This is a genomic window from Halomonas sp. BN3-1 (assembly GCF_003056325.1).
Taxonomy (GTDB): Bacteria; Pseudomonadota; Gammaproteobacteria; order Pseudomonadales; family Halomonadaceae; genus Halomonas; species Halomonas litopenaei.
Genome location: NZ_PYVV01000014.1, coordinates 56,615 through 114,285, shown reverse-complemented (window position 1 = coordinate 114,285; position 57,671 = coordinate 56,615). Strand labels below are relative to the sequence as shown.

51 protein-coding genes (2 of these 51 running past the window's edge) are annotated in these 57,671 nt (G+C 65.3%); 14 read left to right on the top strand and 37 right to left on the bottom strand.

Annotated features, from left to right (window positions below; all coding sequences use genetic code 11):
• Window positions 1-1,264 carry the 3' portion of a polyphosphate kinase 1 gene (gene ppk1 / locus C9F12_RS18055; protein WP_108449753.1) on the top strand. It extends 959 nt beyond the left edge of the window, so only the last 1,264 of its 2,223 coding nucleotides appear in the window; its start codon lies beyond the left edge, outside the window; its stop codon occupies window positions 1,262-1,264.
• Between the two features lie 342 nt (window positions 1,265-1,606).
• Here the strand turns inward: ppk1 and C9F12_RS18050 are convergent, their stop codons facing one another.
• The gene (locus tag C9F12_RS18050) at window positions 1,607-3,736 is read right to left on the bottom strand and encodes a PhoX family phosphatase (RefSeq protein ID WP_108449752.1); all 2,130 of its coding nucleotides are present in this window, start codon (window positions 3,734-3,736) and stop codon (window positions 1,607-1,609) included.
• Window positions 3,737-4,020: 284 nt separating this feature from the next.
• Between C9F12_RS18050 and C9F12_RS18045 the strand changes: the two genes are divergently transcribed.
• The 3 genes from C9F12_RS18045 to C9F12_RS18025 all read left to right on the top strand — a co-directional run bounded on the left by C9F12_RS18045 (window position 4,021) and on the right by C9F12_RS18025 (window position 5,831).
• Entirely contained in the window at window positions 4,021-4,782 is a 762-nt protein-coding gene (locus tag C9F12_RS18045) for a hypothetical protein (RefSeq protein ID WP_108449751.1), read from the top strand.
• 92 nt (window positions 4,783-4,874) lie between these two features.
• The gene (locus C9F12_RS18040) at window positions 4,875-5,510 is read left to right on the top strand and encodes a lysozyme-like domain containing protein (protein ID WP_108449750.1); all 636 of its coding nucleotides are present in this window, start codon (window positions 4,875-4,877) and stop codon (window positions 5,508-5,510) included.
• 195 nt (window positions 5,511-5,705) lie between these two features.
• Window positions 5,706-5,831, top strand: coding sequence for a hypothetical protein (locus tag C9F12_RS18025; protein WP_345840323.1), 126 nt, complete (start codon window positions 5,706-5,708; stop codon window positions 5,829-5,831).
• Window positions 5,832-5,927: 96 nt separating this feature from the next.
• Here C9F12_RS18025 and C9F12_RS18020 read toward each other — a convergent pair whose 3' ends face one another.
• The 7 genes from C9F12_RS18020 to rho form a co-directional block, all read right to left on the bottom strand.
• Complete coding sequence (locus tag C9F12_RS18020; protein WP_108449749.1) at window positions 5,928-7,007, bottom strand: 3-deoxy-7-phosphoheptulonate synthase; 1,080 nt, start codon at window positions 7,005-7,007, stop codon at window positions 5,928-5,930.
• Window positions 7,008-7,322: 315 nt separating this feature from the next.
• On the bottom strand, window positions 7,323-7,490 hold the full coding sequence (locus C9F12_RS22645) for a hypothetical protein (RefSeq protein ID WP_156088602.1): 168 nt from the start codon (window positions 7,488-7,490) through the stop codon (window positions 7,323-7,325).
• Between the two features lie 113 nt (window positions 7,491-7,603).
• On the bottom strand, window positions 7,604-7,759 hold the full coding sequence (locus C9F12_RS22835; RefSeq protein WP_181248593.1) for a hypothetical protein: 156 nt from the start codon (window positions 7,757-7,759) through the stop codon (window positions 7,604-7,606).
• An 81-nt stretch (window positions 7,760-7,840) separates the two neighbouring features.
• The gene (gene folM / locus C9F12_RS18015) at window positions 7,841-8,554 is read right to left on the bottom strand and encodes a dihydromonapterin reductase (RefSeq protein WP_108449748.1); all 714 of its coding nucleotides are present in this window, start codon (window positions 8,552-8,554) and stop codon (window positions 7,841-7,843) included.
• A complete protein-coding gene (locus C9F12_RS18010; RefSeq protein ID WP_108449747.1) occupies window positions 8,551-9,330 on the bottom strand; it encodes an NAD(P)H-flavin reductase in 780 nt (259 codons plus the stop codon). Before C9F12_RS18010 ends, folM begins: the two co-directional genes overlap by 4 nt.
• The gene (gene ubiD, locus C9F12_RS18005; protein WP_045991170.1) at window positions 9,327-10,820 is read right to left on the bottom strand and encodes a 4-hydroxy-3-polyprenylbenzoate decarboxylase; all 1,494 of its coding nucleotides are present in this window, start codon (window positions 10,818-10,820) and stop codon (window positions 9,327-9,329) included. Before ubiD ends, C9F12_RS18010 begins: the two co-directional genes overlap by 4 nt.
• A gap of 117 nt (window positions 10,821-10,937) precedes the next feature.
• The gene (gene rho, locus C9F12_RS18000; RefSeq protein ID WP_045991171.1) at window positions 10,938-12,197 is read right to left on the bottom strand and encodes a transcription termination factor Rho; all 1,260 of its coding nucleotides are present in this window, start codon (window positions 12,195-12,197) and stop codon (window positions 10,938-10,940) included.
• Window positions 12,198-12,635: 438 nt separating this feature from the next.
• Here rho and ppx point away from each other — a divergent pair, with 438 nt between their 5' ends.
• Window positions 12,636-14,195, top strand: a complete 1,560-nt coding sequence (gene ppx, locus C9F12_RS17995) for an exopolyphosphatase (protein ID WP_108449746.1) — start codon at window positions 12,636-12,638, stop codon at window positions 14,193-14,195.
• A 68-nt stretch (window positions 14,196-14,263) separates the two neighbouring features.
• On the opposite strand, the gene tilS is transcribed toward ppx, so the two are convergent.
• The 18 genes from tilS to rpsB all read right to left on the bottom strand — a co-directional run bounded on the left by tilS (window position 14,264) and on the right by rpsB (window position 35,580).
• The gene (tilS, locus tag C9F12_RS17990) at window positions 14,264-15,574 is read right to left on the bottom strand and encodes a tRNA lysidine(34) synthetase TilS (protein ID WP_045991172.1); all 1,311 of its coding nucleotides are present in this window, start codon (window positions 15,572-15,574) and stop codon (window positions 14,264-14,266) included.
• Window positions 15,575-15,730: 156 nt separating this feature from the next.
• Window positions 15,731-16,684 carry an acetyl-CoA carboxylase carboxyltransferase subunit alpha gene (locus C9F12_RS17985; RefSeq protein WP_045991173.1) on the bottom strand — a complete coding sequence of 318 codons (954 nt, stop codon included), beginning with the start codon at window positions 16,682-16,684 and terminating at the stop codon, window positions 15,731-15,733.
• 158 nt (window positions 16,685-16,842) lie between these two features.
• The gene (dnaE, locus tag C9F12_RS17980) at window positions 16,843-20,352 is read right to left on the bottom strand and encodes a DNA polymerase III subunit alpha (RefSeq protein WP_108449745.1); all 3,510 of its coding nucleotides are present in this window, start codon (window positions 20,350-20,352) and stop codon (window positions 16,843-16,845) included.
• 46 nt (window positions 20,353-20,398) lie between these two features.
• On the bottom strand, window positions 20,399-21,037 hold the full coding sequence (gene rnhB, locus C9F12_RS17975) for a ribonuclease HII (protein WP_240184291.1): 639 nt from the start codon (window positions 21,035-21,037) through the stop codon (window positions 20,399-20,401).
• Window positions 21,027-22,310 carry a lipid-A-disaccharide synthase gene (gene lpxB / locus C9F12_RS17970; protein WP_108449744.1) on the bottom strand — a complete coding sequence of 428 codons (1,284 nt, stop codon included), beginning with the start codon at window positions 22,308-22,310 and terminating at the stop codon, window positions 21,027-21,029. Before lpxB ends, rnhB begins: the two co-directional genes overlap by 11 nt.
• Window positions 22,311-22,442: 132 nt before the next feature.
• Window positions 22,443-23,210, bottom strand: coding sequence for an acyl-ACP--UDP-N-acetylglucosamine O-acyltransferase (gene lpxA, locus C9F12_RS17965; protein WP_045991176.1), 768 nt, complete (start codon window positions 23,208-23,210; stop codon window positions 22,443-22,445).
• Entirely contained in the window at window positions 23,207-23,650 is a 444-nt protein-coding gene (gene fabZ / locus C9F12_RS17960; RefSeq protein ID WP_045991177.1) for a 3-hydroxyacyl-ACP dehydratase FabZ, read from the bottom strand. The genes lpxA and fabZ overlap by 4 nt, the downstream gene beginning before the upstream one ends.
• A gap of 115 nt (window positions 23,651-23,765) precedes the next feature.
• Window positions 23,766-24,806 carry a UDP-3-O-(3-hydroxymyristoyl)glucosamine N-acyltransferase gene (lpxD, locus tag C9F12_RS17955; RefSeq protein WP_045991178.1) on the bottom strand — a complete coding sequence of 347 codons (1,041 nt, stop codon included), beginning with the start codon at window positions 24,804-24,806 and terminating at the stop codon, window positions 23,766-23,768.
• Window positions 24,807-24,862: 56 nt separating this feature from the next.
• On the bottom strand, window positions 24,863-25,369 hold the full coding sequence (locus C9F12_RS17950) for an OmpH family outer membrane protein (protein WP_108449743.1): 507 nt from the start codon (window positions 25,367-25,369) through the stop codon (window positions 24,863-24,865).
• A complete protein-coding gene (gene bamA / locus C9F12_RS17945) occupies window positions 25,369-27,717 on the bottom strand; it encodes an outer membrane protein assembly factor BamA (protein WP_185696396.1) in 2,349 nt (782 codons plus the stop codon). The genes C9F12_RS17950 and bamA overlap by 1 nt, the downstream gene beginning before the upstream one ends.
• A gap of 175 nt (window positions 27,718-27,892) precedes the next feature.
• A complete protein-coding gene (gene rseP / locus C9F12_RS17940) occupies window positions 27,893-29,251 on the bottom strand; it encodes an RIP metalloprotease RseP (protein WP_108449742.1) in 1,359 nt (452 codons plus the stop codon).
• A gap of 97 nt (window positions 29,252-29,348) precedes the next feature.
• On the bottom strand, window positions 29,349-30,572 hold the full coding sequence (ispC, locus tag C9F12_RS17935) for a 1-deoxy-D-xylulose-5-phosphate reductoisomerase (RefSeq protein WP_108449741.1): 1,224 nt from the start codon (window positions 30,570-30,572) through the stop codon (window positions 29,349-29,351).
• Complete coding sequence (locus C9F12_RS17930; RefSeq protein WP_045991182.1) at window positions 30,569-31,375, bottom strand: phosphatidate cytidylyltransferase; 807 nt, start codon at window positions 31,373-31,375, stop codon at window positions 30,569-30,571. The genes ispC and C9F12_RS17930 overlap by 4 nt, the downstream gene beginning before the upstream one ends.
• Complete coding sequence (gene uppS / locus C9F12_RS17925; protein ID WP_045991283.1) at window positions 31,368-32,138, bottom strand: polyprenyl diphosphate synthase; 771 nt, start codon at window positions 32,136-32,138, stop codon at window positions 31,368-31,370. The genes C9F12_RS17930 and uppS overlap by 8 nt, the downstream gene beginning before the upstream one ends.
• A 202-nt stretch (window positions 32,139-32,340) precedes the next feature.
• Complete coding sequence (gene frr / locus C9F12_RS17920) at window positions 32,341-32,898, bottom strand: ribosome recycling factor (protein ID WP_045991183.1); 558 nt, start codon at window positions 32,896-32,898, stop codon at window positions 32,341-32,343.
• Between the two features lie 4 nt (window positions 32,899-32,902).
• Window positions 32,903-33,670, bottom strand: a complete 768-nt coding sequence (pyrH, locus tag C9F12_RS17915; RefSeq protein ID WP_045991184.1) for a UMP kinase — start codon at window positions 33,668-33,670, stop codon at window positions 32,903-32,905.
• 143 nt (window positions 33,671-33,813) lie between these two features.
• Window positions 33,814-34,683, bottom strand: coding sequence for a translation elongation factor Ts (tsf, locus tag C9F12_RS17910; protein WP_108449740.1), 870 nt, complete (start codon window positions 34,681-34,683; stop codon window positions 33,814-33,816).
• Window positions 34,684-34,833: 150 nt separating this feature from the next.
• Entirely contained in the window at window positions 34,834-35,580 is a 747-nt protein-coding gene (gene rpsB / locus C9F12_RS17905; protein ID WP_045991186.1) for a 30S ribosomal protein S2, read from the bottom strand.
• A gap of 395 nt (window positions 35,581-35,975) precedes the next feature.
• Between rpsB and map the strand changes: the two genes are divergently transcribed.
• The 7 genes from map to C9F12_RS17870 all read left to right on the top strand — a co-directional run bounded on the left by map (window position 35,976) and on the right by C9F12_RS17870 (window position 43,896).
• On the top strand, window positions 35,976-36,767 hold the full coding sequence (gene map, locus C9F12_RS17900) for a type I methionyl aminopeptidase (RefSeq protein WP_045991187.1): 792 nt from the start codon (window positions 35,976-35,978) through the stop codon (window positions 36,765-36,767).
• 6 nt (window positions 36,768-36,773) lie between these two features.
• Window positions 36,774-39,449, top strand: a complete 2,676-nt coding sequence (locus tag C9F12_RS17895) for a [protein-PII] uridylyltransferase (RefSeq protein WP_045991188.1) — start codon at window positions 36,774-36,776, stop codon at window positions 39,447-39,449.
• Window positions 39,450-39,605: 156 nt separating this feature from the next.
• A complete protein-coding gene (dapC, locus tag C9F12_RS17890) occupies window positions 39,606-40,802 on the top strand; it encodes a succinyldiaminopimelate transaminase (protein WP_108449739.1) in 1,197 nt (398 codons plus the stop codon).
• 43 nt (window positions 40,803-40,845) lie between these two features.
• Window positions 40,846-41,184 (top strand): arsenate reductase, encoded by a 339-nt coding sequence (locus C9F12_RS17885; protein ID WP_045991190.1) that lies wholly within the window; start codon window positions 40,846-40,848, stop codon window positions 41,182-41,184.
• A 50-nt stretch (window positions 41,185-41,234) separates the two neighbouring features.
• Complete coding sequence (dapD, locus tag C9F12_RS17880) at window positions 41,235-42,260, top strand: 2,3,4,5-tetrahydropyridine-2,6-dicarboxylate N-succinyltransferase (RefSeq protein ID WP_108132279.1); 1,026 nt, start codon at window positions 41,235-41,237, stop codon at window positions 42,258-42,260.
• Window positions 42,261-42,305: 45 nt separating this feature from the next.
• Window positions 42,306-43,502: a succinyl-diaminopimelate desuccinylase gene (dapE, locus tag C9F12_RS17875; protein WP_045991192.1), complete on the top strand. Its 1,197-nt coding sequence runs from the start codon at window positions 42,306-42,308 to the stop codon at window positions 43,500-43,502.
• 4 nt (window positions 43,503-43,506) lie between these two features.
• A complete protein-coding gene (locus C9F12_RS17870; protein WP_108449778.1) occupies window positions 43,507-43,896 on the top strand; it encodes a hypothetical protein in 390 nt (129 codons plus the stop codon).
• Window positions 43,897-44,044: 148 nt separating this feature from the next.
• Here C9F12_RS17870 and C9F12_RS23060 read toward each other — a convergent pair whose 3' ends face one another.
• Window positions 44,045-44,509, bottom strand: coding sequence for a cold shock domain-containing protein (locus C9F12_RS23060; protein WP_108449738.1), 465 nt, complete (start codon window positions 44,507-44,509; stop codon window positions 44,045-44,047).
• Between the two features lie 132 nt (window positions 44,510-44,641).
• Between C9F12_RS23060 and C9F12_RS17860 the strand changes: the two genes are divergently transcribed.
• Complete coding sequence (locus C9F12_RS17860; RefSeq protein ID WP_181248591.1) at window positions 44,642-44,920, top strand: SlyX family protein; 279 nt, start codon at window positions 44,642-44,644, stop codon at window positions 44,918-44,920.
• 431 nt (window positions 44,921-45,351) lie between these two features.
• On the opposite strand, the gene trxB is transcribed toward C9F12_RS17860, so the two are convergent.
• From trxB to C9F12_RS17845, 3 genes are all read right to left on the bottom strand, one after another.
• Window positions 45,352-46,305 (bottom strand): thioredoxin-disulfide reductase, encoded by a 954-nt coding sequence (gene trxB / locus C9F12_RS17855; protein ID WP_045991195.1) that lies wholly within the window; start codon window positions 46,303-46,305, stop codon window positions 45,352-45,354.
• Between the two features lie 284 nt (window positions 46,306-46,589).
• Window positions 46,590-47,192 carry a peroxiredoxin gene (locus C9F12_RS17850; RefSeq protein WP_045991196.1) on the bottom strand — a complete coding sequence of 201 codons (603 nt, stop codon included), beginning with the start codon at window positions 47,190-47,192 and terminating at the stop codon, window positions 46,590-46,592.
• 242 nt (window positions 47,193-47,434) lie between these two features.
• Window positions 47,435-47,644 carry a CPXCG motif-containing cysteine-rich protein gene (locus C9F12_RS17845; protein WP_108449737.1) on the bottom strand — a complete coding sequence of 70 codons (210 nt, stop codon included), beginning with the start codon at window positions 47,642-47,644 and terminating at the stop codon, window positions 47,435-47,437.
• A gap of 220 nt (window positions 47,645-47,864) precedes the next feature.
• Here C9F12_RS17845 and acnA point away from each other — a divergent pair, with 220 nt between their 5' ends.
• The gene (acnA, locus tag C9F12_RS17840; RefSeq protein ID WP_108449736.1) at window positions 47,865-50,609 is read left to right on the top strand and encodes an aconitate hydratase AcnA; all 2,745 of its coding nucleotides are present in this window, start codon (window positions 47,865-47,867) and stop codon (window positions 50,607-50,609) included.
• A 212-nt stretch (window positions 50,610-50,821) separates the two neighbouring features.
• On the opposite strand, the gene C9F12_RS17835 is transcribed toward acnA, so the two are convergent.
• The 7 genes from C9F12_RS17835 to C9F12_RS17805 all read right to left on the bottom strand — a co-directional run.
• Entirely contained in the window at window positions 50,822-51,127 is a 306-nt protein-coding gene (locus tag C9F12_RS17835; protein ID WP_108449735.1) for a DNA-binding transcriptional regulator, read from the bottom strand.
• On the bottom strand, window positions 51,108-51,491 hold the full coding sequence (locus C9F12_RS17830; RefSeq protein WP_108449777.1) for a type II toxin-antitoxin system RelE/ParE family toxin: 384 nt from the start codon (window positions 51,489-51,491) through the stop codon (window positions 51,108-51,110). Before C9F12_RS17830 ends, C9F12_RS17835 begins: the two co-directional genes overlap by 20 nt.
• A gap of 247 nt (window positions 51,492-51,738) precedes the next feature.
• Window positions 51,739-53,418: an NAD-dependent malic enzyme gene (locus C9F12_RS17825; RefSeq protein WP_108132277.1), complete on the bottom strand. Its 1,680-nt coding sequence runs from the start codon at window positions 53,416-53,418 to the stop codon at window positions 51,739-51,741.
• Between the two features lie 270 nt (window positions 53,419-53,688).
• Window positions 53,689-54,723, bottom strand: a complete 1,035-nt coding sequence (gene trpS, locus C9F12_RS17820; RefSeq protein ID WP_045991200.1) for a tryptophan--tRNA ligase — start codon at window positions 54,721-54,723, stop codon at window positions 53,689-53,691.
• Between the two features lie 104 nt (window positions 54,724-54,827).
• Window positions 54,828-55,943 (bottom strand): alanine dehydrogenase, encoded by a 1,116-nt coding sequence (gene ald, locus C9F12_RS17815; RefSeq protein ID WP_045991201.1) that lies wholly within the window; start codon window positions 55,941-55,943, stop codon window positions 54,828-54,830.
• A 214-nt stretch (window positions 55,944-56,157) separates the two neighbouring features.
• Window positions 56,158-56,838 (bottom strand): response regulator transcription factor, encoded by a 681-nt coding sequence (locus tag C9F12_RS17810; protein ID WP_108449734.1) that lies wholly within the window; start codon window positions 56,836-56,838, stop codon window positions 56,158-56,160.
• Window positions 56,835-57,671, bottom strand: the 3' portion of a protein-coding gene (locus C9F12_RS17805; RefSeq protein WP_108449733.1) for a HAMP domain-containing sensor histidine kinase. The gene runs 723 nt beyond the window's last position; the window shows 837 of its 1,560 coding nt (coding positions 724-1,560); the start codon falls outside the window, past its right edge; it ends in the stop codon at window positions 56,835-56,837. Before C9F12_RS17805 ends, C9F12_RS17810 begins: the two co-directional genes overlap by 4 nt.

Below are 57,671 nucleotides of genomic sequence, written 5' to 3'. Positions count from 1 at the left end.
GGTGGCCGACAACTGCCCCGAGGAGCTTTCCGACTTCCTGATCAAGCAGTTCCAGCTCGAACCCAGTGACCTCTATCGGGTCAATGGCCCGGTCAACCTGACCCGCATGATGTCGGTACTGGGTGACGCCGACCGGCCCGATCTGATGTACCGCTCCTTTACCCCCGGCGTGCCCAAGCAGGTCAAGCAACCCAACTCCATCATGCAGTCGATGCAGGAAGGCGACATCCTGCTGCATCACCCCTTCCAGTCGTTCACCCCGGTGGAGGACCTGCTGCGCGAGGCCGCCCGCGACCCCGACGTGCTGGCGATCAAGCAGACCCTGTATCGCACTGGTGCCGACTCACCCATCGTCAACGCCCTGGTCGAGGCCGCCGGCCAAGGCAAGGAAGTGACCGTGGTCATCGAACTGCGCGCCCGCTTCGACGAAGCCGACAACCTGGCGCTGGCCTCGCGCCTGCAGGAGGCCGGCGCCATCGTCATCTACGGGGTGATGGCCTACAAGACCCACGCCAAGATGATGCACATCGTGCGCCGCGAGAAGGGCGCGCTGCGCCACTACGCTCACCTCGGCACCGGCAACTATCACTCCAAGACGGCCAAGCTCTACACCGACTACAGCCTGCTCACCGCGGACCCTGTGCTGTGCGCCGACGTGCACAAGGTGTTCCAGCAACTGTCCGGCATGGGCCGCACCCGCCAGATCGAGAAGCTGCTGCACGCCCCCTTCACCCTGCACGAACGGGTCGTCGAAATGATCGAGCGGGAGGCAAGCTACGCGCGCAAGGGCAAGCGCGCCCATATCATCGTCAAGTGCAACTCACTAACCGAACCCAAGCTGATCCAGGCGCTCTACCGCGCCTCCCAGGCCGGCGTCGAGTGCGACCTGATCATCCGCGGCATGTGCTGCCTGCGCCCTGGCCTGCCCGGCATCTCCGAGAATATCCGGGTGCGCTCGGTGATCGGTCGCTTCCTTGAACACACCCGGGTGTTCCACTTCCACAACGACGGCAAGCCCGAGATATGGGGCTCCAGCGCGGACTTCATGGCGCGCAACATGTTCCATCGGGTCGAGACCTGCTTCCCGCTGCTCGACAAGAAGCTCGCCGCCCGGGTGCGCAAGGACCTCGAGACCTATCTGGTCGACAACTGCCAGAGCTGGCTGCTGCAGGCCGACGGCACCTACATCAAGCAGGATCCGGGCGAGGCCGCACCGATCTCCGCCCAGGAAACGCTGCTGTACGCCTACGCCGCCCGGGCTTGAGTAAAGCGGCGCGTTAAAGCGCCACAGACGCACCGGCAACACCACCCAGGCCCCTCGCCAGCGACGCTGGCGAGGGGCTTCTTCATGTTGTCGTCATGTGTCCTGACGGCTGCCGGGCGCCGCTTGGCCCGCGCCTTGGCCGACCCAAGCGGTCCCCGGACCAACCGCCTCCCGCTTCAGGCTGCCGATCATCCAGCCCTGGACACCCAGACCCTAGAAAAAACACCCCGGCTCCCTGAAAAGGGAGCCGGGGTGCTGGGGCGGCGCAAGACGTCAGACGTAGAGAACGCCCCTGGAGGTTGCCCGAAAGGCCGACGCAAGCCGACACCTTTCGGACACGTCCTAGACGCCGATCTGGCCGCCGTCTTCGCGCTGGATCACCACCGTGGCGGCGCGCGGGCGCACGCTGGCATCAGGCGCCTGGGTCGCGTCGTCACTGGCCGGCCAATTGCCCGGATGCTGGATATTGATAAACAGCGCGGTCTTGTCCGGCGTGGGGAAGATGCCGGTGACCTCGCAGCCGTTGGGGCCCACGCAGAAACGCTTGAGCTTGTCCTGGTTGGCCCCGGAGATCACTGCGGCGGCACCATCGGCACGCTCGAGCTCCGCCGGCACGACCGCCAGCACCTGGTCATTGGTGCTCTCGGTAACGCCCTCGTAGCCGTTGTCGGTCTGGATCCACAGGATGCCCTGGCCGTCGCCGCGCTCATCGAAGTAGAGCCCATCGGGACTGGCGAATTCGTTGTCGGCGGTCAGCCCGGACAGGTTGTTCTGGTCACTGGCCGCGGCACCGAACACGAATACCTCCCAGTCGAAGGCGGTGGCGTCGCTGCCCTCGCGCCAGCGGATGATCTGACCGGCCTCGTTGTTCGCCCGCGGGTTGGCCGCATTGACCGGTGCCGTGGCGTAGCCGTTGCCCAGCGCGGTGATGTTGTCGCCGTCGCCGGTCAGGGTCGCCTCGGTGCCGTCTTCGGTACGCTTCGAGTTGTTGGTCAAGGTCATGTAGACCTCGCCGGTGGACGGGTCCACCGCGCCCCACTCCGGGCGATCCATCGGCGTGGCACCCATCAGGTCGGCGGCGTCACAGGTGTGGATGATCACCCCGGCCAGGTCATCGGCGTCGAGTTCGAGCGCCTCGGCCAGGGTACGGCCATCCTGGGTGGTGGCGTCCGGCGTCAGCGGCAGCCACTCGCCGCTGCCATCGGCGTTGAAGCGAGCGACGTACAGGGTGCCGCTGTCCATGTACTTGTCACCGATCGCCAGGCGGTCGGCCTCGGCGCCAGGAGCGATGGCATCCGCCGGGTCCCAGGCCGCCTCGGAGACAAACTTGTAGATGTACTCGTTGCGCGAGTCGTGACCGGAGTAGAACACCACCGGCTCGCCTGCTACCAGCTTGCCCGGCCAGCACCCCTCGTGGCGGAAGCGGCCCAGCGCCGTGCGCTTGATCGCCTGCCTGCCGGTATAGGGGTCGATCTCGACGATATAGCCGAACTGACGCGGCTCGTTGCGGTAGTCACCGCTGGCGTCGTCGGCGACGGGGTCGCCGATCAGACGGGTAAATTCGTCGTCGCGTTCGCTGTCATCGCCCGCGGCGGTCTCCCAGCCGTAGCGTCCGCGCCCGCTGGCGATACCAAGTCGGTCATCGTCCAGGGTACGGCCTTCGTTCTTGACGAAGTAGGCCGGCCAGTTCTCCTCGCAGGTGAGGTAAGTTCCCCAGGGCGTGTAGCCGTGGGCACAGTTATTGTTGGTGCCGCGGGCCTGGGTGCCGCCCGGGGAATACCTGGTCTTGACGTAGTCGCTGCCCGCCACCGGCCCTGACAGGTGCATCGGGGTGGCGCTGGTGTAGCGACGGTTATGGGCGGAACCCTTGACGTGGCTCCAGCGACCATCGGCGTCCTTCTTCACCTCGACCACGGTCACCCCGTGGGCGTTGATCTCGGTGCGCACCTCGTCCGCCGGACGCTTGCCTTCGGTCATGTTGGTAGGGCCGCCCTGGGGCGCCCACAGCGCGTTCTCGTCGATGTATTCGTTGTTCATCACCAGCAGGAAGCGCTCGGAGGCCGTGCTCTCATCCAGCGCGAAAGGATGCATGCCGTCGTGATGCATGCCGACGCTGGCCGCCTGGGCCTGGGGCGTCATCGTCAGATCTTCGCTCCATTCGGGCGCGCTGTCGTCAAGCGGCGTACCCCAGGGCACCAGCACCTGGGCGGTATAGCCCGGCGGCACCACCACGGCGTCGCTGCGCGAACCGGCAATCGACTCGAAGGCCAGCGCCAGCGGCGTCTTGGCCATCCCTGACGACGGCTCGTTGGCGAAGGCCGAGAGACCAAAGCTTCCCAGCATGGTCATGGCCGCCATGCCCATGCCCCCCTTCATCACCGCTCGCCGGGAAAGACGACGGTCGAGCACCGAGGAGAAGGGTTCGTTTCGGCTGGGGTTCAATAGACGATGATCTTCAATTTCCTTGCTCATTGCGCAGTCCTCTTCTTGCAGCCCTCTGTTCGCCGTCAAGGCGTGGGCTGTCGGTGCCAGTCACTGTTGCCGGCCTCGGGTATCGGAGGGAAAGTCGATCACAGGGGCGCCAGCGGTCCGCCGACAACACTAGGTAGTCCAGATGACACTCGTATGACGATAGACGAGGTTGAAGCAGAGCACAGGAAGTAGCGCTATTGTAAAAAGAGTAACAGTTGGTGAAAGAAAATGGCTTTGCTCGTCGACACAGTGCACCAACAATCGCTATCGACAGGACCAGAACCATGTGGAATCTGGGACACCGACATCAGCGCATACTTCTTATGCCCCAACGCGCCCCTTCAGCCGACGAAGATCCCGAGCCTCGTTGGTACTGGGTCCACTGTGTCGATCAACAGAGCCTCGACCGGGGCAGCGCCGCCAATGTCCAATCGCTTTCATTCCTCGACCAGGCACTTCCCTGTTGTCTCGTCATACCTCCACAATCGGTCACCCTGGTAACGCTGGACGGCGCCCTGGCCGAGGAGGTCGACAGCAGGGAGTCACTGGATGAACTGGTTGAGCGGGAGCTTTGCGTAATACCGCACACTCTCGCGCTCCATGTACTCTATCGCGATGACAGCGCCCTGGATGTCATGGTGGTTCAGCGTACCCTGCTGGCCCAGTGCAGCCGACGCCTGGGACGCCATCACCTCTCGCCCCGCTGGTGGGCCAGCGCCTTCCAGGGTCTGCCGCCGCCCGAACCCGACACCCTGGGCGTACTGCCCTGGGGCGACGACTGGATGCTGAAGTGGCGCCACCCCGAGACCCCTGAACGGGAGCGCTGGCTGTGCTGGCCCAAGAGTCAGGACATGGAGGATCTGAGCGACCTTCTTCCGGAAGTGCTGCGCGAGTCGCCATGGAATTGTCCACTGGCCCCCCAGGCCGTCAACGGCCTCGACTGCCTGGACTTCTGTGCCCGCCACCTGCCCGAGGACCTGCCACTGGTGCCCTCGGACATCGGAGGTGGAGGCCAACCCAGGCAGAGAGAACCCGAGCCCGTCTAAGACGTGCAAGGATGGTCCGGAAGTGCACGGGAGGGCATACTGGGGGCGATATCACTGAACGGGAAAATGTTGTGAAACGGGCCATGCCAAGGATGCGGTCTGCTCTACTCACTACGGTGCTTGCCGCGGCGCTTGTTACCCTCAACGGCTGCGCCGCCTTCGCCCCGGCGCCGCCGAGCCATCAGGACAATCTGTGCGAGATCTTTCGCCAGCAGCCGGACTGGTACGACGCCACCCAGGCCTCCTATGAAAAGTGGGGCACGCCCCCCTGGACCCAGATGGCCTTCATCAAGCGCGAGTCGTCGTTTCGCAGCCACGTCAGGCCGCCACGTACCAAACTACTGGGCTTCATTCCGTGGACGCGCCCGTCCTCGGCCTACGGCTATGCCCAGGCCCAGGATCCGGTATGGGGCGAATACGATGACGCCGCCGGCGGGCTGTTCGCCAGTCGCACCGACATGGACGACGCCACCGACTTCATCGGCTGGTACAACGCCCGCACGCGGCGCATGACGGGGGTGTCACTGTCCAACCCCGAGCACCTGTACCTGGCCTACCACGAAGGCCAGGGCGGCTATCAGCGCGGCAGCTATCGCGCCAAGCCGGCGGTGCAACGCGCGGCGCGGGAGGTGGCCAGCACAGCTTCCCGCTACCGCGGCCAACTGGCGGCCTGCGAGGCGGAATTCCGCTGCGACAGCTTCTATCAGGTATGGCCCTTCTGCCGCTGAGTCAGGTGGCCTCCCACCATGCTTCCCGCTACCGCAGCCAACTGGCGGCCTGCGAGGCGGAATTCCGCTGCGACAGCTTCTATCAGGTATGGCCCTTCTGCCGCTGAGTCAGGTGGCCACCCACCATGCTTCCCGCTACCGCAGCCAACTGGCGGCCTGCGAGGCGAAATTCCGCTGCGACAGCTTCTATCAGGTATGGCCCTTCTGCCGCTGAGTCAGGTGGCCATCCACTATGCTTCCCGCTACCGCAGCCAACTGGCAGCCTGCGAGGCGGAATTCCGCTGCGACAGCTTCTATCAGGTATGGCCCTTCTGCCGCTGAGTCACGTCCCCACCCACGGCGCGAGCCAGTTACGCCGGACATAAACGACCAGAGGCCCGAAAGGGCCTCTGGTCTGGTTCGTTCGCATCGTCGGGCTCAACCCTGCTGGGCGAGGCGCTCGGCAGCCAGGCTCAACAGGTGTTCGGTGGTCTCCCAGCCGATGCAGGCGTCGGTGACCGAGACACCGTAGCGCAACTTGCCGGGCTCCAGCGGCTGCTTGCCCTCGTTCAGGTGGCTTTCGAGCATCACCCCGATCAGCGAGGTGTCACCGGCCAGGCGCTGGGCCAGCACCTCAAGCAGGACCTCACTCTGGCGGCGATGGTCCTTGCGCGCATTGGCGTGGCTGCAGTCCACCATCAGCCGTGGCGGCAGGCCGGCGCCGATCAGCGCTTTTCTAGCCGCGGCGACCGCATCGACCCCGTAGTTGGGCTCACCGTGACCGCCCCGCAGCACCACATGGGTGTAGGGGTTGCCGGCGGTCTCGCGCATGACCGGCTGCCCCTGCTCGCCCACCGCGAAGTGCTGGTGGGGGTGGGCGGCCGAGCGCATGGCGTCCAGTGCCACCTGGACGTCGCCGCTGGTGGCGTTCTTGAAGCCGACCACCGCGCCGATGCCACTGGCCATCTCGCGATGCAGCTGGGATTCGGTGGTGCGTGCGCCGATCGCGACCCAGGCCAGCAGGTCCTCAAGGTAAGGAGCGATCATCGGCTGCAGGATCTCGGTGGCCACCGGCAGGCCCAGCTCGACGATCTCGCGCATCAGCTGGCGTGACAGCTCGAGCCCACGCGCCATGTCGCCCTTGCCATCCAGGTCCGGGTCATAGGCCAGGCCCTTCCAGCCCACGGTGGTGCGGGGCTTCTCGACGTACACCCGCATCACCACCAGCACTCGATCACGGATGCTGTCGGCCAGGGAGGCCAGACGCCGGGCGTATTCAAGCGCCGACCTGGGGTCATGGATCGAACAGGGCCCGACCACCGCCAGCAGGCGATCATCACGACCCTCGAGAATGTCACGGATCTGCTGACGCTGAGCGTCGACGCGATCGCTCAGGGTCGTCCCGAGTGGGCACTGGCGCTTGAGCGCCTGCGGGGTCGGCAGGGTCATCTGGGGGGCGGTCTCTTGCGTCGCGGCAGCGTTGAGGTCGGCGGTGGCAAGCGAAAGGCTGGCGGTCATGGTATCAGCTCCGTGTGGTCGTACATCGTTGGGTGCGTCGACCACCGAGGCGCTCACGGTCGGAGGTGGCCAGTTGGGCCGACCGCGCGTCGATAAATCGCCAGCTATCGCCATAGGCATAGCCATGGGAAATGGTGCTGGCGAAGAGTCGATATGCGGTCATGTCATTGCTCCGGTTGCCTGCCTTTCGCAGGTGAGTGCTACTGAGTGAAAACGTCTGGCCACACAAACAAGGAACCCCCGGACGGGCAGCCGTCCGGGGGTTCTGGGAGGCGGCCCTGGGGGGGAGCGCCTCGCGAGTGCCAGATACTTGGATCAGGCCTCGCGCACCAGCGCCCCGGTATCAAACCAATACCAGGAAAAGCTGGGCCAATAAAAGGACACCGCGTCCGCATGCACACAATCCGAACCCAAGACAGCACCGACGAGGGCGCTGTCGCTGCCATCGGGTCGGGGTCGGGTCGGGTTTGCGTGATCGGTCATCGGTGTCTCCTCGAATCTTGTTTCATCCTGCCCCGCGCCGGAGCAAATGGCAACCCCTGTGCACGGGCAGGAAAAGCGCCGTGCCGTCGACCATGGTCTGCTGACGCCCCTGGCTAGCCTGTCGCCAGTTGCACCCAGCCGATGGTCGCCGGCAGACAGGTCATGCCGACCATCACTACCAGGCCGAGAAAGATCGTCAGGAATCCGCTTTCGTCATGAAAGCCGTCGTGAGAGCTGTCGCCATGCAGGTCGTCGTCGTGATGGGCCATGGGTCGCCTCCTTGTGATGTTGTTGTCAGGGTCATCCAGAGTCTAGGGGGATTCCTCGGGTCAGGCGAGTCCGCCGGCGATTCAGCGCAGGTGGCGGCCACCGTCCACGGCCAGGGTCGTGCCGGTCACATAGCGGTTGTCGAGCAGGTAGCGCAGGCTCTGGTAGATGACCCCGGGCCCCGGCACCATGTCCATCGCCGACTTGGCCCTGGCCTTGGCGGCATAGTCCTCGTCATCGCCCTGATTGAGCATGATCAGCGCGGGTGCAATGGCGTTGACCTGGATCTCTGGGGCATAGCGCGCGGCGAAGGACAGCGTCAGATTGTCGAGCCCGGCCTTGGTGGCGGCGTAGGCGGCGTGCTTGCGCGAGCCCTTCTGCACCACATAGTCGGTCATGTGGACGATGTCCCGCTGGGGCTCGCTACAGGCGTCGAGCAAGGGCTTGGCGTGGAGGTTGATCAGGTAAGGCGCCAGCATATGGATACGGAACAGCCGCTCGAAGGCGGCCCCGGCATCCTCGCCATCGCTGTCCGGTGCCCAGTCGCTGGCGTTGTGGACGATGGCGCGAAGCGATCCGGTCTCGCTCTTGAGCCGCTCCAGGAAGTCGAGGATGCCGTCTTCGCTGGAGAAGTCCGCCTGGAGGGTGACGATGCCGCGCTCGCGCATGGCCTCGAGCTCCGGGCGCTCGCGGCGATAGCTGATGATCACCGGCTGGCCGTCCTGTACCAGGCGCTCGGCGCAGTGACGCCCCAGACGCTGGGCGCCACCGGTAATCAGGATCGGCGACGCGCTCATGACTGCTTTTCCCCGACCAGGCTACCGACCACCGGCACCAGAGGGTCGCGTGGCGCGTAGGCGAAGACGTCCGAGAACACCCGTGACGGGTCCAGCCCCAGCGAGGCGAGCACGTCGACACAGGCATAGACCATGCCGGGCGAGCCCGACAGATAGACGTCGTGGCCCGACACATCGCCAAGCTCGGCGGCGAGTGCGGCGTCGATACGGCCATGATGGGCGTGCACCCGCTCGTCGGCGAAGCCTTGCTCGAAGCCTTCCTCGCAGACCGCGTGGAAGCTGACCTTATCGGACTCGGCGACCCACTGCCGGGCCAGGCTCTCGGCGTACAGATCACGGCGTTCCTTGGCCGCCCACCACAGGCTGATGGAGCGCCCGGGGTTGGCGTGGAGCGCCGCCTCGACGATCGCCTTCATCTGGGCGAAGCCGGTACCGGCGGCGATCAGCGTCAGCGGACGATCGCTTTCACCATCCAGCACGCAGTCGCCCCCCGGCAGACGCACGGTCAGGTGCTGGGCCTCGACCAGCATGGCCCTGAGCTGGGCCGAGTTGGAGCGTTCGGGCCAGTGCTGAATATGCAGCTCGAGTCGCCCATCGTCACGATGGCGGCTGGCGATGGAAAAGGGCACCCAGCAGTCATCGTCCAGGCACATTTCCAGGTACTGGCCCGGGGCATGGGCCATGGCCTCGGCGCGTCCTTCCAGAATCACGCGAAACACGTCAGGGGTGAGGTCCTCGACCTCGATGACCTGGCAGGTCAGGGTCCTTGCCGTCATGTCGACCTCTTGTTGCTGTCGGGGAGAGGAATGTCGAATTCGTCCCAGCGCTCGCTGACCCGGGACTTGATGCTGTCGTCCATGGCAATCGCCACGCCCCACTCCCTGTCCGTTTCACCCGGCCACTTGCTGGTGGCGTCCAGGCCCATCTTGGAGCCGAGCCCAGCCACCGGAGAGGCGAAATCGAGGTAGTCGATCGGGGTGTTCTCGACCATCACGGTGTCGCGGGCCGGGTCCATGCGGGTGGTGATGGCCCAGATCACGTCCTCCCACTGGCGAGCGTCGACGTCATCATCCAGCACCACCACGAACTTGGTGTACATGAACTGACGCAGGAAGCTCCATACCCCCATCATTACCCGCTTGGCGTGGCCCGGGTACTGCTTTTTCATGGTCACGACCGCCATGCGGTAGGAGCAGCCTTCCGGGGGCAGATAGAAGTCGACGATCTCAGGGAACTGGCGGCGCAGGATCGGCACGAACACCTCGTTCAAGGCGAGCCCGAGGATCGCAGGCTCGTCCGGTGGACGTCCGGTGTAGGTGGAGTGGTAGATGGCGTCCTTGCGCATGGTCATGCGCGTCACGGTGAACACCGGAAAGGTCTCCACCTCGTTGTAGTAGCCGGTATGGTCGCCGTAGGGACCTTCCGGCGCGGTATCATCGGGGTACAGGAAGCCCTCGAGGATGATCTCGGCAGACGCCGGCACCTGCAGGTCGGCGTGACCGCAGTTGACCAGTTCGGTGCGCGAGCCACGCAGCAGCCCGGCGAAGGCGTACTCGGACAGCGAGTCAGGCACCGGGGTCACCGCCCCCAGAATGGTCGCCGGGTCGGCGCCCAGCGCCACCGCTACGGGGAAGGGCTCGCCGGGGTGCGCCTGCTGGAATTCCTGGAAGTCCAGCGCGCCGCCACGATGGGACAGCCAGCGCATGATCAGGCGGTTCTTGCCGAGCTTCTGCTGGCGATAGATACCGAGATTCTGACGACTCTTGTGCGGGCCCTTGGTGATCACCAGCGGCCAGGTCACCAGGGGGGCGGCATCACCGGGCCAGCAGTGCTGGATCGGCAGTCGATCCAGGTCCACCTCATCGCCCTCGAAGACTCGCTGCTGGACCGGTGCCGAGCGCACGGTCTTGGGACCCATGCTCATGATCTGCTTGAAGATCGGCAGCTTTTCCCAGGCATCGCGAAAGCCCTTGGGAGGTTCCGGCTCCTTGAGAAAGGCCAGCAGCTCACCGACCTCGCGCAGCGCCTCCACCGAGTCCTGGCCCATGCCCATGGCGACGCGTTTGGGGGTGCCGAAAAGGTTGCCGAGCAGCGGCATTTCGCTGCCCTTGACGTTCTCGAACAACAACGCAGGGCCACCGGCGCGCAGGGTGCGATCGCAGATCTCGGTGATCTCGAGATAGGGGTCCACCTCGGCGGTCACCCGCTTGAGTTCGCCGGCGGCCTCGAGACCCGCGATAAAGTCACGCAAGTCACCATATTTCATGCGATTGCCTCGCTCCCCTGAACACAAAAGGGGCAGCATAGCATGCTGCCCCTCGTCTTGACCTCGGTCACCTGGACCTTGCGTCTGGCGACCGCCCAGGCGCGGCGTTGGCCAACGCTAGCGGCGCTTCATCGCCTCGAAGAATTCGAGGTTGGTCTTGGTGTCCTTGAGTCGGTCGATCAGGAACTCGGTGGCCGCGGTATCGTCCATCGGGTTTAGCAGCTTGCGCAGGATCCACATGCGCTGCATCTCCTCGTCGGAGGCGATCAGGTCCTCACGACGGGTGCCGCTGCGGCGGATGTTGAGCGCGGGATAGACGCGACGCTCGGCCAGACGGCGATCCAGGTGGGCTTCCATGTTACCGGTGCCCTTGAACTCCTCGAAGATCACTTCGTCCATCTTGGAGCCGGTGTCCACCAGGGCCGTGGCGATGATGGTCAGGCTGCCGCCTTCCTCGATGTTACGCGCGGCACCGAAGAAGCGCTTGGGCTTTTCCAGGGCGTGGGCGTCGACACCACCGGTCAGCACCTTGCCGGAGGACGGCACCACGGTGTTGTAGGCGCGCGCCAGACGGGTGATGGAATCGAGCAGGATGACCACGTCCTTCTTGTGCTCGACCAGACGCTTGGCCTTCTCGATCACCATCTCGGCCACCTGGACGTGACGCGCCGGCGGCTCGTCGAAGGTCGAGGCGACCACTTCGCCGCGCACGGTGCGCGACATCTCGGTGACCTCCTCGGGGCGCTCGTCGATCAGCAGCACGATCAACTGGCACTCGGGGTTGTTACGCGTGATCGAGGTGGCGATGTTCTGCAACATCAGCGTCTTACCCGCCTTGGGCGGCGACACGATCAGGCCACGCTGGCCCTTGCCGATGGGTGCGGTCAGGTCGATGATGCGCGCGGTCAGATCCTCGGTGGAACCATTGCCGATCTCCATGCGCAGACGGTCCTGCGGAAACAGCGGCGTGAGGTTCTCGAACAGGATCTTGTGCTTGGCGTTCTCCGGCCGGTCCAGGTTGATCTGGCTGACCTTCAACAGCGCGAAGTAGCGCTCGCCTTCTTTCGGCGGGCGAATCTTGCCGGAAATGGTGTCGCCCTTGCGCAGGTTGAAGCGCCGGATCTGGGACGGCGACACATAGATATCGTCGGGGCCGGCCAGGTAGGAGCTGTCGGCGCTGCGCAGGAATCCGAAACCGTCCTGAAGGATCTCCAGCACGCCATCGCCGAAGATGTCTTCGCCGCTCTTGGCGTGCTTCTTCAGGATGGCAAAGATGATGTCCTGCTTGCGGGACCGGGCCAGGTTGTCGATACCCATCTCGCGGGCGATATCGAGAAGCTCCGGCACGGGCTTTTGCTTGAGTTCGGTCAGATTCATCAGAGTTCAGAAATTACTCGTGGAAGCCGGGCGGCAAGGCGCCGAGGGGCGAAAAGACACGCCGATTGAGTGCGTTCAGAGCCCGAGGCTGCTCGTGCGAGGCCAGGTAAAGATAATAGGGCCATTGACTGGATTCTCCGGAGGGGAGATCCACGCCAGCGTCTGGACGAGGGAGCAGGTTCATTCGCCGTTGCCAGCGTCTCGCGGGCTTGGGCCGGGGCCTTGGCCGGGAGCGGAGCTGACGTCGTGCGGGCTGTCTGACGACTTGGGATGGTCACGTCGCGGCGGCGGCGCGACCGGGAAAACACATTCGAAACAGGCGAATGACCCGATACTAGACAAGCCGGAAGGGGAACGCAAGCCCCGTGGCGGACCCGGATCATTGACATCCCCCGGGGCGAAACGCAACCTTGATCCATCTCCAGTGAAGGACCCGCCATGAATCAACCCTCGGATACGCTCAGCACCCTGCGCGAGTCGCCCCACGACGCCACCAAGGACCCCGCCCGCCTGGCCGCCATCGATCTGGGCTCCAACAGCTTTCACCTGCTGGTGGCCAACTATCAGGATGACCGGCTGCAGGTGGTGGCGCGGCTGGGCGAAAAGGTCCAGCTGGCGGCGGGCCTGGACGACGACGGCTACCTCAACGAGGACGCCATGACGCGGGCGCTGGACTGCCTGGCTCGCTTTGCGCCCTTTCTCGAGGGCATCCCCGCCTCGCGTATGCGGGTGGTGGGCACCAACGCCCTGCGCGATGCCCACAATAGCCAGGAGTTGATCGACCGCGCCGAGGCCATGCTCGGCACGCGCATCGAGATCATCGCCGGGCGCGAGGAGGCACGCCTGATCTACCTCGGCGCGGCCCACGCCCTGGCCGAGAACGGGCGCCGGCTGATCGTCGATATCGGCGGCGGTTCCACCGAGTTCATCATCGGCGAACAGTTCGAACCCAAGGCGCTGGAAAGCCTCTCCATGGGCTGCGTGACCTTTACCCGACGCTTCTTCGGCGACGGCGATATCAGCGAGAAGCGCATGCGCAACGCCGAACTCGCGGCGTTGTCGGAACTGGCTAATATCCGCAGACCCTACCAGCGTCTGGGCTGGGATGACCCGGTGGGCTCCAGCGGCACCATCAAGGCGGCGGCGGCGGTGATGCACGCGGCAGGCGACGCGCCGGAAGGAGTGATCACTCGCGACGGTCTGGCCAAGTTGAGAAAGCGCTTGATCAAGACCAAGCAGCTCGACAAGGTCTCCATGGACGGGCTCAAGGCCGATCGTGCCCGGGTCTTTCCCGCCGGTGTCGCGATTCTGTGCGCGATCTTCGAGGCCTTCGACCTCAGCGAAATGCGCTACGCCGACGGCGCCCTGCGTGAAGGGGTGCTCTACGACATGGCTGGCCGCAACAGTCCCGAGGACTCGCGTCTAAAGAGCCTGGAGACCCTGGCCCGCTACAACGCCGTCGACGTTCGCCAGGCCGACAATGTGGCCGCCTCGGCCAAGGCGCTGTTCGCCCAGGTCGCCGACGACTGGGGGCTCGATGAGGAACGTGGCCGCTATCTGGAGTGGGCCGCCTGGGTGCACGAGATCGGCCAGTCGATCTCGCACAGTCAGTTCCATCGCCACGGCGCCTATCTGCTCGAGCACTCGGATCTGGCCGGCTTCTCGCGCCCGGAACAGCGCCTGCTGGCCTTCCTGGTCCGCGCCCACCGACGCAAGTTCCCGAGCAAGGAATGGCAGCTGTTGCCGAAGGCCGAACAGCGTGACAGCCAGCGCCTGGCACGCCTGCTTCGACTGGCGGTGATCCTCAACCATTCGCGCCCGGAGCAGCCGCCGGCGACGCCGCGGCTCGAGGTGGACGGCGAGGTCCTGCATCTGCACTACCAGGGCAGCGACGAGCCAGGCCTCTTGTGCACCGACCTGGAACGCGAGGCCGACTACCTGGCCAATACCGACTTCGCGCTCAAGCTGCACGCGGGCACGGCCCACGCCGAGGCCTGAGCCCTCTCACACGGTCCCTGGCCAGAGCCCTTGGTCAAAAGCCACGGCCAGAGCCCTTGGCCAAGCCATCAGCCGGCCCCAGGCGTTGCCCGTAAGGGCGACGCCGTCCAGCCCTCGGCCAGGGCGATCCAGCACCCCCTGCCGGCGTCCAGCGCAGCCACACAGACCTCGCCCTGCCACACCACCAGCACCTGGGCACGCCGCCAGGGCGGCACACCAGCCTCCTGCAGCAGCCGCTTCAGGTCGCGACTTCCTCGCCCGGCAAGCCTCAGCCTTTCGCCGCCCTGGCGCTGGCGCAGCCACAGTGGCAGCGGCGTTTCCTCCTCTGTCGTCGGCAGCTTCATCGACACCCCCGCGACCACCAGGGCGCTCCCTGGCGACCAGGGGCCTTCGGCAACCTCCAGCGGATCTCCGGCACCCTCCCCCATCAGCCACAACGCACCGCGCCAGAGCCGCGCCTCTGCCCCGGGCCAGCTCACCTTGACCTCGGCGTCACGCCGGGCATGACATTGCTCGAGCAGATCGTCCAACCGTGGTCCCGGTGCCGGCGCAAGTCCCAGCCGACGCATGCACAGCCCGATCAACCAGCGCTGACGGCGCCGTGACAGCGACAGCAGGCCCTCGAGTTCCAGCCTGGCGGGGTCGCCACCCAGCCGCGCCAGATCCTCAAGCGCGTATTCGTCCAGCAGTGCCGCCGCCTCGCCGGCATGCCGTGCACTCGCCGCCAGGGCGTCCGCGGCGTCGGGCCAGCGCTGCTCCAGCGCCGGCACCACCTCATGACGCAGATAGTTGCGATCGAACTCGCGACTGGCGTTGCTGGGGTCCTCGACCCAATCGAGCCCGCGACGCCGGGCTTCGGCTTCCAGTTCGCTTCGCCGGACCTCCAGCAAGGGGCGCTCGATCGAAAGGCCACGCTCCTCACGCCGCGCCGGCATGGCGGCAAGGCCCGCAACGCCTGCGCGCCTGAGTGCGGCCAGCAGCAGGGTCTCGGCCTGGTCATCACGGTGCTGGGCCAGCCACAGCACATCACCGGCGTCCAGGCATTCGACGAAGGCGTCGTAGCGCGCCTGGCGCGCCGCCGCCTCCAGGCCCTTGCCGGAGGTACGGTCCACCCTTGCCCGGACGACCTCGAGGGTTACCCCCTGCTGCGCGCACAGCCTGCGACAGTGGCGCTCGAAGTCATCCGCCGCCGCCTGCAGGCCATGGTGCACGTGGATCGCCCTCAATCGGCGCGACCGCTGCCCGCAGGCCCTTGCCGCCAGCGCCAGCAGCACGCAGGAGTCGAGCCCACCGGACAGCGCGATCCACAACGACCGCTCCGGCGGCACCCGGTCGAGGGCCCGCTCGATTCGCGCTTCAAGGGTGGGAGACGTCGGCATGTCGGCGATTCCTGAGGGTCAGGGTGGGCGGTGGCACCTACTATGCATACGGCCCCCATCGCAGGACGATGGGGGCCGCACAATCGATGCAGAGCATTCGAGCTCAGGCCGGGCGCCGTGGCTCATCAGACGCTCATCGATGCAGAGCGTTCGGGCTCAGGCCGGGGCGCCGTAGCTCATCAGACGCTCGTAGCGACGTTCGAGCAGCGCCGCGGTATCCATGGCGTCGAGGCGCTCGAGGCTTTCGCCGATGGCATCGCGGACTCGGGTGGCGGTTTCATGGGGGAAGCGATGGGCGCCGCCCAGGGGTTCCTTGATCAAGGTGTCGACGAAGCCCAGCTCCTTGAGACGGCTGGCGGTGATCCCCATGGCCTGGGCGGCGTCGCTGGCCCGCTCGGCGCTCTTCCACAGGATCGAGGCACAGCCCTCCGGCGAGATCACCGAGTAGGTGGAGTATTCGAGCATCATCAGCTCGTCGCACACGCCGATGGCCAGGGCGCCGCCGGAGCCGCCTTCGCCCACCACGGTGGAAATGATCGGCGTCTCAAGCCGCGACATCACCGCCAGATTGTAGGCGATGGCCTCACTCTGACCGCGCTCCTCGGCGTCGATGCCCGGGTAGGCACCAGGGGTGTCGATAAAGGTCAGCACCGGCATCTTGAAGCGCTCGGCCATCTCCATCAGACGGCAGGCCTTGCGATAGCCTTCCGGCCGCGGCATGCCGAAGTTGCGGCGCACCTTCTCCTTGACGTCGCGGCCCTTCTGGTGGCCGATGATCATCACCGGACGATCATTGAGTCGCGCCACACCGCCGACGATGGCAGCGTCATCGGCGAACTCGCGATCACCGTGCAGTTCGTCGAAGTCAGTGAATACGTGCTCGAGGTAGTCCAGGGTGTAGGGACGCTGGGGATGGCGCGACAGCTGGGATACCTGCCACGGCGACAGGTCCTTGAAGATCGACTCGGTGAGCTTGCGGCTCTTTTCCTCGAGTCGGGAAATTTCGTCCGCCAGGCTGACCTGGCTGTCGTTGCCGACCAGACGCAGTTCTTCGATCTTGGCCTGCAGTTCGGCGATGGGCTGTTCGAAATCGAGATAGTTGGGATTCATGGGCCAGCCTTGTGGTCATGGTCAGGCGGGCGCGACGCAGTCGTCGCAAGCCCACCCATGGCAAAGAAAAAGTGGTGTGCATTATCGCACCCTGACCGGGCCACGCAAGGCGCAGCGGGTCAAAATCGTCGTAGAGGCGCCCTCGCAACCCCGCGCCGCTAGCGATACTTGAGGCGGACGCCGTCCTGGCCCTCGACCTCACGCAGCGCGATCAGCAGGTCGTCGGATGGCAGCACCTTCCACTGCTCGTCGAGTTCGAGCCAGCCAGTGGCCTCCAGATTGCGGTAGCGCAGGCGCACCGGCAGGCCTTCCTGGTGACGATGCGGCTCGAGGCTCGTGCGCAGGCTGTCGATCAGTCGACCGTTGGCCTCACGCCCATCCACCGAGACTTCCACCGCCTGACCGAAGCGCGAGCGCGCCTGGACCATGGGGGTGACCTCCTTGCCGCGCAGGCGCAGGCCGCCGGAGTAGTCGTCGCTGGACACCTCGCCTTCGATGATCAGCACCTCGGCGTTGTCGAGCTGCTCACGCACGCTGTCGTAGAGTTCACCAAACAGCGACGCCTCGATGCGTCCGGTACGGTCGTCCAGGGTCACGAACGCCATGGTGTCGCCACGCTTGGACTTCATGGTGCGCTGGGCCACCACCAGGCCGGCGACCCGCTGGGGCTCGCGGGACGGTTTCAAGTCGGCGATGCGGGTCGAGACGAAGCGCGAAAGCTCTTCCTCGTATTCATCGATGGGATGGCCGGTCAGGTAGAGGCCCAGGGTGTCCTTCTCGCCGGCCAGGCGCTCGCGATCGCTCCACTCACGCACCCGCAGATAGTCGGCGTAGGGATCGCTGGCGCTGTCGTCCTCGTCCGGGGCAAAGGCCTCGCCAAACAGATCCATCATCCCGGCGCTCTGGTTCTTGTGGCTCTGGGCCGCGGCCTTCAGGGCGTCATCCAGCGAGGCGGCCAGCACGGCGCGGTTGGGCCCCAGGTTGTCCAGCGCCCCGGAGCGGATCAAGGCTTCCAGGGTGCGCTTGTTCATGCGCTTGGGGTCGATCCGCCGACAGAAGTCGAACAGGTCGCTGAAGGGGCCGTCTGCGCTGCGCGCCTCGACGATGGCGCCGATGGGACCTTCGCCCACGCCGCGGATCGCGCCCAGGCCGTAGACCACCTGCCCCTCTTCGTCGACGGTGAACTTGTAGCCACCGACATTGACGTCCGGCGGGGTCACCGTCAGCTTGAGGTGACGACACTCCTCGATCAGCGGCACCACCTTGTCGAGGTTGTCCATCTCGGTGGACATTACCGCCGCCATGAAGGGACCCGGGTAGTGGGCCTTGAGCCAGGCGGTCTGGTAGGACACCAGGGCGTAGGCGGCGGAATGCGACTTGTTGAAGCCGTAGCCGGCGAACTTCTCCACCAGGTCGAAGATGTTGCCCGCCAGGTCGGCATCGATGCCGTTGGCCGCGCAGCCCTCCATGAAGCCGGCGCGCTGCTTGGCCATCTCTTCCGGCTTCTTCTTGCCCATGGCACGCCGCAACAGGTCGGCCTGGCCCAGCGAGTAGCCGGCCATCACCTGGGCGATCTGCATCACCTGCTCCTGGTACAGGATGATGCCGTAGGTGGGCTGCAGCACCGGCTTGAGCAGTTCGTGCTGGTAGTCCGGGTGCGGATAGGATATCTCCGCCCGACCGTGCTTGCGGTTGATGAAGTCGTCGACCATGCCGGACTGAAGCGGACCGGGACGGAACAGCGCCACCAGGGCGATCATGTCCTCCAGCGAGTCCGGCAGCAGGCGCTTGATCAGCTCCTTCATGCCGCGGGATTCGAGCTGGAACACGGCGGTGGTCTCGGCCTTCTTGAGCATCTCGAAGGTCTTGCCGTCATCCAGCGGAATGGTGTCGATATCGAGCGGTCCCTGGCCCTCCTTCGAGCGCACCTTGTCGACCATCTCCAACGCCCAGTCGATGATGGTCAGGGTGCGCAGGCCAAGAAAGTCGAACTTGACCAGGCCGGCGTCCTCGATGTCGTTCTTGTCGAACTGCACCACCAGGCCGGAGCCGTCTTCATCGCACAACAGCGGCGAGAAGTCGGTCAGCTTGGTGGGGGCGATCACCACGCCACCGGCGTGCTTGCCGGTGCCTCGGGTCACGCCCTCGAGCTTGAGCGCCATGTCCCAGATTTCCTGCGCCTCCTCGTCGGCCTCGAGGAACTCCTTGAGCTGAGGCTCCTCCTCGATGGCCTTGGCCAGGGTCATGCCGACCTCGAAGGGGATCAGCTTGGACAGCTTGTCACCCAGCGAATAGGGCTTGCCCTGGGCCCGGGCCACGTCGCGCACCACCGCCTTGGCGGCCATGGTGCCGAAGGTGACGATCTGGGACACCGCGTTGCGGCCATAGCGCTCGGCCACGTAGTCGATGACCCGGTCGCGCTTCTCCATGCAGAAGTCGACGTCGAAGTCGGGCATGGAGACACGTTCCGGGTTGAGGAAGCGCTCGAACAGCAGGTCGTACTGGATCGGGTCGAGGTCGGTGATCTTCTGGGCGTAGGCCACCAGCGAGCCGGCACCGGACCCCCGCCCCGGCCCCACCGGCACGTCGTTGTCCTTGGCCCACTGGATGAAGTCCATCACGATCAGGAAGTAGCCAGGGAACCCCATCTGCAGAATGATGTTCAGCTCGAAGTCCAGGCGCTCGCGGTAGCGTTGCTCGAGGGCCGCCCATTCGTCGCTGTCGCGGGGGTGCTGGGCCACCGGATAGAGCGCATCAAGGCGCTCGGTCAGACCGTCGTGGGAGATCTTGCGGAAGAACTCGTCCTGGGTCATGCCCTCGGGGATGCCGTACTCCGGCAGGAATATCTCGCCCAGACGCACGTCGACGTTGCAGCGCGCAGCGATCATCACGCTGTTTTCCAGCGCCTCGGGGATATCGGCGAACAGCTCGGCCATCTCCTGGGGCGACTTCAGGTACTGCTCTTCGGTGTAACGGCGCTCACGTCGGGGATCGTCGAGCGCCTTGCCCTCACCGATGGAAACCCGGGTCTCGTGGGCCCAGAAGTCCTCACGCTTCAAAAAGCGCACGTCGTTGGTGGCCACCACCGGCACCCCGGTGTCCAGCGCCAGCGCCACCGAGGCGTGTACACAGTCCTCTTCCAGCGGGCGGCCGGTACGGGTCAGCTCCAGATAGAAACGTCCCGGGAAGGCCTGGCACCAGTCGTCCAGCAGGCGCCTGGCATCGGCGTGAAGATCGCTGAGCAGGTGGCGACCGACATCGCCGTCGCGACCACCAGACAGCGCAATCAGCCCCTCGTTCTGCTCGAGCACCCAGGCCTTCTCCAGGTAGGCCCGCCCCTGGCGCTGGCCCTCGACCCAGCCACGCGAGATCAGCTCGGTCAGATTGCGGTAGCCGACGTCGTTCATCGCCAGCAGGGTCACCCGATAGGGGTGATCCAGGTCGTGGCCGTTGACCAGCCACAGATCTGCGCCGATGACCGGCTTCATGCCGGCGCCCTGGACACCGTTGTAGAACTTCACCAGGCCGAACAGGTTGGCCTCGTCGGTCAGCGCCAGCGCCGGCGCCCCGTGCTCGATGCCCGCCTTGACGTACGGCTTGAGGCGCACCAGGCCATCGACGAGGGAGAACTCGCTGTGGACGCGAAGATGAACGAAGGGAGCGGACATGAGAAAGCCTTACCTCGACCCGCCGTGGCGGGTGTGTGAAAACGGGTCAGAACAGCGCCAGTTGACGCTTTACCGGTGCAAACGACCGGCGATGCTCGGCCAGCGGCCCGAGGCGTTCGAGCGCGGCCAGATGCTCAGGCGTCGGGTAGCCCTTGTGGCGGGCGAAGCCGTAGTCGGGATAGCGCTCGTCGAGGGCCAGCATGGCCGCGTCACGGGCCACCTTGGCCAGGATGGAGGCGGCGGCGATGGCCGGATGGCGGGCATCGCCCTTGACCACGGCCTGGCCCGGAACATGATGCCCGGGCAGCCGATTGCCGTCCACCAGCAGGTACTCGGGAGCCGGCGCCAGGCCATCGATGGCCCGGCGCATCGCCAGATGGGTGGCGTGATAGATATTGAGCCGGTCGATTTCTTCGGGGCTCGCCTCGGCCACATGGTAGGCCAGTGCATGCTCGCGTATCTGGCCGTCGAGCGCCTCGCGACGCTTGGCACTCAGCGCCTTGGAGTCATTGAGTCCGCTGATCGGCACCGAGGGATCGAGGATCACCGCCGCTGCCACCACCGAGCCCACCAGCGGCCCTCGACCTACCTCGTCGACACCGGCCAGCAAGTTGCCATCATAGTCCACCACCAGCGGCGGCAAGGCAGGCTTGTTGCTGCGCCTGGGCTTCGCTTCAGCGGCCACCGCTTGCCTCCTGACGGACATCATCCGTTTCATCAGCCGTGGCCTCGGCCACCTCCTCGGCCAGCCGAGGCGATACGCTGTCCGGCAACGGCTGCCCCGCGACCAGCGCTTCGATGGCCTCCGCCGCACGCCGGCTGGCGTCACGCTGCAGCCCCTCGTGCATGGCGGCAAAGCGAGCCTCGAGCGCAGTCCGCGCCGCTTCATCGTCGAGCAACTCGCCCAGGCGGGTGGCAATGGCTTCGCTGCTGGCCTCGTCCTGGATCAACTCCGGCACCAGCGATTCGCGGGCGATCAGATTGGGCAGCGAGATCCACTCGGTCTTGACCATCAGCCGAGCGATGCGATGGGTCATCGGCGCCATGCGGTAGCCCACCAGCATGGGACGGTGACACAGCATCGCCTCCAGCGCCGCGGTGCCGGAAGCCAGCAGCACCAGGTCGCTTGCCACCATGGCCTCACGGGCCTGGCCATCGAGCAGGCTGACGCAGGCCGCAAGCGCCGGCCGCGCGGCCAGCAGCGCCTCGAGCTCCTGCCTGCGCTCGGGCGTGGCAGCAGGGATCACCACCGCAAGCCCCGGCCTTGCCTTGACCAGGCGCTCGGCAGCCTCCAGGAAGGTCTCCCCCATGAAGCGGATCTCGTTGCGCCGGGAGCCGGGCAGCAACGCCAGCACCCGGGCGTCGGCGGCAATCCCCAGCGCCTCGCGCGTGGCCCGGCGGTCGTTGACCAGCGGCAGCTCATCGGCCAACGGATGGCCGACGAAGGCCACCGGTACCCGGTGCTTGACGTAGAAGGCCGCCTCGAACGGCAGAAAGGTCAGCATGGCGTCCACCGAGCGGGCGATGCCCTTGACCCGACCCTGACGCCAGGCCCACACAGACGGACTGACGTAGTGGGCGGTGGTGACACCTGATTCACGCAGCTGGCGCTCGAGACCAAGATTGAAGTCCGGGGCATCGATCCCGACCATGATGTCGGGCTCCCAGTCCAGCGCATCCCGACGCAGGGTGCGGCGCACGCGGATCAGCTCCGGCAGGTGCTTGATCACCTCCACCAGCCCCATCACCGACAGGGTCTCCAGCGGATACAACGACTCGAGCCCCTCGGCGATCATGCGCGGGCCACCCAGTCCTCGGAATGCCACCTCGGGATGACGCGCCTTGAGCGCGCGCATCAGGCTCGCTCCGAGAATATCGCCGGACAGTTCACCGGCCACCAGGTAGACGCGGCGGATTGAGCCTGCCTCGCTGGCGACATCGCGTGCAGCGTGTGTCATGACGGATCCCTGACTGGCTGAACAAGTCTGACGATGGAAGGGTGCCCAAGCCGACGACGGCCATCAAGATGACCGACGACACTGGGGCTGACGCCCGCCGCTGCGGGCGCCGACCGCCGGGCCGATGACTGCCTAGCGGATGATGCCCCGCGAGGACGCCTCGATCGAGGCCACGAAGGCTTCGGTCTCGGCCAGCGAGAAGCGCTGGCGGATCTCGCCGATGGCCTGTTCCACGGTGAGCCCCTGGCGGTACACCAGCTTGTAGGACTCGCTGAGGGCGCGGATGGCTTCCGTCGCAAAGCCGCGGCGCTTGAGCCCGACCACGTTGAGTCCGTGGGCCTGGGCCGGATTGCCGTTGATCATCACGAAGTCCGGGGTGTCCTTGGTGATGATCGAGCCACCGCCTGCCATGGCGTGGGAGCCAAAACGACAGAACTGATGGATGGCGGATAGCCCGCCAATGATCGCGAAGTCGCCCAGGTGCACGTGGCCCGCCAGGGTGACCTGATTGGCCAGGATGCAGTCGTCGCCGATCACGCAGTCATGGCCGACGTGGACGTAGGCCATGAACAGGTTGCGCGAGCCGATGGTGGTCTCGCTGCGATCCTGAACGGTGCCCCGGTGCAGGGTGACGCCCTCGCGCACGACGTTGTCGTCACCCATCACCAGGCGGGTCGGCTCGCCCTGATACTTCTTGTCCTGACAGGCCTCCCCCACCGAGGCAAACTGGAAGATGCGGGTACGCTCGCCCAGCACGGTGGGGCCCTGCACCACGACGTGGGGGCCGATGACCGACCCGGCGCCAATCTCGACGTCTGGGCCGATCACACTGAAGGGCCCCACCTCGACATCGTCGGCCAGGCGGGCGCCGGGGTCTACGATGGCGGTCGGATGTATCAAGCGATCTTCCTCTCGGCACAGATGATGTCGGCCTCACAGGCCAGCTCGCCTTCCACGGTGGCACGGCACTTGAATTTCCAGATACCCCGCTTGGCCCGCTCGACCTCGGCGCGCAGCTCAAGCTTGTCGCCCGGCATCACCGGGCGCTTGAAGCGCACGTTGTCACTACCGACCAGGTAGTACACATAGCCATCGGCGGGCAGCTTGTTGACGGTCTTGAAGCCCAGGATACCGCAGGCCTGGGCCAGCGCTTCCACCACCAGCACGCCGGGCATGATCGGGTGATGGGGGAAGTGACCATTGAAGAACGGCTCGTTGATGCTGACGTTCTTGTAGGCAACGATGGTTTCGCCAAGGGTCAGTTCCGTGACCCGATCCACCAGCAGAAAAGGATAGCGGTGGGGCAGATATTCGCGAATCTCGTTGATGTCCATAACCATCGTAGCGACCTCTGAAATGACAAGAGCCCTTCTCCCTGGAAGGACATGACCGGCGGGGGCCAAGGGCACCATACCGGCAAATAGGCGGTGGATTATACCGACCTGTACCCGCCCCTCAAGCCTCGCCGGAGCCTCGCTTCTCCAGACGATTGACCCGCTTGGCGATACTGTCGAGCTGCTTGAAACGCACCGCATTGCGGCGCCACTGACTGTTTTCCATGGCCCCGGTGCCCGAGGAATAGACCCCGGGTTCGAGGATGGAGTTGGTCACCAGGCTCATGCCGGTGACCTGGACGCCGTCGCAGATGGTCAGGTGGCCGGACAGCCCCACGCCGCCACCCAGCATGCAGTGGCGGCCCACCCGGGTGGAACCGGCGATGCCGACACACCCGGCCAGGGCGCTGTGGTCACCGATGTGCACGTTGTGGGCGATCTGCACCTGGCTGTCGATCTTGACGTCATTGCCGATCACGGTGTCACCCAGCGCCCCACGATCGATGCTCGAACAACTGCCGACCTCGACATCATCGCCGAGCACCGCGCCACCGAGCTGGGCGATCTTGCGCCAGCCGCCACCGTCGTGGGCAAAACCGAAGCCATCGCCACCGATCACGCAACCGCTGTGCAAGATGACACGCTTGCCGACGACCACGCCGTGATACAGCGTGACGTTGGCGTGCAGGAAACCGTCCTCGCCGATCTCGCAGTCCGCCCCAACCACCGAACCGGGCCCTACCACCACACGATCCCCCAGGCGAGCACCTGACTCGATCACCGCATTGGGGCCGATCGAGACGTCGGCACCCAGACTGGCGTCCTCGGCCACCACCGCACTGGGATGGATGCCCGGCTGGTGCGCGTCGGCCTGGGGGTCAAGCATGCGCGAAAGCTCGGCGTAGCCGAGGTAGGGATTGTCCAGCACCAGCGCTGGCACCGGGCAGGCGTCGAGATGGTCGGCGTGAAGCAGCACCGCCGCCGCCCGGGTGGACGGCAGGTCCTTCAGATAGGCGCGATTGGCAAGAAAGCTCACCTGATCGGGGCCGGCGTCCTTGAGCGTCGCCAGGCCAACGATACGTTGGCTGCCGTCACCGTGCAGGCGAGCGCCCAGGCGAGAGGCGATATCGGAGAGGTTTGGCTGTGTACGTGTCGATTTCATGTATGACCGTAATGCGGTGACGACGGAATTCGGGAAAGGCGCTGTCGGCGTTTTCCTCAGTACGTGTTGAGCAGCCGGGTGACCTCGGCCGTCAGGTCCGGCAGATCACGACCGCTGTGCAGGACACCGTCCGGTGTCACCAGCACCTCGACCTCGTGACGCTCGATGACCTGAGCGACCGCCTGGTCGACCCTGCCTTCCAGGCGACTTATCAAACGCTGTTCGGCTTCCTGGCGAGCCTCGAGGATATCACGTCTCAGGCGATCGAAACGCTGCCCTTTGCGCTGAAATTCCTGAACCCGTGAGGGGCTCGGCTGCCCTTCGGCAGCCGCCAGGTCGTCGGCCAGGGCCTCGAGCTCAAGGCGTAGCGTTTCGGCCTCGTGCTGCCAGGGTGCGACCTGTTCCTGCAGGCTCTGCATGGCACTGCGGGCGGCCTCGGTGTCGAGCACGGCGCGACGCCAGTCGAGCACCGCCACCTGGGACGCCGACGCCGACACCGGGCTGCTCAGTGCAGCGGCCAGCGTCAGCCACACCAGCCAGCGGCGACGGCCGCCTGCCCTCATCAGAAGGTCTGACCCAGCGAGAACTGGAACACCTGGGTGTCGTCCTCGTCCTCGTCATTGAGCGGCTCGGCCACGCTGAAGGTCAGGGGGCCCACCGGCGTCAGCCAGGAGACGCCCACGCCCACACTGTAGCGTATATCGCTGAATTCCACCCCGGAGTTGCACTTCTTGCGATCCTCGTCCTCGGACAGCACGTCGTAGCACTCGGTAAGGAAGGTGTTACCGGCATCGACGAACAGCGACGGCTGCACCGAGCGCTTGTCCTCGACGAACGGCATCGGGAAGATCAGCTCCATGCTGCCCTCGAGCAGCACGTTACCGCCGAGGGTCTCGTCATCACCATCCTCACGCTCGGTGGTGAGCTGGCCAAGGGTGTTGTCGGTGAAACCGCGCACCGAGCCCAGACCACCGGCGAGGAAGTTCTCGTAGAACGGATAGGGGTCGCTCGAGTTGATGGCGTCGGCGTAGCCCACCTGACCACTGAACTTCAACGACCAGGTCTGCTCCTCGTTGAACGGGAAGAAGTGCTTGGCCTGGGCCCTGGCCTTGTAGTACTCGGCGTCACTGCCGGGCACCCCGAGCTCCATCGACAACCGCTGGTAATTACCCGCCGTCGGCATGATGCCGCGGTTGAGGTCGTTGCGGGTCCAGCTGCCGGTGACCGACAGGGTATTGGCGTCGTCACCCTCGTCGAGCACGTAACGCTTGATCTCCGACGGGGTGTCGTCGTAGGTGTCGATCTCGAGCTTTTCGATGTTGGCGCCGAAGTTCATCCGCGTCAGCTCGTTGATCGGGTAGCCGAAGTTGATCCCGGCACCGAGGGCATCGGTGGAGTAGGTGGAGATGTCGGAATCTTCGTAGTCCGTGGCCCGGTAGTAGAAGTTGTAGCCGCGGGAGATACCGTCCAGGGTCCAGTAGGGATCGGTGAAGCCGAAGTTGACGCTGGTGTAGGTATCACTCTTCTGGGCGCCGATGTTGACCCGGTTGCCGCTACCCAGGAAGTTGTTCTGGGACAGCGAGGCACCGTAGATGACGCCGGCACTCTGGGAGAAGCCGAGACTCGCCGACAGCGAGCCTGAGGGCTGCTCCTCGACGGTGTAGGTGACGTCGAGCTGGTCGCTCTCGCCGGGGACCGGCTCGGTCTGTACCTGCACCTGCTTGAAGAAGCCAAGGCGCTCGAGGCGCTGGCGCGACTGGGAAATGGCCTCGGTGGAGGCAGGCGCGCTCTCCATCTGGATCATCTCGCGGCGCAGCACTTCATCCTTGGTGGTGGTGTTGCCGACGAACTGGATACGCCGTACGTAGGCGCGACGCCCCGGCGCCACCTGGAAGCTCAGGTCCACCGTCTCGCCGTCGCTGCGCACCTCGGGGATGCCGTTGACCTCGGCGAAGGCAAAGCCCTCGGCACCCAGGCGCGAGCGCATGGCTTCGGAGGACGCCACCACGTCGCTGCGCGAGAAGATATCACCGGATTCGAACTGCAGCAGCTCGCGGGCCTCGGCCTCGGCCACCTTGAGATCACCGACGAAGCTGATGTCGCCGACCCTGTAGCGATTGCCTTCATTGACGTTGATGGTGATGAAGATGCGCGACTTGTCCGGGCTGATCGATACCTGGCTCGAGGTGATCTCGAAGTTCACGTAGCCGCGGTCTAGGTAGTAGGAACGCAGCCGCTCCAGGTCGCCGGCCAGCGCCTCGCGGGAGTACTCGTCGGCGGAGAACCAGCCGAAGAACAGACCAGGATCGTCCTCGAGCTCGAACTCGTCGAGCAGGATCTCGTCGGAATAGGCTTCATTGCCGACGATGTTGATCTGGCGGATCTTGGCGACGGCACCTTCATTGATGTTGATGTCGACCCGCACCCGGCCCTGGCCCACCGGCGTAAGCTCAGTGTCGATGCGCGCGCTGTAGCGGCCCTGGGACTGGTAGAGGCCTTCCAGCTCACGCTTCATCTCGTCGATGGTCGAGAGCTGCAGCACCTGGCCTTCGCTGATGCCGGCCTGCTTGAGGCCCGCACGCAGGTCCTCGTCGGGAATCTGGGAGTTGCCTTCGATATTCAGCGCCGAGATCGTCGGGCGCTCCTCCACCTGGATGATCAGGACGTCGCCTTCACGGGCCAGCTGGATATCTTCGAACAGTCCGGTGGCAAACAGCTGGCGAGCCGCTTCGGCCAGTTCACTGTCGTCCACTCGATCGCGAGCGTTGACGGGAAAAGCATTGAAGACGGAAGCCGCAGAGACCCGTTGAAGGCCTTCCACGCGAATGTCCGACACGGTGAAAGGGGCCGCGTGCGCCACCTGGGCACAGGCGGTCAAGAGTGTCGCCAATCCGATGGTCTTGATTTTCATGCAGTCGTTTCGCTCGCGTTGAGTCAGCGTACCTGTCCAGACAGGCACCTTATACATTTCTCCGCCTTACTGACAAGTTGGCGGCGGCGTCTCGCTTGGTGACGTCCCCGGCAAAGCGCGATTCACCTGGGCGCTCGTTGTTGCGCACGCACCACGTCGATGGCGGGGGCAACCTCTACCACAAGCGCATCACATCGAAGTACAGGGCCATGATCATCAGGGTGCCCACCAGCGCCAGCCCGACCTTGAGGCCAACGGCCTGGGTGCGCTCGGACACCGGGCGCCCACGTACCGCTTCGACCAGGTAGTACAGCAGATGGCCGCCATCGAGCACCGGAATCGGCAGCAGATTGAGCACCCCAAGGCTGATCGACAGATAGGCCATGAAGTTGATGAAGCTCTCGAGCCCGGAACGCGCCGTGTCACCGGCGATCCGAGCGATGGTGATGGGCCCGGACAGATTGGTCGGCGAAATCAGGCCGACCACCATCTTGCGCACGGCGTCGAACGTCAGAAGCGTCATCTCGGCGGTACGTGAGGCCGCCTGCCCCACTGCGTCCAGGGGGCCGTAGCGGATTTCCCGCTGGTACTGCTGGGGCCAGTCTACCGGGGCAACGCCGGCACCGATATAGCCGATCTCGCTTCCATCATCCAGCCGGTTGATCCGCGGCGTCAGACTCAGCGCCTTCGACTCGCCGTCACGCTCGACCTCAAGCGCCAGTGTCTGGCCGGGTCGCGCTCTGACCCGCTCGACCAGATCAGGCCAGTCACTCACCGCACGATCGTCGATACTCAGCACACGATCACCGGCTTGCAACCCTGCCTCGGCCGCGGGCTCCCCTTCCATCACCTGGCCGATGACGGCAGGCATGTCGGGACGCCAGGGGGCGATACCGAGGGTTGCCAAAGGCGCTGGCGGGTCCTGCCCCACCAGCCAGTTCTCGACCGGCGCGCGATAGCTGCGGGAGGCGCTCGAGCCCTCCTCGCGGGCCTCGATCTCCAGGCTGCCACTGGCGCCGATGGCCGCCACCAGCTTGAGATTGACCTCGTCCCAGGAGCGCACCGTCTCGCCACCGATGGCGGTCAGCTCCATCCCCGACTCTAGGCCCGCTTCGGCCGCCGGCGTCTGCGGGGTGACGTCACCCACCACCGGCACCACCGTGGTAGTCCCGGCGACGAACAGCGCCCAGTAGGCCACCAGTGCCAGCAGGAAGTTGGCCAGCGGGCCCGCCGCAACGATGGCCATGCGGGCCCACACCGACTTGCGATTGAACGCCTGATCGAGCTGGTCCTCGGGCACCTCGCCTTCGCGCTCGTCGAGCATCTTGACGTAGCCGCCCAGCGGAATCGCGGCGATGGCAAATTCGGTGCCATGGCGATCGAAACGCGACCACAGCGGGCTACCGAAACCTACCGAGAAGCGCAGTACCTTGACCCCGCAACGCCGCGCCACCCAGAAGTGACCGAACTCATGGAAGGTGACCAGCAGGCCGAGTACGACGATCACGGCCAGAATATTTTGAATCAGGCCCACGCAAGCCTCCTTGGCTGTATCACGACGGCCGCCGTCGCCGCCGCTTCCCAGGCTCCGGCAGCGCCAAAGGCAAAAGGTTCAACCGGGTGCGCGATCATCACAACGCCTCCAGCCAGGCACGGGCACGCGCGCGGGCGTCATGGTCGGCGGCGAGTACCGCCTCCAGATCATCGGCACCACCACCGGGGGCACCTGCGCGCACCGCCTCGACCAGCCGGGGGATCTCGGTGAACCCAAGCCGCCCGTCGAGAAAGGCCTCGACCGCCACCTCATTGGCGGCGTTGAGTACCGCCGGCTGCAGCCCACCCTCGTCCATCGCCTCACGGGCCAACCGCAGGCACGGAAAGGCGGCCTCGTCGGCGGGTTCGAAGTCGAGCCTGGCCACCTGAAACAGGTCCAGCGCCTCGACCCCTGCCTCGATCCGCTCGGGCCAGGCCAGGCCGTAGGCGATGGGGGTGCGCATATCGGGATTGCCGAGCTGCGCCAGCACCGAGCCATCGCTGTAGGCGGCCATGGAATGGATCACGCTCTGAGGGTGCACCACCACCTGGATCTGCTCGGGGCGGGCGTCGAACAGCCAGCAGGCCTCGATCAATTCCAGCCCCTTGTTCATCAGGGTGGCGCTATCCACCGAGATCTTGCGCCCCATGGACCAATTGGGGTGGGCGCAGGCCTCATCCGGGGTCACCCGGGCCAGACGCTCGGCATCGAATCCACGAAAGGGGCCGCCCGAGGCGGTCAGCAGCAGCTGAGTCACGCCGTGGCGCCCGAGTCCCCCACGATGCTGGCCAGGCAGACACTGGAAGATCGCATTGTGCTCGGAGTCGATGGGCAGCAGCGCCGCACCACTTTGCTCCACCGCTTTCATGAACAGGGCCCCGGACATCACCAGGGCCTCCTTGTTGGCCAGCAGCACGCGCTTGCCGGCCCGCACCGCCGCCAGCGTCGGCAACAGGCCCGCCGCGCCGACGATGGCCGCCATCACCACCTCGGCCTCAGGGGCGCTTGCCACCTCGGCCAGAGCCGCTTCGCCGTGACGCACTTCGGTGGCAAGCCCAGCCTCTTTCAGCTGCGTGGCCAGCCAGTCGGCGTCGGTCGGCGTGCCGAGCACCGCCACGTCGGGACGATGGGTCAGGCACTGACGATAGAGGGCCTCGCGGGAGCGATGGGCGGTGAGAGCGTGGACCCGATAGCGGTCGGGGTGGCGGGCGATGACGTCCAGGGTACTGGTTCCGATGGAGCCGGTAGCACCGAGCACCGAGACGCCCTTGATGGTGGTCGAGGAGGTTTGGGACGAGGCAGAAACTGCAGATGCCGTCATGCTTGCACCAGCCAGGTAAAGAACAGGGCGAACACCGGGACCGCCGCGGTAAGACTGTCGATGCGATCGAGCACCCCGCCGTGCCCCGGCAACAGCGCGCTGGAGTCCTTGAGGCCGCGATGGCGCTTGAGCATACTCTCGAGCAGATCGCCGAGCACCGACACCAGGGTCACGCCGAGGGTCAACGCCACCAGCGCCAGACCGGCGGACAGCGACAGCTGCTGCCACAGCGCGAACACCAGCGCCAGCGCAGCGGTGACCGCCATGCCCCCATAGACGCCCTCCCAGGACTTGCCGGGGCTGACGTTGGGTGCCAGCTTGCGCCGCCCCAGGGCACGCCCGACAAAGTAGGCGCCGATGTCGGCACCCCACACCAGCAGCAGCACGAACAGAAGCCAGGCGCTGCCGCTCTCGCGCAGCAGATTGAAGCCGACCCAGGTCGGCAGCAGCACCCAGGCTCCCATGGCCAGGCGCATCGCCCGCGAGGACCACTGATGGCTGCGCCCAGGATGACCGAGCACCCACCACAGATTCAGCGCCCAGCCCAGCGCGCCAATGACCAGCGGCCACAGCGCCAGGTGCTGGCCGAAATGCCACAGCAGCGCCATGCCAAGGGCCAGCACCAGCGGTGGCAGCAGGCGCGAGGCCCCGCGCTCGAGCCCCGCCAGATTGGCCCACTCCCAGCCCGCCAGCACCACGATGGCGGCGGTGAACAGGGCGAAGGGGCCGCCCTCCAGACCGAACAGCCCGGCCAGCGCCAGCGGCGCCAGCCAGGCTGCGGTGATGATCCGCTGTCTAAGCACCCTGGGCCTCGAGCTGTTCGTCGGTCATGCCGAAGCGGCGCTTGCGCCGGCAGAAATCCTCCAGGGCGTCATCGAAGGCCTCGCCATCGAAGTCCGGCCACAGGACGGGCGTGAAGTACAGCTCGGCGTAGGCCAGCTGCCACAACAGGAAGTTCGAGATGCGCCGCTCACCGCTGGTGCGAATGCACAGATCCACCGGCGCGGCGTCACTCAGACTGACCTGATCGGCCAGCGCCTGCTCGTCGATGGCGCCGGGGTCGAGCTCGCCGGCGGCCACTCGCTCGGCCAACCGCCGCGCAGCCCGGGCGATGTCCCACTGACCACCGTAGTTGGCGGCGATCACCAGGCGCAGCCCCTGGTTGTCGCAGGTCAGCCGCTCGGCCTCTTCGATGCGCTTCTGGATGGCTGAGGAAAACCCCGAGGTATCGCCGATCACCGACAGCCGGATGTCATGCTCGTGCAGCTTCTTGACCTCACGCTTGAGCGCCATCAGGAACAGTTCCATCAAGGCGTTGACCTCGGCCGCCGGGCGCTTCCAGTTCTCGCTGGAGAAGGCGAACAGCGTCAGCGTCTCGATACGGCGCTCAGCCGCCCGACGAATGACGGCCCTGACCGCCTCCACGCCGGCGTGGTGTCCACGCACTCCTGACAGGCCGCGCGCCTTGGCCCAGCGATTGTTGCCGTCCATGATCACCGCCACATGGCGAGGCAGGCTCGCGGTCGGCGGTAACGGGCGGAGTTCGGGAGACGGCGTTGACTTCATGGTGTCTCGCATGACGGTTGAATCAGGCCCCGAGGCATCCCTGACCCGGGGAGTCCAGACAGTATGACCGATGGCGGGGTCGCCAGGGATCGCTGAACGACGTAGTACCCAGCGGCCGACCGGCCACGCCAGGCGTGACCGCTCGGTATCGCGCCCCCTCCCGGCCGCACAGGCAGGCCGGTACGGGTATCGCCAGGGCGCCTCAGACCTGCATCAGGTCCTCTTCCTTGGCGGTCAGGGTCTTGTCGATCTCGGCGACAAAGCGATCGGTGATCTTCTGGATCTCGTCCTCGCCCTGACGCTCCTCGTCCTCGGAGATATCCTTGTCCTTGAGCAGCGCCTTGAGGTCGTTGTTGGCGTCACGACGCACGTTGCGAATCGCCACCCGGGCGTTCTCGGCCTCCTGACGCGCCTGCTTGATGTAGCCCTTGCGGGTCTCCTCGGTCAGCATCGGCATCGGCACGCGGATCACGTTGCCGGCAGACGCCGGGTTGAGGCCCAGGTCGGAGGTCATGATGGCCTTCTCGACCTTCGGCACCATGCTCTGCTCCCAGGGCACCACGGCCAGGGTGCGGGCGTCCTCGACGTTGACAGAGGCCACCTGGTTGAGCGGCATCATGGAACCGTAGTATTCGACCTGCACCGCGTCCAGAATGCTGGGATGAGCACGACCGGTACGAATCTTGTTCAGGTTGTGATGCAGCGACTCGACGGTCTTCTGCATTCTTGCTTCTGCGTCTTTCTTGATCTCGTTGATCACGATGTCACCCTCTGTGAATCAGCGTGCCTTCCTTGCCGCCCACCACCAGGTTGAGCAGGGCGCCAGGCTTGTTCATGTTGAAGACCCGGACCGGCATGTCATGGTCCCGCACCAGGCAAATCGCGGTCAAATCCATCACCCCGAGCTTCTGATCGAGGGCGTCATCATAGGACAGTTCGTCGTACTTCACGGCATCGTCGAACTTGACCGGATCCTTGTTGTAGACGCCGTCCACCTTGGTGGCCTTGACCACCACATCGGCGTCGATCTCGATACCGCGCAGACAGGCGGCGGAATCGGTGGTGAAGAAGGGATTGCCGGTACCGGCGGAGAACAGTACCACGTCACCGGAGGTCAGGTAGCGAATCGCCGTGCGCCGATCGTAGTGCTCCACCACGCCGCTCATGGGAATGGCCGACATCACTCGAGAACGGATGTTCGAGCGCTCCAGCGCATCACGCATGGCCAGGGCGTTCATCACCGTGGCCAGCATCCCCATGTGGTCACCGGTCACGCGCTCCATGCCGGCCTCGTGCAGGGCGGCACCGCGGAACAGGTTGCCGCCACCGACCACGATACCGACCTGGACACCGATACCGACCAGTTGCCCGATCTCCAGCGCCATGCGGTCCAGTACCTTGGGGTCGATGCCAAAGTCGGCATCCCCGGTCAACGCCTCACCCGAGAGCTTCAGCAGGATGCGCTTGTACTTCGACACCGCGGCACGGGGCTTCTCGGACTTGGACAGGGGGGAAGAATCGACGCTGCTCATGGCATTTCTCCGCTTTGGGCTTGACTGGGTCGGGTGGCGGTCGGTCAGGCCGCGAGACACCCACCGCTGACGCATACACGAAGGCGTGCGCTTTCGCGCACGCCATCATTACACTGTGCAGGCACAGTTTGGAACCTTGGACCTTAGCTACGCTTGGCCTGTTCCATGACTTCCTTGGCGAAGTCGACCTCTTCCTTCTCGATGCCCTCGCCCACTTCAAAGCGAGTGAAGCCGACCACTTCACCACCGGCGGCCTTGACGAACTCGGCCACGCTCTGGTTCGGGTCCTTGACGAAGGGCTGCTCGGTCAGGCTGTTCTCGGCCAGGTACTTCTTCAGACGGCCCTGGACCATCTTCTCGGCGATCTGCTCAGGCTTGCCGGCCATGTCCGGCTGAGCCAGGATGATGGCCTTTTCCTCGTCGAGAGCTTCCTGAGGCATGTCCTCGGGACGGGCCACGGCCGGGTTGATCGCGGCAACGTGCATGGACACGTCCTTGGCGGCTTCCTGGGTGCCGCCCTTGAGCTCGGTCAGCACGCCGATGCGGCCACCGTGCACATAGGCACCCACCAGGTTGCCTTCAGCGGCGTCGACGACGACGGCACGGCGCACGCCGATGTTCTCGCCGATCTTCTGCACCAGCTGCTCGCGGGCGGTTTCCAGCTCGCCTTCGGTCACTGCGGCCACGTCGTCGCTCTTGGCGGCGAAGAAGGCGTCGGCGATCTTGTCGGCGAAGGCCTTGAAGTTGTCGTCACGGGCAACGAAGTCGGTCTCGGAGTTGATCTCGACCATCACACCGTAGCCACCGTCTTCGGCCACACGAGTGACGACGACACCTTCAGCGGCGGTACGACCGGCCTTCTTGGCGGCCTTGAGACCGGAGTTCTTGCGCAGATCCTCGATGGCCTGCTCGATGTCACCGCCGGCTTCGGTGAGTGCCTTCTTGCACTCCATCATGCCGAGCCCGGTACGCTCGCGCAGTTCCTTGACCTGGGAGGCGCTGATAGCTGCCATGGTATTCACCTCTAAATGGTTCGACCTGGGTGTCGGAGAGACCCTCGGTATTACCGCGGGCCTGAAGTAGAGAAAAGGGGGCCACGGCCCCCTTTGCGCCTGTCCGGCGTGGATCGCTTGCGCGATCGGCTGGCCCAGGCGGGCCGAAGCTTACTCGGCAGCGGCAGCGGCGGCGTCGCCTTCGCTGTCGGTCACTTCGACGAACTCATCGGGGCGACCTTCCTTCGCACGGCCACAGGCATCGGCGATGGCCTTGACGTAGATCTGGATGGCGCGGATGGAGTCATCGTTGCCCGGGATCACGTAGTCGACGCCGTCCGGATCGGAGTTGGTGTCGACCACACCGATGACCGGGATGCCCAGCTTGTTCGCCTCGTTGATGGCGATGCGCTCGTGGTCGACGTCGATCACGAACAGTGCGTCCGGCAGGCCGCCCATGTCCTTGATACCGCCGATGGAACGCTCGAGCTTGTCCTGCTCGCGGGTGGCCATCAGGACTTCTTTCTTGGTCAGCTTCTCGAAGGTGCCATCTTCGTGCATGGTTTCGAGTTCGCGCAGACGCTTGATGGACTGACGAATGGTCTTGTAGTTCGTCAGCATGCCGCCGAGCCAGCGGTGGTTGACGAACGGCTGACTCACACGGTTCGCTTCTTCCTTGATGATCTTGCTCGCGCTACGCTTGGTACCGACGAACAGGATCTTGTTGTTGGAAGCGGCCATCTTCTCGACCACATCGATCGCCTCGTTGAGCGCCGGAAGGGTATGCTCGAGGTTGATGATGTGAATCTTGTTACGAGCGCCGAAGATGAACTTGCCCATCTTCGGGTTCCAGTAACGGGTCTGGTGACCGAAGTGTGCGCCTGCCTTGAGCAGGTCACGCATATTGACGTGTGCCATGGATGACTCCTGAAAAATCGGGTTAGGCCTCCACGCACCCCATGGATCCGACCAGAGGTTTCCCTCAGGCACCCGGGACCATGTGTCGGTGCGTGTGTGTTTTCAAGGCGCGAGGCTCCGTCATGGAGACCTCTTCTACTGTTTGTCGCTCGCCAGCGGGCTATCCCGTTGCAGGCGATCGCAAGACCAGGGTCTCGACGAAAACACCAGCAAGGAACGGCGATTGCAGGAAAGCGCGCAGCTTTATACCATGGATGACCTTCGAATTGAAGTCGCCCAACGTCTCGCGCACCTCGACGCGTCCCTCCCCGGAGTCGCCGCGGTCATCGTCGCCGCGAGCCAGCGACTCGGCTCAGCCGCCTGCGCCGGGGCGACACCACCCAGACCGAGATTCCATGAACGTACCCATCAAGACGCCCGAAGAAATCGAGAAGATGCGCGAAGCCGGCCGCCAGGCCGCCAGTGTGCTGGAGATGATCGCCCCCCACGTGGAAGCCGGCGTCAGCACAGGCCACCTGGACAAGCTGTGCCACGACTACATCGTCAACGAGCTCGGCTCCACCCCGGCGCCGCTCAACTATCACGGCTTTCCCAAGTCGATCTGCACCTCGATCAACCACGTGGTCTGCCACGGCATCCCCGACGACAGCAAGAAGCTGAAGAAGGGTGACATCATGAACATGGACATCACCGTAAGGACCGCCGACGGCTACCACGGTGACTCCAGCGTGATGTTCATCATCGGCGAGACCATCCAGGGCGAGCGGCTGTGCCGGGTCACCCAGGAGTGCCTCTACCGCAGCATGGCGCTGGTACGCCCTGGTGCCCGCCTGTCGGAGCTGGCCCGGGCCATCGAGAGCCACGCCAAGGCCAACGGCTATTCGGTGGTGCGTGACTTCTGCGGCCACGGCATCGGCGCCGGCTTCCACGAGGACCCCCAGGTGCTGCACTATGACGGCTACGCCCCCGAGGCGGATATCGAACTGGCCGCCGGCATGTGCTTCACCATCGAACCGATGATCAACGTCGGCGACCATCGCACCAAGGTACTGCGCGATGGCTGGACCGCCGTGACCAAGGACAAGGGGCTGACCGCCCAGTGGGAGCACACCCTGCTGGTGACCGAGACGGGGGTCGAGGTGCTGACCGCCCGTTCCGACGAAGACCTGTCCTTCCTCGAGCGCTGAGAGCCCATGCTGCTGCACCACTATCGCTTCGCACCGGAATTCGAGCTGTTCGACTTCGACGACTTCGCTCGCCAGCTCGAGGGCCAGCGCTCCCCCATCGCGCCCTTCAAGGGCGCGCTCAAGGAGATCCAGTCGCGGCTGGACGAGCGCTTCCTCGGCGGCGCCGACATCCGCGACCTGGTGCGAGGACGGGCCTGGTGCCTGGACCAGCTGCTGGCGCTGGCCTGGGCGCGCCAGCCAGGCCTGGACGATGGTGTAGCGCTACTGGCGGTGGGTGGCTACGGCCGCGGTGAGCTGCACCCTCATTCGGACATCGACCTGATGTTCCTGCTCGAGGACGACGATGACACGCCCTACCGCGAGCCGCTGACCGCCTTCATCACCTTCCTGTGGGACATCGGTCTCGAGATCGGCCACAGCGTGCGCTCGCTCAACGACTGCGAGCGCGAGGCGAAGGCCGACGTCACCGTCATCACCAATCTGCTCGAGTCACGCACCCTGGCCGGCCGCGAGGCCCTGCGCCAGGCCATGCGCGAGCGCCTGTCCGGCGAGCGCATGTGGCCGGCAGACCGCTTCTTCGAGGCCAAGTGGCAGGAGCAGATCACCCGCCACTACCGCTTCAACAACTCCGAGTATCACCTCGAGCCGAACATCAAGAGCTCCCCCGGGGGGCTTCGCGATATCCAGATGATCGGCTGGGTGGCCAAGCGCCACTTCGATACCGAGTCCTACGAGGACGTGGTCGCCAAGGGCTTCATGAACGATGCCGAGCACCGCATCCTGAGCCAGGGGCAGGCCTTCCTGTGGCAGGTCCGCTACGCCCTGCACATGCTCACCGGGCGCGCCGAGGATCGGCTGCTGTTCGACCACCAGAACACCATCGCCGAGCTGTTCGGCTACCGCGACAGTCCCGAGCGCCTGGCGGTGGAACAGTTCATGAAGCGCTACTACCGCCATGTCACCGCCCTGGCCGGGCTCAACGACATGCTGCTGCAGCACTTCGATGAACAGATCCTGAGGCCCGATACCCCGATCAACGTGACCCCGCTGAACGAGCGTTTCGAGATCGCCGGCGGCTACATCCAGGTGCGCTCGCGGACCCTGTTCCGCGACCAGCCGGCGGCGCTGCTCGAGCTGTTCTACCTGATGGCCGAGCACCCCGAGATCGAAGGCGTACGCGCCGACACCATCCGCCTGATCCGCGACCATCGCCACCTGATGGACGACCGCTACCGCAACGACCCGCGTCACCAGGCGCTGTTCATGGCACTGTTGCGCTCCGGTGGCAATGTCGCCCGCCAGCTGCGCCGGATGAATCGCTACGGGGTGCTGGGCAAGTATCTGCCGGCCTTCGGCCAGGCGGTCGGCCTGATGCAGCACGATCTGTTCCATATCTACACCGTGGACGCCCACACACTGCGCCTGTTGAAGTGCCTGCACGGCTTCCGCAAGCCCGAGGCGAAGAAGGAGTTCCCGGTGGCGGCGACCCTGATCCACCAGGCGCCGAAGATGGAGATCCTGTGGATCGCCGGGCTGTTCCACGACATCGGCAAGGGCCGCGGCGGCGATCATTCGCTGATCGGCGCCCGCGAGGTCGAGGACTTCGCCGAACGCCACGGGCTCAGCCAGCGTGATACCCGGCTAGTCAGCTGGCTGGTGGAAAACCACCTGCTGATGTCGATGATCGCCCAGAAGCGCGACATCACCGACCCCGAGGTGATCCGCGACTTCGCCGCCAGCGTCGGCGACGAGACCCGCCTGGACTACCTGTACATCCTCACCGTGGCCGACATCACCGCGACCAATCCCACCCTGTGGAATGGCTGGCGCGCCTCGCTGATGCGCCAGCTCCACGCCGAGACCCGGCGGGCACTGCGACGTGGCCTCGAGAACCCGCTGGAGCGCGCCGACTGGGTCCGCGAGACCCGCGAGGAGGCGCACTCGCTGCTGGCCACGATCGGCGCCGACATGGCGAGGGTCGACGCCCTGTGGGAGTCGCTCGGCGAGGACTTCTTTCTGCAGTACGCCTCCAGCGAGGTGGTGTGGCAGACCCAGGGCATGCTGGCCCACGCCGGCAGCGAGCTGCCGCTGATCCTGATCAACGCGCCCACCGACGACATGGCCGAGGGCGGGACCAAGGTATTTATCCATACCCGTTCGGTGGATGACCTGTTCGCCGCCACCGCCGCCGCCATGGAGCAGCTCGGGCTGTCGATCCACGACGCGCGCATCGCCACCTCGCTCAATGACTGGACGCTGAACACCTTCATCGTGCTCGATGACCACGACAAGCCGATCCGCGACGCCAGCCGCCTCGAGGAGATTCGCCGCCACCTGGTCGAAGAGCTCGACGACCCGGACGACTACCCGACCATCGTCACCCGCCACACCCCGCGCCAGCTCAAGCACTTCAAGGTGGCCACCCAGGTGGCCATCGAACAGGACCCGGGTGGCGAGCGCACCCTGCTGGAGCTGACCGCACCGGACCGGCCCGGCCTGCTGGCTCGGGTCGGCAGTATCTTCATGGAGCAGGGCATCACCCTGTCGGCGGCGAAGATCGCGACCCTCGGCGAGCGCGTCGAGGACGTCTTCTACGTCACCGACCGCGAAGGCCGACCGATCACCGACCCCGAGCGCCAGCAGCAGTTGCGCGAACGGCTGATCGACGTCCTCAGTGTCTAGCGGCCCCGCCGAGCTGAGCTGAATCACACAGCAAGCGAAGCGCGTCGATTTGAGGCTGGTACGCCCCTTCCCTATAATCGATGCCCGGTCGCGCCCCGCGCCGACGGCACCCACTCCCGTGATGACAACGACGCCCCAAGGGCGCGCCTGGACCCCATGAACCCTGATCTCGACGCCTTGCAACCCTACCCCTTCGAGCGCCTGGCGGCGCTGAAGGCGGACCTGACGCCACCAGCCGACCTCGCCCATCGTCCGCTGACCATCGGCGAGCCACAGCATGCGCCCTACCAGGCGGCACTCGACGCCCTGACCCGACATCAGCATGACTTTGCCCGCTATCCGGCCATCGCCGGACTGCCCGAGCTGCGTCAGGCCATCGCCGACTGGGCCAGTAGCCGCTTCGGCCTGGACGGGCTCGACGCCGAGCGCCAGGTGCTGCCGGTCAACGGTACCCGCGAGGCCATCTTCGCCTTCGTCCAGGCCTGTCTCGATCGCTCACGCCCGGCGCGGGTGGCGGTGCCCAACCCCTTCTACCAGATCTACGAAGGCGCCGCCCTGCTGGCCGGCGGCACCCCGCTGTACCTCGACTGCCGTGCCGACAACGACTTCCGCCCGGATTTCTCGGCCGTCGACGCCGACACCTGGCGCCAGGTGCAGCTGGTGTTCTTGTGTTCGCCGGGCAACCCCACCGGCGCGGTGACCCCGATCGAAGAGTTCCAGCAGTTGATCGCCCTGGCCGACGAGCACGACTTCATCATCGCCTCCGACGAGTGCTACTCGGAGCTGTACCTGGATGAGCAGGCGCCACCACCGGGACTGTTGCAGGCCGCCGCCGCCATGGGGCGCCACGACTATCACCGCTGCCTGGTGTTCCACTCGCTGTCCAAGCGTTCGAACCTGCCGGGGCTACGCTCGGGCTTCGTCGCAGGCGATGCCGAGCTGATCAGCCGCTTTCGTCGCTACCGCACCTACCACGGCTGCGCCATGGCGCTGCCGATCCAGCAGGCCTCGATCGCCGCCTGGTCCGACGAAGCCCACGTGCGCGACAACCGAGACGCCTACCGCGCCAAGTTCGCCGCGGTCACCGAGATCCTCGCACCGGTGATGGACTTTCCCGCCCCCGAGGCTAGCTTTTATCTGTGGCCAGCGGTCCCCGACGGTGACGACGCCGCCTTCACCAGGCGACTCTACGCCGAGGCCCACGTCAGCGTCCTGCCGGGCAGCTACATGGGCAGAACCGGCAGCGACGGCACCAACCCGGGCGCCGGTCGGCTGAGACTGGCACTGGTGGACGAACTGGCCCCCACTCGGGAAGCGGCCGAGCGCATCCGCGACCTGCTCGCACGCGGCTGATCCCGACCGACGCCACGACCAACGAACATTGAGGACGGGCCCCATGCTGACGCTCTACGTGATCAAGAACTGCGATACCTGCCGCAAGGCCCAGAAGGCGCTGGACGGCAGCGGCCACCCCTACCAGGTCCATGACCTGCGCGCCGATGGCGTATCGGCGGCCCTGCTCGAGCACTTCCTCGAGTCGGTGCCGGTGCTGACCCTGCTCAACAAGCGCAGCACCACCTGGCGCCAGCTACCTGAGGACGACAAGAACGACGTCGACGCCAACAAGGCCCGCGAATTGATGCTCGCCAACCCGACCCTGATCAAGCGCCCGCTGCTCGACACCGGCGACGACATCCTGGTCGGCTATCGCGACGGCGACTACGACGACCTCTAATTTTTCGCCCCTCTTTGCGAATTCCAGTACCTACGAAAAGGACATACGGCATGCACAGCTTTGCACTCGGCATCGGCACCCAGAACACCCAGGGCGACTGGCTCGAGGTCTACTACCCGGCGCCGCTGCTCGCCCCCGACGCCAGCCTGGTAGAGGCCGCCGCCCGGGTACTCGACGCGCCCCAGGGCACCGCCGCCGTCAGCTTCCTGCCGGAACACTGCCAGGCCCTGGCCGACGCCCTGCGCGACGCCGGCCACCCGGAGCAGGCCGAACTGGCCGCCAGCCTCAGCGCCAGCCAGCGTCCGCTGGTGGCGACCTTCATCAGTGAGGACCTGCCGCCCCAGAGCGCCCCGGAGGTCTACCTCAAGCTGCACCTGCTGTCCCATCGCCTGGTCAAGCCGCATCAGCTCGACCTCACCGGCATGTTCGGTCTGCTGCGCAATATTGCCTGGAGCAGCGAAGGCGCCATCGACATCATCGAGCTGCCGGCACGCCGCCTCAAGGCCCGCCTGGAAGGTCGCACCCTGTCGGTGGACTGTGTCGACAAGTTCCCCAAGATGACCGACTACGTGGTGCCCAATGGCGTGCGCATCGCCGACACCGCACGGGTGCGTCTGGGCGCCTACCTGGGCGAGGGCACCACGGTGATGCACGAGGGCTTCGTCAACTTCAACGCCGGCACCGAAGGCCCGGGCATGATCGAGGGCCGTATCTCGGCCGGCGTGGTGGTCGGCAAGGGCTCCGACCTGGGCGGTGGCTGTTCCACCATGGGTACCCTGTCAGGTGGCGGCAACATCATCATCTCGGTGGGTGAAGGCTGCCTGATCGGCGCCAACGCCGGTATCGGTATCCCGCTGGGCGACCGCTGCACCGTCGAGGCCGGGCTCTACATCACCGCCGGCGCCAAGGTCACCCTGCTCGATGACCAGGGCCAGGAGGTACGCACCCTGGCGGCCCGCGAACTGGCCGGCCAGGACGATCTGCTGCTGCGTCGCAACTCGACCAACGGCCGTATCGAGTGCCTGACCAACAAGAGCGCCATCGCCCTCAACGAAGCGCTGCACGCCCACAATTGATCCCGAGCGCGGCGGCCCTGGCCGCCGCCTTTCTTCGAGACCGCTATGCCGACTACCGACTTGCCTGCACCGACCGACGCCCCCGCGACCACCGAGACACTCTCGCCCACCCTGGAGCTTGCCCTCGAGCTGTTGCGGCGTCCTTCGGTGACCCCGGACGACATGGGCTGCCAGGCGCTGATGATCGAACGCCTCGAGCGCCTGGGCTTCAACATCGAGTCGCTGCCCTTCGGCGAAGTGGAAAACTTCTGGGCGGTGCACGGTCACCACGGCCCGGTACTGGCCTTCGCCGGCCACACCGACGTGGTACCCACCGGACCCGAGCACCAGTGGCAGACCCCGCCCTTTGCCCCGATCATCGATGATGACGGCATGCTGCGCGGTCGCGGCGCCGCCGACATGAAAGGCAGTCTGGCCGCCATGGTCACGGCGGTGGAGCGCTTTGTCAGCGCCCACCCCGATCACCCCGGACGCATCGCCTTTCTGATCACCGCCGACGAGGAAGGCCCGGCGGTGGACGGCACTCGTGCGGTGGTCGAGCACCTGCGCGAGCGCAACGAACGCCTCGACTACTGCATCGTCGGCGAGCCCTCTTCCACCGAGCGCCTGGGCGACGTGATCAAGAACGGCCGGCGCGGCTCGCTGGGCGGCGTGCTCAAGGTCCGCGGCATCCAGGGCCACGTGGCCTATCCTCACCTGGCGCGTAACCCGATTCACCAGATCGCGCCGGCGCTGGACGCCCTCGCCAACGAACACTGGGATGCCGGCAACGACTGCTTTCCTGCCACCAGCTTCCAGATCTCGAACCTGCGCGCCGGCACCGGTGCCACCAATGTGATCCCGGGCGAGGTCGAGGCCACCTTCAACTTCCGTTTCTCCACCGAGACCACCGACGCCGAGTTGCGCGAGCGCACCGAGGCCATCCTGCGTGGCTTCGACCTGGACTTCGAGATCGACTGGACGCTCAACGGCCAGCCCTTCCTGACCCGCGAAGGGGCGCTGGTCGACGCCGCCGTGGCCGGCGTCCGCGACGTCACCGGCACCACCCCGGTGCTGTCCACCTCCGGCGGTACTTCCGACGGTCGCTTCATCGCCACCCTAGGCGCCCAGGTGGTGGAACTTGGCCCGCTCAACGCCACCATCCATAAGGTCGACGAGCGCGTGCGCGCCGCGGACCTGGATGACCTGAGCCGGGTCTACGAAGCCATCCTGACGCGGCTGTTCGCCGACGCAAGGAGCTGAAGTGATGACCGAGCGCTACCCGGATATCGAGATCTATCTTGGCGAGGCCAGCGCCGAGCGCATCGGCGAGTGGCTCGGCGCCACCCTGAATGCCCCGCCGCTGACCCCCTGCGGCAAGCTCAAGTGGCGCACCGAAGGTCACCTCGATGGTGCCGCCATTCCCGTGTTGCTGGTCGGCAAGGCCGCCGATGGCTTCGCCAGCCTTTGGCTCGACAGCGGCCAGTCCCCCTGGCCCACCGACGCCGACTTCGCCAGGGCCGCCGCCCTGGCGCTGGACTGCGAGGTGCGCTGCTCGCTGGGCGGCTGGCAGCCCGGCGACGACCCCGACCGCTTCCTGCAGGTGTTACCCGACGGCAGCGAATCGGCCATCGACTGGCCCGACTCGGGACACTGACGAGGCGCTCCCAGCTGGGCCCTGACAAGGGTCCTGCAACGGGCGCAGAGCCGGGCACTGAAACGAGCGCAGAGACAGACCCGCGGCGCCACAAACGACGACGCCCCGCACTAGGCGGGGCGTCGTGGCAATGGCGAGAGCATCGCGTTCAGGTGATGACGGTGACGTCGTCGGCCTGCAGGCCGCGCTCGTTCTCGATCACGTAGTAGCGTACTCTCTGGCCTTCGGCCAGGGTGCGATGGCCCCGGCCGCGGATGGCACGGAAGTGAACAAAGACGTCCTCGCCCCCGTCACGGGTGATGAAGCCGTAGCCCTTGTTGACATTGAACCACTTGACCTCGCCGATCTCGCGATCGTCATCCTCGACCTCGGCCAGGTTGACCAACCTTGGCGTCAGGGCATTGAGGGCCAGGGTGGCGACCAGCAACAAGCCAAAGACCGCTCCGGCAGCGGCAAGGTAGCCATGCAGCAGTGCCTCCTCGGCGATGGCGCCGTGCAACTCCTCGACGGACAGCCCGGTCACCAGGCTGACGGCAAGAGCAATCAGCAGCGGTGCAGGCGCGGCCAACAGCAGACTGATCACACAACAACGAACGAATACCCTTTTTTTCATGGACGTGAAAAACTCTCTTCTTATGGTGAAAACAGGTGGAATGACCATGGGATCTGCGGCCATGCACGATACACAGACGAGATCCTTCCGCCACGACTTCTCGAAAAAAGCCCAAGGCAGGCAGTTGACACGATGAACAGTGACACACCGCAACATGAGTCTATCACGGGTATTGACAAGTCGTCCGCCGATCTAGCAAAGCGTGTCGAAGAACTGGAGAGCCGTCTGGCCTACCAGGAACACTGGCTGGACAGCCTGGACGCCACCATCGCCGGCCAGGAGCGCCGAATGATGGAGCTGGAACGCATCAATCGCCTGATGCAGGAAAGGCTACGCGAACTGGCGGCCAGCAACGACCGCGGACTGGGCGATGCCCCGGGCCCCGAGGACGAGTTGCCGCCACACTATTGAGGCGCGGCCCGGCGGACAAGACAGGACAGCTCCGCCGTTGCTCCCCCGGCCGATGCCATCAACAAGAACACCGCCAGGCGTTTGCCTGGCGGTGTTTTTTGTATCAGATCGATATCGATGCTGCCGGCTGTGCAGCTGTATCGCGCCTGACGATAGCGTCAGTCGAGGCTGTCCAGGTAACGCTCGACGTCCAGCGCTGCCATGCAGCCGCTGCCGGCTGAGGCAGTGATATCGCGCATGACGATAGCGTCAGTCGAGGCTGTCCAGGTAACGCTCGACGTCCAGCGCCGCCATGCAGCCGCTGCCGGCTGAGGCAGTGATATCGCGCATGACGATAGCGTCAGTCGAGGCTGTCCAGGTAACGCTCGACGTCCAGCGCCGCCATGCAGCCGCTGCCGGCTGAGGCAGTGATATCGCGCCTGACGATAGCGTCAGTCGAGGCTGTCCAGGTAACGCTCGACGTCCAGCGCCGCCATGCAGCCGCTACCAGCCGAGGTGATCGCCTGACGATAGACGTGATCCATGACGTCGCCGGCGGCGAACACACCGGGCACGCTGGTGGCGGTGGCATTGCCCTCGAGGCCTGACTTGACCTTGATATAGCCGCCTGCCATCTCGAGCTGGCCCTCGAAGATGCCGGTGTTGGGGCTATGACCGATGGCGATGAACACGCCGGGTGCGGTGATCTCGCGGGTCGAACCGTCCTCGACCGCCTTGAGCCGCGCACCGGTGACTCCGGTGTTGTCCCCCAGCACCTCGTCCAGGGTGTGGTTCCAGATCAGTTCGACGTTGCCGTTCTCGGCCTTCTCGAACAGCTTGTCCTGCAGAATCTTCTCCGCCCTGAGGCTGTCGCGGCGGTGCACCAGGGTGACCTTGGAGGCGATATTGGACAGGTAAAGCGCCTCTTCCACGGCGGTGTTGCCGCCGCCCACCACGATCACTTCCTGGTTGCGATAGAAGAAGCCGTCGCAGGTGGCGCAGGCCGACACGCCCTGGCCCATGAACTGCTGCTCCGAGGGCAGCCCCAGGTAGCGCGCACTGGCCCCGGTAGCAATGATCAGGGCGTCGCAGGTGTAGGTGCCGTTGTCGCCCTTCAAGGTGAAGGGACGTTCGCGCAGTTCCACCTCGTGGATATGGTCGAACAGCACCTCGGTATCGAATCGCTCGGCGTGACGGCGCATGCGCTCCATCAGCTCCGGCCCCTGGACACCGGCGTCGTCGCCTGGCCAGTTGTCCACGTCGGTGGTGGTGGTCAACTGACCGCCTGTCTGCATGCCGGTGATCAACAGCGGCTTGAGATTGGCCCGCGCAGCGTAGACCGCCGCACTGTAGCCGGCAGGCCCCGAGCCCAGGATGATCAGACGTTCGTGGCGCACTTCGCTCATGGCTACCTCACAAGACTAACTTGACTAAGCCGGGGGCTCCCCTGGGGGGCCGCGACGCTAAAGGAAAATGGATTCGATGATGACGGCGACGCAGCGTCGTCATGAGCCAATCCACCAGAAACTCGGGTCGACAGGGTGGCGGTCTGCCGCGCAAGGGTCTGTCGCGACTGGCCAGCACACCAGCATGCCGAGGATATACGCAACGGGGCGGCCAGGCCGCCCCGTCGTGACACTGCTCGGGCTGTCCCGAGTCGGCTCACCTGGCGGTGAGCGCTGGCAGCGTCTTACAGCTCGCTGGAGTGAGTACCCAGGTACTTGGCGACACCTTCAGCGGTATCCTTCATGCCTTCCTGGCCTTCGTCCCAGCCAGCCGGGCAGACTTCGCCGTGCTTCTGGTGGTGCTGCAGGGCCTTGACCATACGCACCATCTCATCGACGTTGCGGCCCAGCGGCAGGTTGTTGACCACCTGATGCTGCACCACGCCGTCCTCGTCGATCAGGAAGGAGGCGCGCAGGGCGACACCGGCTTCCGGATGCTCGATGCCGTAGGCCTGGGTGATCTCGTGCTTGACGTCGGCCACGATCGGGAAGCCGACCTCACCGATACCACCGGCGTCCGGGCTAGTCTTGCGCCAGGCGTAGTGGGTGAACTGGGAATCGATGGAGACACCGATCACCTCGACACCCAGATCCTTGAACTGCGCCAGACGGTTGTCATGGGCGATGATCTCGGACGGGCACACGAAGGTGAAGTCCAGCGGCCAGAAGAACAGCACGCGCAGCTTGCCGTTGCTGTCGGACAGCTTGAAGTTCTCGACGATTTCGCCGTTGCCGGTGACGGCGGCGGCTTCGAAATCGGGAGCTTGACGTCCTACCAGTACGCTCATGAAAGTCTCCTTGGAGTAGTGAAACGTGAGGGTTCAAGAATCAGGGGCAAATACCGGATGTCACCCTAGGCCAGCGAACCACACCGGGCCAATCGACCTGGGCCATCGACCCGATAGTCGCCGGCTATTGTCACCCGACGGCGATGACGTCGCAATGACGCCGTCATCGACATCCGCCAGGCTCGAATGAGATCGTTACGCGGCCCACAGCGGCGCATGACACTTCCATCACATGAGCCCTGTCACATGACCTCGTCATCGTCGCCGGCGACCACCGAGACGATATCCTCGGTCACCGCATCCACCTCGATACGGTAGTGGATCGGCGCACAGCACTGGGGGCAGTCTTCCCAGGTCTCGTGGCTGCCCTGGGAGGTGTCCACCACCAGCTCGATATGGGCATCGCAGTAGGGGCAATCAAGCCGCCAGCTCGGCAGCGTCTGTTCGTGCACGATGCACCTCCCCTCTGGTCGCGATCGACGTGAACCTTCACCATGGGGGTGACCCGACAGCCTTTCAAGGCGTGATCCGGCATCCGTTTACACGTCAACGGTTGAAGAACACAACTATGATGACCAAGTACCACTACTAGTACCACCAAGGGATCGATATTGGCCCCGCGCCGATCCCAGCGAACCTGGACCGTTCGATTCAATGCCTCAGGAGGACAGCATGAGTAGCGATTCCCTACCGGATACCCGTCGCACGCTAGATGTAGGCGGAACTCAGTACGACTTCTACAGCCTGGCCCAGGCTGCCGAGGACCTTGGCGATATTCAGCGTCTGCCGATGACGCTCAAGGTACTGCTGGAAAACCAGCTACGCTTTGCCGACGATGAGAGCGTGTCCAGAGAAGACCTTCAGGCGCTGGTGGACTGGCAGAAGGAAGGCCGCTCGGACCGCGAGATCGGCTACCGTCCCGCCCGCGTGCTGATGCAGGACTTCACCGGCGTGCCGGGGGTGGTCGACCTGGCCTCGATGCGTGCCGCGGTGGAAAAACTCGGTGAGCAACCGTCGAAGATCAACCCGCTGTCACCGGTCGATCTGGTCATCGACCACTCGGTGATGGTCGACAAGTACGGCGACCCGTCCGCCTTCAAGGACAACGTGGCGCTGGAGATGGAGCGCAACCGCGAGCGCTACGAGTTCCTGCGCTGGGGCCAGCAGGCCTTCGACAACTTCCGCGTGGTGCCGCCGGGCACCGGCATCTGCCACCAGGTCAACCTAGAGTACCTGGGCAAGACGGTGTGGACCCGGGAAGAGGACGGCAAGACCCTGGCCTACCCGGATACCCTGGTCGGCACCGACTCCCACACCACCATGATCAACGGCCTCGGCGTACTCGGCTGGGGTGTCGGCGGCATCGAGGCCGAGGCCGCCATGCTCGGCCAGCCGGTGTCGATGCTGATCCCCGAGGTCATCGGCTTCAAGCTGACCGGCAAGCTCAGAGAAGGCATCACCGCCACCGACCTGGTACTCACCGTCACCGAGATGCTGCGCAAGAAAGGAGTGGTCGGGAAGTTCGTCGAGTTCTACGGCGACGGCCTCAAGGACCTGCCCCTGGCCGACCGCGCCACCATCGCCAACATGGCCCCGGAGTACGGCGCCACCTGCGGCTTCTTCCCGGTGGACGACGAGACCTTGAACTACATGCGGCTGTCCGGCCGCGACGACGACCAGATCGCCCTGGTCGAGGCCTACTCCAAGGAGCAGGGCCTGTGGCGCGAACCCGGCCACGAGCCGATCTTCAGCGACACCCTGGGACTCGACATGGGTGACGTCGAGGCCAGCCTCGCCGGTCCCAAGCGGCCCCAGGACCGTGTCGCCCTGAGCCAGCTCGCCACGACCTTCGAAAAACTGATGGAGGACGAGGGCAAGTCGGCCAAGGACAGCCGCGACGACAAGATGGGCTCCGAGGGCGGCCAGACCGCGGTCGGCGTCGAGCGCAGCTATCGTCACGCCGACAGCCAGGACGTCAACTACAAGGGCGAGGACTTCAGCCTGGACCCCGGCGCGGTGGTCATCGCTGCCATCACCTCGTGCACCAACACCTCGAACCCCAGCGTGATGATGGCCGCAGGCCTCTTGGCCCGCAAGGCCAAGGAGAAGGGCCTGGCCACCAAGCCCTGGGTCAAGACCTCGCTGGCTCCCGGCTCCAAGGTGGTCACCGAATACCTGGCCGCCGCCGGCCTGCAGGACGACCTCAACGCCCTGGGCTTCAATCTGGTGGGCTATGGCTGCACCACCTGCATCGGCAACTCGGGCCCGCTGCCCGAGCCGATCGAGGATGCGGTCAAGACCGGCGACCTGACGGTGGCCTCGGTACTGTCCGGCAACCGCAACTTCGAAGGCCGGGTGCACCCGCTGGTGAAGACCAACTGGCTGGCCTCACCGCCCCTGGTGGTGGCCTTCGCCCTGGCCGGTAATGTGCGCTGCGACCTGGACAATGACCCCATCGGTGAAGGCAGCGACGGCGAGCCGGTCTACCTCAAGGACATCTGGCCCACCCAGGCCGAGGTCGCCGAGGCGGTGGAGAAGGTCAACACCGAGATGTTCCGCAAGGAATACGCCGAGGTGTTCGACGGCGACGAGGTGTGGAAGGCCATCAAGGTGCCGGAAAGCGAGGTCTACGAGTGGGACGACAACTCGACCTACATCCAGCACCCGCCCTTCTTCGAGGGCATGGGCAAGGAGCCGTCCAAGGTCGAGGACGTCAAGGACGCCCATGTACTGGCCATGCTCGGCGACAGCGTGACCACCGACCACATCTCGCCGGCCGGCGCGATCAAGCCCGACAGCCCGGCGGGCCGCTACCTGCAGGAGAACGGCGTCAAGCCGGTGGACTTCAACTCCTACGGCTCGCGGCGCGGCAACCACGAGGTGATGATGCGCGGCACCTTCGCCAACGTGCGCATCCAGAACGAGATGCTCGATGGCGTGGTCGGTGGCGAGACTCGCCACGTGCCCAGCGGCGAACAGATGGCGATCTACGACGCCGCTATGAAGTACCAGGAGGAAGGCACCCCCCTGGTGGTGGTGGCCGGCAAGGAGTACGGCACCGGCTCCTCCCGCGACTGGGCGGCCAAGGGCACCCTGCTGCTCGGCGTGCGCGCCGTGCTGGCGGAGTCCTACGAGCGCATCCACCGCTCCAACCTGATCGGCATGGGCGTGGTACCGCTGCAGTTCCCCGAAGGAGAGGATCGCAAGTCACTCGGCATGACCGGCGACGAGACGGTCTCCATCGAGGGCCTCGACAGCCTCGAACCCGGCGGCAAGGTCAAGGTGACCATCAAGGGCGACAAGGGTGAGAAGACCCTCGACGCCCTGTGTCGCATCGACACCGCCAACGAGCTCGAGTACTACCGCCACGGCGGCATCCTGCACTATGTGCTGCGCAAGATGATCGGCGCCGCCTGATCACCCGGCGGGCCCAGGCCCGCCACACAGACGGCCGGCGCATCGCACTGGCCGTCACACCGAGACCTCGCCCACCGGCGAGGTCTTTTTTTGGCACTTCGCCGACCTGCAGAAACCAGGCTGGGCGTGAGATTAAGGTAGGCAGTTTTCAGGCACAGGGGACTGAACGGGCATGTCTTGACACCTCGCTCGGTACCGCCACAGGAGCAGTTTCAAATAATGGCTTGCAAGCCCTTATCAGCGATGACGTTGAGCAGCTTGAGCGCAGGGCCGGCCGGGCGCGTTTCGCCCTGCTCCCACTTGCGCACCGTCGAGGCAGTGGTGTGCAGGTGATGGGCGAACACCGGCTGGCTGAAATTCAACGCCTCACGTAGACGCTTGATGTCACCGGCACTGAACTCGCGCACCGGTGGAGGACACATTGTGTCAAACTGACGCATGGTTACCTTGCTGATCGCGCCAGCGTCTTGCAATGCGGCCAACTCGCCGCGCAAGGATTCAATGATTTTGCTCGTCACAACGCACCTCCAGTAGAACACCCGCTTGCAACGCCTTTGCCAACTGCTCGGGGGAAAGTTCTAGAAATAGCTTGCCAGCATATTGGAGCGCTTTTTTCTCGTCCCGCGTGATGTTCGACTTGTCGCTTTTCGGGAACCCATGCAGGAATACATAACGTTGACCAAGACGGGCTGATAACAAGGTACGGTAGCCACCGCTTTTGCCTGCACCAGGGCGGGCAACCCGCTTCTTGTATAAGTGGCCACCCAGGTCAGCATCAATCAATCCGCTTTCCATTTCCTGGACTGCCTTGCACAGGGCCTCATCGGACAACTTCTCGCCCGACTGCCACCGCGCAAAGTCCCGTCGTTTCAAGACGTCGATACACTCATCCTCATTCACCTCACCCAACTATACCCGTAACGGGCATGGCTGTCTAGAGCAAGCCGCCCCAAGACACCTGGCCGGTTGATACAGAAGCCTCTTTGCTACCCGGGCCCGCTGGGCGACTGGCGGCTCTCCATCAAAGCCACAGCCGACTTGCATCCTTCTCTGGTGTCTACTCAGTGCTCAAGAAAGTAAAAACCCCGCCTTGTGGCGGGGTTCAGTGATCGCTTGAACGCGCGGACGCCTAGAAGGCGCGGCGACGATAGTCGCGATAGTTGGGCATCCAGCAGCTCTTTTCGATGTCGCGGCGCAGCTTGGTACCGTCGCTCTTGAGGGCCACGCCCTCGTGCTGGGCCTGGGCCGCCACGTCGAAGGCGATCGACTTGGAGATATCGCGGATGCGCGACAGCGCCGGCAGCATGGCACCCTCGCCCTCCTTGACGATCGGTGCCTCCCGGGCCAGAGCCCGTGAGGCCGCCATCAGCATCGCATCGGTGACGCGGCGTGCACCGCTTGCCACCACCCCGAGGCCGATCCCCGGGAAGATGTAGGCGTTGTTGCACTGGGCGATGGGAATGCGACGACCATTGATCTCGACCGGGGCGAAGGGACTGCCGGTGGCCACCAGGGCGTCGCCGTTGGTCCACTCGAGCACGTCGGAGGGGATCGCTTCGGCCCGCGAAGTGGGGTTGGACAGCGGCATGATCAGCGGCATCTTGCAGTTGGCGTGCATCGCCTTGACCACCGCCTCGGTGAAGATACCCTTCTGGCCACAGACGCCGAGCAGCACCGTCGGCTGAACCTGCTTGACCACCTCGAGCAGGTCCTGACCTTCCCAGCCCTCGACCATACCGGCCGGGTGGGCAAGGCGGCGCTGGAAGTCACGCAGCCAGGTCTGGTCGTCCGTCACCAGGCCCTCGCGATCGACCATGTAGACCCGCTCGCGGGCCTGGGACTCGGTCAGGCCTTCGGCCATCATCGCCACCACCACCATCTCGGCGATGCCGCAGCCGGCGGAGCCGGCGCCGACGAACACCACCCGCTGACGGGCCATGCCCTCGCCACGGGCCTGGCAGGCCGCCATCAGGGTGCCGACGCAGACCGCAGCGGTGCCCTGGACGTCATCATTGAAGCAGCATAGCTCGTCGCGATAGCGCTCCAGCAGCGGCATGGCGTTGGCCTGGGCAAAGTCCTCGAACTGCAGCAGTACCTTGGGCCAGCGCCGCTTCACCGCCTGCATGAAGGCATCGATGAACTCGTCGTATTCTTCCTGGCTGATACGCGGGTGGCGCCAGCCCATGTAGCGCGGGTCGTCCAGCAACTGCTGGTTGTTGGTACCGACGTCGAGCATTATCGGCAGAGTATTGGCCGGGCTGATGCCGCCACAGGCGGTGTACAGCGACAGCTTGCCGATGGGGATGCCCATGCCGCCGATGCCCTGGTCACCGAGGCCGAGGATGCGCTCGCCGTCGGTGACCACGATCACCTTGACGTTGTCCTTGGTGGCGCTGCGCAGGATGTCGTCCATGTACTCGCGGTCGGGGTAGGAGATGAACAGCCCCCGGTGGTTGCGATAGATATTGGAGAACTCCTCACAGGCCTTGCCGACCGTGGGGGTGTAGATGATCGGCAGCATCTCCTCGAGATGCTCGGAGACGAGGCGGAAGAACAGCGTCTCGTTGTCGTCCTGGATCGCCCGCAGGTAGATATGGCGGTCCAGGTCATTCTGGCACTGCTGGTACTGGTGGTAGGCACGCTCGACCTGTTCGTCGATGGTCTCGACGTTCTGCGGCAAGAGGCCGATCAGGTTGAACTGCAGGCGCTCCTTCTGGGTGAAGGCGCTGCCCTTGTTGAGCAGCGGCATCTCCAGCAGAGAGGGTCCAGCGTAGGGAATATAGAGGGGACGCTTGGGTTCTGTGCTCATCTCTCGTCTCGTTTGGTGACTCGGTCAAGGGACTCTGGCGAGTCCGGGCACTCTTCTCGGTACCCTTGGGGAAACACTGACGACATCGCCCGTGCGCGATGCACCGGGCTCAGGCGGCGCCTGCCTGACAAGGCGTTATACCATTCTTCCTTTGTGCCCACTCTAGCACGCCGTCGAGAAAGCCCCGCAAAAGCGGGCCCTCAACGCAGGGCCCATGCGCACTTTAGCTCAGACAAGAGCGACTCGACGATGAGACGCGTAGGAAACGGCTCAAACGAAGCGACCAAGCCCCGCGGCGACACGCAGTCGATCCATCAGCGGAGCAGCCTCGGCACGAGCACGCTCGGCCCCTTGAAGCAGCACCGTCTCGATATGGCCCGGATCTTCCATGAGCGCCTGGTAACGCTCACGCGGGGCGCGCAGCTGTTCGTTGAGGTGTTCGAAGACCCGGTTCTTGGCGTCCCCCCAGCCGATGCCCGCGGCGTAGTCATCACGCATGGCCTGGGTTTCCTCGGCGCTGGCGAAGGCCGAATAGATCTGGAACAGGGTGCAGGTGTCGGGATCCTTGGGCTCGCCGGGCTCCAGCGAGTTGGTCTTGATCTTGCGCACCAGCTTGAGCAGCTTCTTTTCCGGCACGAACAGCGGGATGGTGTTGTTGTAGCTCTTGGACATCTTGCGACCGTCGAGGCCACCCAATACCTGGACCCGCTCGTCCACCACTGCCTCGGGCAGGGTGAAGAAGTCACCCTTGTAGAGATGATTGAAGCGCCCGGCCATGTCTCGGGCCATCTCGATATGCTGGATCTGGTCGCGTCCCACCGGCACCTTGTTGGCCTGGAACATCAGGATGTCGGCGGCCATCAGCACCGGATAGCCGAACAGCCCCATGGTGACACCCTTGTCCGGATCCTGGTTGCCGGCTTCGTCGTTCTCCGCCACCGCCGCCTTGTAGGCGTGGGCGCGGTTCATCAGGCCCTTGGCACAGACGCAGGACAGCATCCAGGTCAGCTCGGGAATCTCGGGGATATCGGACTGGCGATAGAAGATGGCGTTGTCGGTGTCCAGCCCCAGCGCCATCCAGGTGGCGGCGATCTCGAGGCGCGACTGCTGGACCCGCTGCGGGTCCTGACACTTGATCAGCGCGTGCAGATCGGCGAGGAAGTAGTAGGACTGCACGTTGGGATCGAGGCTGGCCTCGATCGCCGGCTTGATGGCCCCGACGTAGTTGCCCAGATGGGGGGTACCGGTGGTGGTGATACCGGTCAGCACCCGGGTCTTGTCGGAAGCGGTGGTCGTTGCGGACATGGACGGCACTCTAGTATCGGCAAATGCCCGCTATGGTAACGCCAAGGCCTGTGGATGGCGACCGGGGCGACAGCGCCGCCCCGGCCGACCCTTGGCCAATCACATCAGCCGAGCACACTCTCCACGCTGATCACCGGCAGCGAGAAGGCCTCCCCTACGGCTGCGTAGGTGAGCTGGCCGTCATGGACATTGAGACCGGCGGCGAAGTGACGATCCTCACCGAGCGCCCGACGCCAGCCCTTGTCGGCCAGCGCCACCACAAACGGCTGGGTGGCGTTGGTCAGGGCCTGGGTCGAGGTGCGCGCCACCGCACCCGGCATGTTGGCGACACAATAGTGCACGACGCCGTCCACCACGTAGGTCGGCTCGGCATGGGTGGTGGGCCTGGAGGTCTCGAAGCAACCGCCCTGATCGATGGCCACGTCCACCAGCACCGCCCCCGGCTTCATTTCCGACAGCATGGCGCGGTTGATCAGCTTGGGCGCCGCCGCCCCCGGGACCAGCACCGCCCCGATGATCAGGTCCGATTCGCGCACCGCTTCTTCCAGTGCGTCGGCGCAGGAAAACACCGTCTTCATGCGCCCCTGGTAGCGATCATCCAGGGTCTCGAGGCGCGGGATCGACTTGTCCAGCACGCTGACATCGGCGCCCAGCCCCAACGCCATGCGGGCGGCGTTCTCGCCGACCACCCCACCGCCGATCACGGTAACCTTGGCAGGCGGCACCCCAGGCACCCCGGGCAGCAATACACCCGCACCGCCCTGGGCCTTTTCGAGACTGTGGGCACCGGCCTGCACGGCCATGCGTCCGGCCACGGTGCTCATCGGCGCCAACAGGGGTAGTCCGCCCTGAGGCGCGGTGATGGTCTCGTAGGCGATGCAGGTCGCGCCGCTGTCCAGAAGCCCCTTGGTCAGGGTTTCTTCGGCAGCCAGATGCAGGTAGGTGAACAGGGTGTGCTGGGGGCGCAGCCGGGCCACCTCTTCGGGCTGGGGCTCCTTGACCTTGAGGATCAACTCGGCGCCATCGAACAGCGCGTCCACGTCGGCCTCGATGGTGGCACCGGCAGCCTGATAGGCCTCGTCGGCAAAACCGGCGCCCTCACCCGCACCGGCCTGCACAACCACCGCGTGGCCACGCTCGGTCAGCTCCCGCGCACCACTGGGGGTCAGGGCGACGCGGTACTCATGGTTCTTGATTTCCTTGGGGACGGCGATCTGCATGGCGACTCTCCCATCGATTCGTACAACAGATTTTTTATCGTCACCCACAGTGAAGCACAGGAATTTTTTGCCAATAAACCCCCGGCGAAAAAACGGAAAGATCAGAAAACTTCACCCTCAAAGACCTTTGAACTTTCTTCCCAGGCCCCTAAAAACAGCAAGACACACCAGGGCGTGAAGTTCTGCCCCGGAGACAACCCGATGGTAAAGGACCTCAAAGGCCTTGAGCGTCGTAGCGGTATCCGGCGCCGCGGACCGTAGTGATGCGCGAGGCGTGGTCACCGAGCTTACGCCGAACCCGCCCCACGTAGACATCGACGGTATTGGTCATGGGGTCCTCGTTGAGCCCCCAGACCGCGTTGAGGATACGTTCACGGCTCATCACCCGCCCGGCATTGCCGAGCAATAGCGCCAGCAGATCACGCTCCTTGGTCGACAACTCGACGACCTCACCGTCGACCTTCAGGCACAGCGCCTCGCGATCGAACTGCACCGGATCCTCCGCCTGAGCGCCCGGTGTCGCGCCTGCCCGTGCCCGGGCGCGTCGATGCAAGGCCTCCATGCGCGCAATCAGCTCGTCGAAGGAAAAGGGCTTGCTCAGATAATCGTCGGCTCCCTTGCGAAGCCCCACGATCTTCTCGTCGGTGGCATCCAGGGCCGTCAGCATCAGAATCGGGACCTCGTCGCCCCGTGCCCTGACTCGCGTGCACACCTCATGCCCGGACAGCCCCGGCAGCATGATGTCGAGCAGCACCACATCAAAACCGCCCTCCTTCAACAGCGACAAGGCGGTTTCACCATCACCGGCACGGGTGGCGGTCCACCCCTCGCCCTTGAGCCCGCGACACAGAAAGTCCGCGACCCTATCTTCGTCTTCCACTACCAGCACGTTCACGTCGTCGTGGACTCCTCGGCCATCCCTGGCACATCGATGTAGACGATCAGCCCGCCTCCCGGCCGGTCCTCCAGACCGGCCTCCCCTCCGTGGGCACGGGCGATAGCACGGACAATGGGTAGTCCCAGACCACTGCCCTCAGTGTAGTTGGTGGAGGCATTGGCACCGCGATAAAAGCGTTCGAACACCACCGCCTTATCGACCGCCGATACCCCCCTGCCATCGTCCTCCACCGCGATTCGCCAGCCACCACCATGACGCCACAGGCGCACCACCACCCGGGGGCCCCCGTGGACCCGGGCATTCTGAAGAAGCGCCAGCACCGACTGGCGTAGACGCAGGCGATCCACCTCCACGGGGGCAACGGTCACCTCGGTCTCAAGAGACACCAGCACCGATGACAGACTGATGACATCCTTGAGAAACCCGACCAGTTCGGTGGGTTGCGGTTGCAGGCGCAATTCGCCGCTCTCCTGCCGTGCGATGGTCAGCAGGTCGTCGATCAGAGCAGCAGTATGGCCGGCCGCCTCACGGGCACGACGCAACGCCTCGCGGTAGTCGTCCTCGTCGGGTTGGCGCGCGCGCAGTACCACGTCGCATTCGCCCTGGATGATGGTCAACGGTGTGCGCAGCTCGTGGCTGACATCGGCCAGTAGTCGACGCCGATGCCGTTCGGCCCGACGCGCTTCCTCCAGCAACCTTTCGAGTTCTCCGGTGCGATCCGCCACCGCCTCCTCCAGCGCGCTGTTCTGGCGCTCGAGCGCGCGCCGCTGGGAGTGCACGTCTGCACCCATCTGATTGAGCAGACGGCTGATGCGGCCTAATTCGTCACC

Bases quoted from the DNA above. Each gene is read 5' to 3' on its own strand.
- C9F12_RS18050 (WP_108449752.1), bottom strand. From the start codon at position 3,736: ATGAGCAAGGAAATTGAAGATCATCGTCTATTGAACCCCAGCCGAAAC.
- C9F12_RS18045 (WP_108449751.1), top strand. From the start codon at position 4,021: ATGTGGAATCTGGGACACCGACATCAGCGCATACTTCTTATGCCCCAA.
- C9F12_RS18040 (WP_108449750.1), top strand. From the start codon at position 4,875: ATGCGGTCTGCTCTACTCACTACGGTGCTTGCCGCGGCGCTTGTTACC.
- C9F12_RS18025 (WP_345840323.1), top strand. From the start codon at position 5,706: ATGGCCCTTCTGCCGCTGAGTCAGGTGGCCATCCACTATGCTTCCCGC.
- C9F12_RS18020 (WP_108449749.1), bottom strand. From the start codon at position 7,007: ATGACCGCCAGCCTTTCGCTTGCCACCGCCGACCTCAACGCTGCCGCG.
- C9F12_RS22645 (WP_156088602.1), bottom strand. From the start codon at position 7,490: ATGACCGATCACGCAAACCCGACCCGACCCCGACCCGATGGCAGCGAC.
- C9F12_RS22835 (WP_181248593.1), bottom strand. From the start codon at position 7,759: ATGGCCCATCACGACGACGACCTGCATGGCGACAGCTCTCACGACGGC.
- folM (WP_108449748.1), bottom strand. From the start codon at position 8,554: ATGAGCGCGTCGCCGATCCTGATTACCGGTGGCGCCCAGCGTCTGGGG.
- C9F12_RS18010 (WP_108449747.1), bottom strand. From the start codon at position 9,330: ATGACGGCAAGGACCCTGACCTGCCAGGTCATCGAGGTCGAGGACCTC.
- ubiD (WP_045991170.1), bottom strand. From the start codon at position 10,820: ATGAAATATGGTGACTTGCGTGACTTTATCGCGGGTCTCGAGGCCGCC.
- rho (WP_045991171.1), bottom strand. From the start codon at position 12,197: ATGAATCTGACCGAACTCAAGCAAAAGCCCGTGCCGGAGCTTCTCGAT.
- ppx (WP_108449746.1), top strand. From the start codon at position 12,636: ATGAATCAACCCTCGGATACGCTCAGCACCCTGCGCGAGTCGCCCCAC.
- tilS (WP_045991172.1), bottom strand. From the start codon at position 15,574: ATGCCGACGTCTCCCACCCTTGAAGCGCGAATCGAGCGGGCCCTCGAC.
- C9F12_RS17985 (WP_045991173.1), bottom strand. From the start codon at position 16,684: ATGAATCCCAACTATCTCGATTTCGAACAGCCCATCGCCGAACTGCAG.
- dnaE (WP_108449745.1), bottom strand. From the start codon at position 20,352: ATGTCCGCTCCCTTCGTTCATCTTCGCGTCCACAGCGAGTTCTCCCTC.
- lpxB (WP_108449744.1), bottom strand. From the start codon at position 22,310: ATGACACACGCTGCACGCGATGTCGCCAGCGAGGCAGGCTCAATCCGC.
- fabZ (WP_045991177.1), bottom strand. From the start codon at position 23,650: ATGGTTATGGACATCAACGAGATTCGCGAATATCTGCCCCACCGCTAT.
- lpxD (WP_045991178.1), bottom strand. From the start codon at position 24,806: ATGAAATCGACACGTACACAGCCAAACCTCTCCGATATCGCCTCTCGC.
- C9F12_RS17950 (WP_108449743.1), bottom strand. From the start codon at position 25,369: ATGAGGGCAGGCGGCCGTCGCCGCTGGCTGGTGTGGCTGACGCTGGCC.
- bamA (WP_185696396.1), bottom strand. From the start codon at position 27,717: ATGAAAATCAAGACCATCGGATTGGCGACACTCTTGACCGCCTGTGCC.
- ispC (WP_108449741.1), bottom strand. From the start codon at position 30,572: ATGACGGCATCTGCAGTTTCTGCCTCGTCCCAAACCTCCTCGACCACC.
- uppS (WP_045991283.1), bottom strand. From the start codon at position 32,138: ATGAAGTCAACGCCGTCTCCCGAACTCCGCCCGTTACCGCCGACCGCG.
- pyrH (WP_045991184.1), bottom strand. From the start codon at position 33,670: ATGAGCAGCGTCGATTCTTCCCCCCTGTCCAAGTCCGAGAAGCCCCGT.
- tsf (WP_108449740.1), bottom strand. From the start codon at position 34,683: ATGGCAGCTATCAGCGCCTCCCAGGTCAAGGAACTGCGCGAGCGTACC.
- rpsB (WP_045991186.1), bottom strand. From the start codon at position 35,580: ATGGCACACGTCAATATGCGTGACCTGCTCAAGGCAGGCGCACACTTC.
- map (WP_045991187.1), top strand. From the start codon at position 35,976: ATGAACGTACCCATCAAGACGCCCGAAGAAATCGAGAAGATGCGCGAA.
- C9F12_RS17895 (WP_045991188.1), top strand. From the start codon at position 36,774: ATGCTGCTGCACCACTATCGCTTCGCACCGGAATTCGAGCTGTTCGAC.
- dapC (WP_108449739.1), top strand. From the start codon at position 39,606: ATGAACCCTGATCTCGACGCCTTGCAACCCTACCCCTTCGAGCGCCTG.
- C9F12_RS17885 (WP_045991190.1), top strand. From the start codon at position 40,846: ATGCTGACGCTCTACGTGATCAAGAACTGCGATACCTGCCGCAAGGCC.
- dapD (WP_108132279.1), top strand. From the start codon at position 41,235: ATGCACAGCTTTGCACTCGGCATCGGCACCCAGAACACCCAGGGCGAC.
- dapE (WP_045991192.1), top strand. From the start codon at position 42,306: ATGCCGACTACCGACTTGCCTGCACCGACCGACGCCCCCGCGACCACC.
- C9F12_RS17870 (WP_108449778.1), top strand. From the start codon at position 43,507: ATGACCGAGCGCTACCCGGATATCGAGATCTATCTTGGCGAGGCCAGC.
- C9F12_RS23060 (WP_108449738.1), bottom strand. From the start codon at position 44,509: ATGAAAAAAAGGGTATTCGTTCGTTGTTGTGTGATCAGTCTGCTGTTG.
- C9F12_RS17860 (WP_181248591.1), top strand. From the start codon at position 44,642: ATGAACAGTGACACACCGCAACATGAGTCTATCACGGGTATTGACAAG.
- trxB (WP_045991195.1), bottom strand. From the start codon at position 46,305: ATGAGCGAAGTGCGCCACGAACGTCTGATCATCCTGGGCTCGGGGCCT.
- C9F12_RS17850 (WP_045991196.1), bottom strand. From the start codon at position 47,192: ATGAGCGTACTGGTAGGACGTCAAGCTCCCGATTTCGAAGCCGCCGCC.
- acnA (WP_108449736.1), top strand. From the start codon at position 47,865: ATGAGTAGCGATTCCCTACCGGATACCCGTCGCACGCTAGATGTAGGC.
- C9F12_RS17825 (WP_108132277.1), bottom strand. From the start codon at position 53,418: ATGAGCACAGAACCCAAGCGTCCCCTCTATATTCCCTACGCTGGACCC.
- trpS (WP_045991200.1), bottom strand. From the start codon at position 54,723: ATGTCCGCAACGACCACCGCTTCCGACAAGACCCGGGTGCTGACCGGT.
- ald (WP_045991201.1), bottom strand. From the start codon at position 55,943: ATGCAGATCGCCGTCCCCAAGGAAATCAAGAACCATGAGTACCGCGTC.